The organism is Methylomarinum sp. Ch1-1 (assembly GCF_030717995.2).
Taxonomy (GTDB): Bacteria; Pseudomonadota; Gammaproteobacteria; order Methylococcales; family Methylomonadaceae; genus Methylomarinum; species Methylomarinum roseum.
In genome coordinates this window covers 4,091,003-4,148,673 of sequence record NZ_CP157743.1, presented here as the reverse complement: position 1 = coordinate 4,148,673, position 57,671 = coordinate 4,091,003, and the positions used below count along the sequence as shown (strand labels likewise).

Here is a 57,671-nt window from a genome sequence, read left to right as displayed (position 1 = left end):
TACAGGGTAGAATACGCGCTCAGGCCCTGGTCGGTTTCGTCGCCGACCAGGCTGGATCATCACTGAAACTCGAAAAAATCATGAAAATTGCGTTACTGGCTGGAACCCAGTCAGGCTGCGGTAAAACTACGATCATGCTGGCCTTGCTGCAGCATTTTTGCCGTTCGAAACGAACGGTTGCGGCCTTTAAAAGCGGTCCCGATTTTCTCGACCCGCTGTGGCACCAGGCCATCACCGGACGCCCTTCCTATAATCTGGATACGGAAATGATCGGTACGGCGCTGTCTCGGCATATTCTCAGCGAACAGGCCGAGGATGCCGATTGGGCCTTGATAGAAGGGGCAATGGGTTTGTTCGATGGGCGTCACGGTGTCGGTGAGTCCGGTTCCGCCGCCGATTTGGCCAAAGTTCTGCATACGCCTGTGATACTGGTGGTCGATGCCAAGGGCATCAGCGGCTCGATAGTGCCGCTGGTCTCGGGATTTTGCTCCTATGCCGCTAACATGGATGTGACGATAGCCGGGGTGATCGCCAATCGGGTCGGCAGCGAGCATCACGCCGAACTGTTGAGGAATTTTCTGGCCGATCACGACTTGCCGCCATTAGTGGCTTGGATGATGAAAGATGCGCCGGTGCTCAAGGAACGGCATCTGGGATTGATGCGTCCCGATGAAGGTGGCATAGCCGATTTTGATGATTTTTTTCATGTCGATGATGTGGCGTTAACGGATGCTTTTGACGACTACCCCCGTCAGCGTGAAGCCATTTCTGTGTCGCGTTCGCGACGATTAGCCGGTAAAACGGTGGCGATTGCTCGCGATGCAGCCTGTTGTTTCATTTATCCGGCCAATGTCGATTGGTTACTCGCTCAGGGCGCCGGGCTGCGTTATTTTTCGTTGTTGGCCGGCGACCCCGTGCCGCCGGCGGCCGATGCCTTATGGCTGCCGGGCGGCTATCCGGAATTATACGGCGAGCAATTGGCGCACTCGGCCAGTTGGCCCTCGCTCCGGCAATTCATCGAAGACCATAAACCGGTTTTAGCAGAATGCGGAGGCGCGATGCTGTTGGGGGAGAAACTGATTGATCAAGACGGGATTAGTTGGTCGATGGCGAATCTATTGCCTTATGCGTCCAGAATGCAAGACAGGTTGGCTGCGTTGGGTTATCGAGAAGACAGCCGCGGTGTCAAAGGACATGAGTTTCATCACTCGGCCCGAGTCACGACGACGGATTTGCCGCCCGCTTTTAATTGCCGGCGAGGGGATTGCGGCGTCCGCTATAAAAATCTTAGGGCTTCCTATATCCACTGGTATTTTGCCAGTGCATCAGACATTGTAGCAGGATGGTTTTCATGAAGAGTAGAGAGAGAAGGCAGGGTATTGTATTGGTGCATACCGGCGAAGGTAAGGGCAAGTCGTCCAGCGCTTTCGGCATGGTTTTTCGCGCCGCAGGCTGGGGCATGAAAGTCTGCGTGATCCAATTTATCAAGGGACAGTGGAAGACCGGCGAGCAGGAAGCCGCCAAGCGTTTCGATAATATCGAATGGCATGCGCTAGGAGACGGTTTTACCTGGGACACGAAAAATCCGGAACAGGATATTAAAACCAGTCGCGCCATTTGGGAATTTGCCAAGGACAAGATTCGCTCGCAGGAATATGATTTCGTGCTGCTCGATGAAATTAATTATTGTTGCGGTTACAACTGGGTTTCCGGTCAGGAAATTGCCGATTTCATCGAACAGGAAAAGCCGCCTTGGATGCATCTGGTATTGACCGGCCGTAATGCCCCTCAGGAAGTGATTGATGTCGCTCATACCGTGACCGAAATGAAAATTATCAAGCATGCCTACAAGCAAGGTATCAAGGCTGCGCAGGGCGTTGAATTTTAATTGCTGAAAAACTGCTCGACTTCTGGCAAAATCGCGGTTTTTTAACTAGCGTAGCAAAGATATGAAACAGGCAATAGCTCTTATCAAACAATATTATCAGGCCTTTAATGATGCCGATATGGAGACCTTTCTCAGTCTGTTGACCGACGATGTGGTGCATGATATCAATCAAGGCGGTCGCGAACAGGGTAAAGAAGCGTTTGCCCGCTTCATGGAAAAAATGAATCACCATTACCGCGAACAACTGGTGGACATGGAGATCATGGCCAATGAAGATGGCAGTCGCGGCGCCGCCGAGTTCGTCGTGTTGGGCGAATACCTGAACACCGACGAAGGCTTGCCGACTGCGAACGGACAGAAATATCGCTTGCCGGCTGGGGCGTTTTTTGCGATACGCAACGGCAAAATCGCCAGAGTGACCAACTATTATAACCTGGAGGACTGGGTTGCCCAGGTCGGGACCTGACTCAGCTTAGCCCGGATATTTCATTCAGAAGTGGGGGATGAATTTCATCAAGGGCTTGGGGCAACGTCATATTCATCTCTTTCATTGCCTGAGGGGGGCAATTGGCATAGAATTCGGAGGGGATGATGCACAGTTCTGAGCAACACTTGCTGTTTTTTCTCGGACGGCAAATGGCGACACAGGCTAAGGTGTTGTCGATAATAATAAAATGTGGCTATAAAAAACCGATTGACGGCCATTTTAATGAAATTTAGGAGATGCATATGAGTAATACTCAAAAATTAATTGGCGCAGTAGTCGCGGCAATCGTGGTGGGCTTTATCATGGTCGGCACCAGCAAAGAGCAGACTACTGAACAAAAAGAGGCTGCTTCGATGATCAGAGCAGTCTCATCGATGCAGAGTATGGCCAATCAAAAATGTCCGCAGCTGATCAAGGAAAAAACCGGCTCCCAGGTTTATTTTCCGACCAGGACCGATACCGACAAAGCCACCTACGTTACCTTGGAGTGGGATGGCGAACCTGGTGATAACTTCAAGACCGCTTCCTGCACCTTGCATGTCTCTCTGGGCGGCGTTTCGAAGCTGATTATTGATGATAAAGTGATTATTGATAAAAAAGTCAGATAATCCGGCAGAGGATTCATCTTGATGAATCCTCTTCGATTCCCTTTTCGTTGGGATAGTTTTACAGGCTGTCGTTGTTTTCTTGTTGCATGACTGAGTTATAATAAAGCTATTTAATGATTGGCAACAATACTCAGGTGCTTTAACGATGGCAGTCCTCTTCTTGTTTTTCAAGGCTGTCGATGGTAAGTCGGATTGTAGATGACGCCACGGTTGGATAGTGACTGGGGCGATGCCGCAACACACCGATTAGCAAAAATTCATCAACCACTAAGCCTCTTTTCCTCTCCCCGGCTGCCCGAATAGCGCAGCACCGTTTAATTGCTTATTTTGGCGTCACGATCAGTAATATTCCTTTGTTTCAACTTTTTTAACGACCATAACGTGAAAGAACTATGAAAGAAGTAATGAAACCCTCGATGAGGACCTACAAACGTCATGTGTTGGTCTGTGTGGGTTCAAAATGCACCGAGAATGGTGAGGGTCAGATTTTATATGACGCGTTGAAAGATAAACTGAAAAAAGCCGGATTGGGCAGCGGCGAACTGCGGGTTGAGCGTAGTCGGGTGAACTGTTTAGGCACCTGTAAATCCGGACCGTTGTTATGCGTACATCCCGACGGTGTCTGGTATTATGGGATCGATAGCGATAAGTTGGACATTATCATTGAACAACATTTAAAGGCCGGAAAACCGGTAACTGAGTGGGTCTATCATCAGGGACCTAATTGTGAAGGCTAGCAGTGTCGTAAAGTAAGGCTTGGTCATTGGCTATGCGCGTGATTTTTGAGTAGAGCCCGGTTGTTGATTGACCATGCCGGCCGTTGTATTTTCATTCTCGCGGTGGCCGGCTATTGCCGTGATAGCTCCCATCGGAAGGGGGGAGTGCAGCCGCTGCTAGAGCGGGGAAGCTGAAAATCAATGATTCGCTGGTAAAAACCGAAGCATATCGAAGATGCTTGCATGAACTTTAGCCTTACTATGAGAGTAGGATGCCGTTTTTAAAGAAGTATTGATTAAGAAGTAGGTAATAATATGGCAAAGACAGATAAAAAAGGTTATTTGAAAACCTGGAAAGATGACAGGGGATTTGGCTTTATAAAGCCGGACGATGGCAGTCAGGATGTCTTTATTCACATTTCCGCGTTAAAAGGGATGGCGCGCAGGCCGGTCAAAGGCGATACCATTTTTTTCGACATCGAGGAGGATGCGGAGGGCAAAACCAAGGCCAGCAATGCCCGCATTGAGGGAGTGGCTATTGCCGAGGAACAACATGATCATATCAACAAATTATGGTTGTGGATCATCGCCGCGCTGTTGGGACTGGTCAGTGCGGCGGTGGCGGCATACCTGACTATGAAGTGAGTCAAATTGCACTCAGAAATTTTTTAAAAAATCGTATTTTTCGGGTTTGGCGCTGAGAAATCCAGGATGGATAGATTCACCGCTTCCTCAGATGACCGTGTTCAGCGTCGAACCGCCGGGTTGCTGACAAACGCGGTATTTTTCAAAACATAACGGGAAGGATAGGGCAGTGAGCGATTCACAAAAATGGCTGGTTCTGACTTTCAGCGTATTACTGGGCGGGCTGCTTTATCTGCTGGCTCCGATACTACTCCCCTTCGCTATTTCGGCGGTTCTAGCCTACCTTAGCGATCCGCTGGTGGACCGCCTGGAAATGATCTCAATCAAATCCTGGCGATTAGGACGGACTCAGTCGGTCATTTTGGTTTTTTTGACCCTCACTGTCTTTCTTGCCGCCATTTTGGTGGTGATCATTCCGAGCATCGAAGCGCAAATCAGCTTATTTCTGAGCAAACTCCCGGATTATATCGGCTGGTTGAATACCCGTCTGATTCCCATGCTGCAACAGTTCTTGCATGTTGACATTGAACCCGTCGACAGCGCCGGATTGATCGAGATCTTGAAGGACCATTGGCAAAAGGCTGGCGGCATACTGGCGACGTTGATCGGTTCGGTATCGCGTTCCGGAACGTTGATATTGGAATGGCTGATGAATCTGCTATTGATACCGGTGATTACGTTTTATTTACTCAGGGATTGGGACGAACTGGTCGCCAGGGTCCATGATTTGTTTCCGCGCCGAAGTGCGCCGACTGTCGCTAAACTTGCGGCCGAGTCGGATCAAGTGTTGGGCGCGTTCATGCGCGGTCAGTTTTATGTGATGATTGTATTGGGTATGATATACAGCACCGGCTTATCGTTGTTGGGACTCGATTTGTCGCTGCTGATCGGCATGATGGCCGGCCTGGTCAGCTTCGTGCCCTATTTGGGCGCGATCGTTGGTATCGTCGCCGCCTGTTTAGCGGCATTATTACAGTTTCAAGACCCGATGTATTTGATTCCAGTCGCCATTGTCTTCATGGTGGGACAAGCGCTGGAAGGCATGTTGCTGACGCCTTGGTTGGTTGGCGACCAGATTGGTTTACATCCGGTGGCGGTTATCTTTGCCGTGCTGGCCGGAGGACAGCTGTTCGGTTTCCTCGGCGTGCTGTTGGCATTGCCGGTTGCCTCGGTGATCATGGTGTTGTTGCGTTATCTTCATCGGCGCTATACGGGGAGTGGGTTTTACAGCGAGCAATTCAAGTTATGACGCGGTGGAGTATTCTTTTCACTGTCATCATGCTGTATTCGGCTTTTGCTCATGCCAGTAACGCAGCGCGAGAACAAGAATATGCCGCTCTGATCGAAAACACCTTAACAAGGGGGGAGGTCGTTTGGTTGCAGGCGCAACAGCGGCCTTTTTTAGCTATCCATACTGAAAGCGTCGACATCGATACGCGGGGTGCGGCCATTATCCTACATGATCGCGCGGCTTATCCTGATCAGCAAGTCGTCGTGCATGCGTTGAGAACCATCTTGCCTGAGCATCGCTGGTCAACCTTGGCTTTGCAAATGCCGATCAGGGAAATGGGGGCGTCTGCACAGGATTATTACCCGTTATTTCCCGAGGCTAAAGCCCGCATCGAGGCAGCGGTCGATTTTCTGGATAAAACCGAAGTCGGCAATATAGTCGTCGTTGGCTATGGCATGGGCGCGCTGATGGGGCTCTATAGTATCGACAAAAATCTCGATAACACCCTCGGCGGCCTGGTGACCATCAGCCTGCCAGTCTCGGAGGGTACCGATCGCAGGCCGCAGTTCCTGGCAAGGTTGGCCAAAATTCGCTTGCCGTTATTGGATATTTATGCGGAACATGATTTGCCGGCGGTCGTGAATGGCGCGCGTAAACGTCAACTGGCCGCTAACAAAAACCCCGCTTACCGACAGGACGAAATCAGCGCCACCGACCATCTTTATCGACATAATGAGGCGTTGTTGGTTAAACGGGTTTACAGTTGGTTAAGCCGGCTCATGCAACAGCAAGACGGTGGATAATGCCTCTGCATCAGCTTGTCGACTTGACCCGGATAATTCAGAAACCATTCAGGTACAAACTGCACCAGATAAATATGACCGACATTAAACCCAATCCATTGGGTTTTAATACTTCTTTCAAAGACCAAGACCGCCTTTGCGAAATATCCGGGTTAAGGCAGCAATTCCCACTTTGGCGTTCAAAAAGGGCATGGGGTGTGTCTGTCGAGGAGCGCCGTTCACCCAGCACCTAAATTATCCTGGAATGTAAAATATAGTCCAGTAGCCATGGAATTTAGGTGCTGGGTAAACCCATCCCTGGGGGCTTGACGGCAGCATCCTTGCTGCCGACATCCACGCCAAACACACCCCATGCCCTAAACCCTGCAAAAATACTCAAACTGATGGGAATTGCTGGGGTTAAGGCGACGGGTTTGACATCGGCTCATAAAATCAATGGCTTGCAGTCGCCGGTTTTGGCGGTGCCGCCATGCGCTTCCTGCCGTGCATGGCGGCACTTTTCTGGTCAATCTTCCAGCCAGCGATGAAAGCTGGTAATGTGATGGCTTTTAATGATTAACAAGGGGCTGGCAATGGTTTTAACGGAAGAATTGGTGGAAGAAATCAATCTGTTGTCTTTATTTAATTTGGAGACCTTGCAAGAAGGCATTAAGGTGCATGCCGATGCCGGGCCACACGTCGTTGCTGCGGCGCGGCGCCTGCATGACAAAGGCATTATTTCACAGGCCGATGGCGGCTATTTGACAGACTTAGGCATCGAGGTGGCTGAACACGCCCAACGCATGTTGACCATTTTAACGTCCCGGTAGCAACAATTCATCTAGCCCGAATTCGTGAGTGATCAGGCCTATTAAATCGTTCGGCACATTCTGTATGGTTTTGAATCACTCCTCAAAAAGGCGCGAACGGCACGCTAGGCGAGGCAAGCATTTGACGAAATATTCAGGAGTCTATCGGACTAAGTCGTTATGACGGATTTAATTTTTATCATGCTCATCGTCGCCATGCTATGGTTCTGGTCGAATAGTCTGCAGGCCCGGGAAGCGGCGATGTCTGTTGTGAAAGCGCATTGCCGCAGGCTGGACTTGCAATTGCTGGACGATTACGTGGCCCTGACCGGTTTCTGGCCTAAGCGCAACGCCGAAGGCAGGATACAGGCCTGGCGCAGCTATGCCTTTGAATTCTCGGCGACCGGTGTCGAACGTTATAACGGCAAGATCGTCATGCTGGGAAGGCGTGTGGAAAGTATTTATTTGGATCCTTACCGAGTCGCGGATGAATCGGCCGAATAAATACAGTAAAGGCGCACAGAGTAGTGGTTTCGCTATTGTAGGCATATTTCGATAGCGATTCGTGACTAACTCGAGACAGATCAGGCTATAATGTGAATAAATGCTGAGCAAAATACTCGGAAAAGATGAGAAAAAATAAATCATATCGGCAGATTTCTGCTCAAACGCAGGAAGAATCATTGAAAACTGCCAAGGCTACGCAGCGGCCAGGGCAGACTAAAGAGCAGACCAAGTTGATCGCTCAAGGCATTCAAAAAGGCATAGAGCAGTATAAGAAACAGCAAAAGGCGAAAGCCAGGGAGTTGGATAAGAAGCTGAAAAAAGTCGATAGCCGACTCAACGCCGAGGATTCCGAACACAAGGCTGCCGAAACCGTGACTATTTATCGGCAAAGTAAATTGGCGTGGATTTTACTGTTATTGAGCTGGCTCGGATTTGCGCTTTGTTTTGCGATGTATTTGAATTAACTGCTGAATCCGCAGAATCATTAAAACCTGTTGAGAGGCGATGCCGCACTGGAAAGATGCGAAAGCCAGAGAGCGATTAATGGAAAGCATGTGTATAAAAGCGAGTAAGCGGTTTTTCACGGTGCTGATCATTGGCGCAGAGGCTGCTGAAATCGAGTTGCTCGATACGCTTTTAAAAGCTGAAGACTATCAATATAGCATCGTAGGCGATGGACAGGCAGCGGCGGCGAAGCTCTCTGACACAAAAGTCGACTTATTATTGTTGGATATCGACGGCGTCGATGTCGATGATTTACCGTCCATAAAACAGAATTTGGCCGCTGATGCGGTTCCCATCTTGGCATTGGCCAGCCGCTATGATGATAAAGCGCTTGCTCTTTTTTTGAAGCAGGGAATTGATGATTTTGTTGTCAAACCCATTAATTCCTTGTTATTAACAACGAAAATCAACTCATTGTTGCAATATCGCCAATGTCATCTACAACAATTGGAAAACAATAGGCGATTAAGCGCTTACCGGCAACGGCGTGAACAGGAACAAACAATTGCCGCCAATTTGTTTCACAAGATATTGCGGGCAAAACTGTTAGATACTTCGGTAATTAAATCGACGGTTTCGGCCAGATCCCTGTTCAATGGCCATATTGCCTTAGTCGGACGTACGCCCGAGGATCACCTCCATGTTTTGCTGGGAGATTTTAGCGGTTCCGGCATGTCGGCGGCCATTGCCGCCGCCCCCATCGCCGAAATATTTTACAAGATGAGCGATAAGGGCTTCGATATCGTCGAAATTGTTGAAGAAATTAATCGAAAACTGCACCAATTACTGCCTGTCGATATGTTTTTGGCGGCCTCGATCGTCGCGCTGCATCCAGAGACGAAGACCCTACATGTTCTCAATTGCGGCTTGCCGGATCAGGTATTAGTGAATAGGGCAAGCAACCGCTTGAAAATCATCGCCTCGACGAACCTGCCGTTAGGAATCAGCGCCTCATTGGATCCGCATATACAGAGTATTGCAGTTAGCGGCGACGATTATTTATATCTGTTGACGGATACGGTCAGCGAAGCGGAGAACTCCGCTGGAGTAGCACTCGGCGCCGAGGCGGTCATGGCTTGTATCAGCCAGCATGAAGGTTCCGCCTTTGAGAGTCTACAGAGCCTGTTAAGCCGGCATTGCGAAAATGAGCAGACCTATCAAGTTATCACTTTTCTGGAGTTATTATGCGATGTCGATAACGTACCCTGGAAAGGCTGCGATAGCAAGCAGGAATATCCCGTTGTTGAAGCCTTGCCCTGGAAGGCGATGATGGAGTTCGATATAGACGCGTTGAAAAAGCTGAATCCGGTGCCTATGATGGTCAACGCCTTGATGGAAATACAGGGGTTACAGGAGCATCGGCAAGTTATTTTCATGATCGTGACGGAATTATTCACCAATGCCTTGGACCATGGTGTGCTTAAGCTCGATTCAGCGATCAAGCAGACAGCCGAAGGCTTTATGCGTTTTTATGAGTTGAAAGAGCAGAGGCTGCAAACGGTGCAGGAAGGGCGGATACGGCTATTGTTCAAGCATCGTCCGACAGAATCCGGCGGATGTTTGACCATTAGTGTCAAAGACAGCGGTGACGGTTTTGACCACCAGGCGTTGGCCGCTAATCTGACATCCAATGTAGGATTCTCCGGGCGCGGTATAGGTCTGCTGAAATCCCTATGTAGCGGCCTTACCTATCGAGGCAAGGGCAATCAGGTTACCGCGGTATTTGTCTGGCGGGCGTAAGATAGTGCGCCGTCAATGTGTCAGTGTGGATGAAATATGTGTGTACAAAACTCAACTTAGCGGTTAGTGTTGATCTATACGGTCTCTGTTGAGTGCGCTATATGCATGACATGTTGAATTTTCTTTTTAGCTCCGAAGGTTTCATGCCGCATGGGGTATGCTTTTATTGGCAACCGATTATTCTGTGGGTGACCGTGGTGTCAGATCTGCTGACTTTCGTCGCCTATTTTTCCATTCCGGTCGCGTTGGGATATTTTGTCTATAATAGACCGGACTTGGAGAACAAATGGCTGTATCTTCTGTTTTCGGGCTTTATTTTTGCTTGTGGGACGACGCACTTATTGGCGGCGATCAATGTTTGGATGCCATTATATGGTTTGAGCGCAATAGTCAAAGCCATAACCGCCAGCATTTAGCTACTGACCGCCGTGCTATTATGGCCTTTGTTGCCGGTCGCTCTTCGCATCCCCAGCCCACAACAATTGCGTGAGGTTAATCATGAACTACAAGCGCTCAACGATTCGCTAGATCAACAAGTCGCCGAACGCACCGAGCAATTGCAGGAAAGCGAAAACCGTCTTCAGCATGTGATTAGGCTCAGCCCCTCCGTTGTCTATTGCCTGCATCCCATAGACAATGACTTATTGCCGTTCAAGGTCGATTTCATCTCGGAAAAAATTACCGAAATCAGTGGCTACACTCCAGAAGAATGGTATCGGCATGAGACCCTATGGGGCGAACGACTGCATCCCGATGATGCCCAACAGGCGATTGAGAATATGCAGCGACTGATACAGCAGGGGCAACTGACCCATGAATATCAGTTTAGGCATAAAAATGGTGAATTCCGTTGGATCAGGGATGAGCTGATCGTCGATTATGACGATCAACATCAGGTCATAGAAGTGTTCGGCGCCTGGGATGATATTACCGACTATAAACAAACCGAGTCGGAATTGCGTTTGGCGGCGACAACCTTTGACAGCATGCAAGCGGTGATGATCACCGATGCCGAGGCCAATATCTTGCGCGTCAACAAGGCCTTTAGCGAAATTACCGGCTTTGCTGCGAAAGAGGTGATAGGCCATAACTCCGGCATCCTGAAATCCGATCGTCAGGACGATGATGCTTATCAGCAGTTTTGGGAGCAATTGTGGCGTCAAGGCCGCTATGAAGGGGAGTTTTGGAACCGCAAAAAAAATGGCGAAGTTTATCCCGTTTGGCAAAACATAACGGCGGTCAGAGACAATAACGGTCAGATCAGTCATTTTGTTTCAGTGTTCAGCAACATCAGTGACAAGAAAGCGCAGGAAATGGAAATCCAGGCGCTGGCTTATTACGATACGCTGACCAAATTACCAAATCGTCGTCTACTGCTGAACCGCATGGAACAGGAGTTGAAGGCGGCGCGCAGGCACGGTCTGTTCGGCGCGATTATCTTCCTGGATCTGGACGATTTCAAATTGCTCAATGATTCGGCCGGGCATCTGGTCGGGGATGAGTTATTGATCAAGGTGGCCGAGCGCATCGGTCTGCATTTGCGCACCGAGGATACGCCGGCACGTCTGGGCGGCGATGAATTTTTAGTCCTGCTACAGGCCAATCAAGACAGTGTCGAGCAGGCCTCGGAGCAAGCCATGCTGATTGCCGAAAGAATGCAGCAGGAACTGAATAAGCCTTATATCTTGAATGGCGTACCGATGCACTTTACCCCCAGTATCGGCATCAGCCTCTATCCGGAGGGCAATGCAAACGCTTCGGAATTGATACAACAAGCAGACACTGCGATGTATCGTTCAAAGAGCAGAGGTAAAAATTCGATCAGTTTTTTCAATAAGAATATGCAACGCGCCGCCGATCATCGCATTAAAATTGAAAGCCAGTTACGAACGGCGTTCCAGCAAAATCAGTTCGAATTGTATTTTCAGCCGCAATTATGCGCCGATGGCCGATGTGAAGGAGTCGAAGCCCTGATTCGCTGGCGTCATCCGCAACGAGGCCTGTTGGCGCCATCAGCGTTTATCGGCATTGCCGAACAAAGCGATCTGATCGTGATGATCGATCGGTGGGTGATGAAAGCTGCCTGTCTGCAGCTTAAGGCTTGGCGGGACAGTGGCTTTAGCCATGAGTATTTGGCCGTGAATGTCAGCTCCAGACAACTCAGGCAGGAAGATTTTGTCGAGCAGGTTGAAGATATTTTAGCGGAAACAGGCGCCGATCCACGGGCCTTGATGTTCGAAATAACGGAGAATATTTTTATCGATAAGGTGGAACAGGCGGGCAAGACGATAAGGTGCCTAAACGATCTAGGCATCCGTTTTTCATTGGACAATTTCGGCACCGGCTATTCGTCGTTGTGCTATTTGAAAAAGATGCCGTTCCATCAGCTGAAAATCGATCGACAATTCGTCGCCGATATTTTGACCGATGGCAACGATGTGGCAATCGTCGAAATCATCATTGCGATGGCTAACAAACTGAATATGCAGGTGATTGCCGAAGGCGTGCAAACTCAAACGCAGTTAGATGTGTTGCTCGACAAGGGCTGCCGGCTTTATCAGGGCTATTATTTCAGTCCGCCGCTCAGCGTAGAGGATTTTGTCGGCTACGTCGAAAAGCTGCGTACATAAGTCATATGGCAAAATGCTTGATTGCGATAGATGCGCTTCGTTTTCGCTCAGCACATACTCTACGAGCACAAAATTAATCAGAAAGGGGGCATCAGAAAAGGGGACAGGCTACTTTTAGAAAATCAGAGAAAAGGGGGCAGGCTACTTTTACTCTCACGGATGTGGGTAGGGTGTGCTGACGATAGGAAGCGCACCGGTTTTTTATGCGCTTCACGCGTAAGTATTCACACACCCTAGCTGAAAATACAAAATAATTGACAAACCGACACAAGAACATTGTACAAATCCATTAAGAAGCCTTAGTATTTATCCCATGCAACTCAGTAACCAGGACCTAAGCCAAATCGATGAAGACGAGCTTCTCAATTTACCGGAAGAGGAATTACGTTACCTATCGATTAAGTTACTTAACGACCTAAAAGAAGCGCGTGAGCGCTTAAGCCAAAATTCGCGCAACAGCTCTCGTCCACCTAGCAGCGAAGCGCCTTGGGATAAAGCAGCTACAGATAATACAAACGATCAAGAACAAACGGAGATCGATAAGTCTGCTGAAACGGAAGACACCGTCACCCCCCCGTCGCCTTCTAAAAAAGATCAGCAACAGTCCGCTGATCCTAACAATGAACATCAAGAACCCCGCAAACCCGGCAAACAACCAGGCGCACAAGGCTTTGGCCGGACACAAAAGCTAGCCATTACCCACTATCAAGATCATTACCCTGAAATATGTGCCTGCTGCCATCAAACATTAGAGCCGCGTCATGCTATCGCCTATGCCGCGTATGAAACAATCAATGTCGAATGGGGCGATGTTGAGCATCCAGGCATTCTAGTCACCCATACCAAGCACACTCTCTATGAAGTAGTGTGCGCCAATGGACATATCACGCGCAAAGAAGTCAGTCGTAGCAGTCATGCTCAATTGCCGGGTATTAGCCGAACTGAATGGCGTTTAGTGGGGCCTGGACTGGCAGCAATGATTGTTTGTCTTGCCTACCGTATGCGCCTATCGCGTGAGCGTATTCAGGAATTTTTATATGACTGGTTAGGTATTAAATTAAGTGTTGGCACCATCAATAATACCCTGCATGAAAGTGGCGCAGCGGCTATGCCGCTTGAAGATGAGTTTGCACAAGAAATCATTAACAGCGAATTGCTGCATGTAGACGAAACCTCCTGGATGGAGCACACGACTTTTCTTTGGTTATGGGTGTTCAGTACGAATCGCGTCACAGCCTATTGGATTGCTACGCGTAGCGCTGAATTATTGGAAAATCTTTTAGGCGACGACTTTAATGGTTGGTTAATGAGCGATGGCTACACGGTTTATCGCAAATATCTGAGTCGGTTACGTTGCTGGGCTCATCTTCTGCGTAAAGCGAAAGGGCTCAATGAAAGCTTAAACAGAGACGCCCAGCTTTTGGTCAACAAACGCACGATTTACTGGCTGTGTTGATAGGTGCGGTACGCAAAGCGCGAATAACACCACCTGATACGCCACTTTCTGAAACTTATCGCCTGCAATTACTGCTCTATCAGCAGATGTGTATACAAATGAAAACCCATGAACATAAGAAAACAGCAGCATTAGCCACGGAAATGCTAAATGACTGGACAGCTATTTTTCAAGTTCTGGATCAACCGCATCAGCCCTTAACGAATAATGAAGCGGAGCGAGCGTTGCGCCACTGGGTTATTTTACGCGGCATTTGCTATGGCACGCGCTCGGAAAATGGGACGCGTGTGTTCGCTATTTTAATCAGCGTCATTGAAACCTGCCGCAAAAGAAATCAGTCACCGTGGATTTATTTGGCACAAGTGATCGCAAGTCAGCGGTCAGGCTTGCCGGTACCGGCCTTGCCAATTGTTAGGGTGTCTGAATAATTACCTTCACGCTGTTCAGCACATCCACAAAGATAATTGCCGACGGAATAAGATTGACTATGTACCAGTACAGCACCATTATTCTAATGGCGGGTAAAGACATTAAAAAATACGTAACTACTCACCCCCATTCGTAGGGAGGATAAGCGGAGCGCATCCACCGGGTCGGCTAGGTTTGGCAGCAACTGCAGAAATAACTGGCGCGCTGGGCGATTTTGACTTGTCTAATCGGCGCGCCGCAGCGACGGCAAGGTTGATTGGCGCGGCCATAGACAAACAGTGATTGTTGAAAATAACCGGGATTGCCTTTTTCGTTAACGAAATCCCTTAACGTCGTCCCACCCTGCTCTATGGCGCGTCGCAAGACCGTTTTAATCGCCTCGGCGAGTTTTTGGTAGCGCCGCAAGGAAATTCGACCGGCTTGTCGGGACGGATGTATGCCGGCGATGAATAAGGACTCGCAGGCGTAGATGTTACCGACGCCGACGACGATATGGCCATCCATGATAAGCGACTTGACTGTCATCTTGCGGTTGCGGGCCTGTCGATAGAGATATTCGCCGTTAAAGTCAGACGATAAGGGTTCCGGGCCGAGCTTGGCCAGTAACGGATGGTCGGTGGGGGCGACCGACCATAGCATCGCGCCGAATCGGCGCGGGTCATTGAAGCGCAGTACCGTGTCATCGGCAAAAACAATATCGATGTGATCATGTTTTCCGGGCGCCTGGTCTCGGCTGACGATGCGTAAGCTGCCAGACATGCCCAGGTGCATGATGACTGTTCCTTTATCGGTTTTCAGCAGCAGATACTTGGCTCTGCGTTTGATCTGTTTGAATCTCAGACCAATCAGCAGCTGCGGCAATTGCGCCGGCACCGGCCAGCGTAATCGCGCTTGCCTGACGGTGACCTCGCTGATCGGCTTGCCGAGGATATGGGGGGTGATGCCGCGGCAAGTCGTTTCAACTTCGGGGAGTTCGGGCATCGTTAGCGTTTTTTCCGCCGCCGCCAGATTATTAAGCCGGCCAGTAAAAAGACGCCTGGCAATATCAGTAAGAAACCGAAGCTGATGATACCAATCGAGAGGGTGCTTAATTGCAGACTTCTGCCGGGAGTCGCCTTACTGGGGATGTCGATGAAACGATCGTTTTCACAAAGCCAGTTGACCATGCGCAGCCCCAGTTCCAGATTGCCGACGTTGTTTAAGTAGGCATTGGAGAGGAAGTCGCCGTCGCCGATGACGATGATGCGTTGTTGTTTATCCGGCGTCAATTGGCGGGTCAAGGCGAAGGCGAAATCCAAAGGCCCTTCGCGCTCTTCGCCATCGGCGTCGAAACGGATTTTACCGGCGATCTCGCCGATTTCGGTCCACGAGGCTCTGGCGCTGCTCAACAAGGCCTCGGCTTGGTATTCATTATCCTCGCCATCGAAGCGTAACGCCGCGGTGAGCGGAAAAACGGTGATATTCTGGAAGTTCTGTGTCACCGGATGATAGGGGTATTCACTGGCCAGGACGAAGGTCGGGTCATCGATGCCGTACAGGCTGGAACGGGTATCGACGATCTTGCCGGGGAGTTTTTCGATGGCCAATTGTCTTTCAATCACTTGCAGCCATAAGTTGTCGGGGTCGGTCATTAACAAAAGATTGCCGCCGGCGTCTAAATAATTGGAAACAACCTCCAGTTCTCCGGGCAGTAATGCCACCGCCGGTCCGGCCAGAACCAGCACGGAGGAGTTATCCGGTATCGACGGCAGCTGGGCCAGATTGATGCTTTGCGCGTGGATGCCGCGTTTCTTCAAGGCTGCGCCGAATAAACCCAAATCGAAATTGGCTTGGCCGCTAGGAGAACGTTCACCGTGGCCGCCGAGGAAGGTGAGCCAGCGCTCCTGATTGGAAGCCAGCTGCAACAGGGTATTGGTCAAGGACGCTTCATCCAGATAAGTGACTTTTTCGCTACGGTCTTGGTATTCGACTATCACGGCGCCTTGAGGGCCGATATTATGTTTTCTGGCCAATTCCGGCGACGCCGTCGGGTCGATGAATTCGACGTCGATATCGTCCTTCAGAAATTGATAACGGCTTAATAACCGAGAGATTTGCCGTCTCAATGTCGGTTCCTGTATATAAGCCTTGATGTGCACCGGTTGCTGGAGCTGGTTCAAAACTTTCACGGAAGCTTGTGACAGCGTGTTGCTGGCGTCGGCGCTTAAATCGATATGCGCCGAATATTGGCGGCTGAGCCAGGCGCAAACGATCAACAATGCCAGCAGCAACGCCGTCGTCAGCAGGTTTTTCAGACGCAAAGTTTGATGAATATGCCGGTTGATTTTCATTTTTGTAATCGGTCGTATTCCAGGCGGCGGATGCTGAGAGTGATGAAAGTAGCGCTGAACAGGATGAAATAAAGCACATCGCTGGACGCGAGTAGGCCGCTCTGCAGATTCTGGAAATGCTGTAAAATCGATAAATAGGCGAAAACTTCACTACTCTGACCGTTTACACCGGCCGTCCAGTCCAGTATCCATAATAATAGTAACAAACCAAAACTGCCTACTGCGGCCAGCGTCGGGTGATTGGCGATGCAGGACATGTAGAGGCCTACGGCGGCAAACGAGGCCAATAGCAGGGACAATGCCAGAATGTTGCAAAACAACTTGCCTAAGTCGAGTTCTCCGCCCAGCAGCAGCGACAAAGGCATCAGACATATCAACGCGACGATCATTAACAGTAAGCCTAGAATGCCAAGATATTTACCGGCGATGATCTCGCCGCCGTTGACCGGCGCGGAGAGTAATAAAGATAGGGTCTTGTTGCGCCGTTCTTCGCTGACCAGACGCATGGTCAGCAATGGCGTCACCAGCAACAGGATGATGGCGGCATTGCCGAATAAAGGGGTGACGACGATATCGCTCAACCCCGGACCGTTGTCGATGCCGGCCAGACGCGCCTGAAAGGCGTTGAAGGTTTCGACCTGACTGAGAAATAAATAGGCCAGAATGAATTGTAAAACGGCCAGTATGGACCAGGCTAAGGGGGAGAGAAACAGCGTTTTCAGCTCGCGTTGGGCGATGGTCATCATCATCTTCATCGCGCGTCCTCGTCTTTTTGCGTCATGGAAATAAAAATATCCTCGATGGATTGTCTGACCGGCGCAATTTCCCCCAGCCCCCAGCCGGCCTCGATAATTTGAAGGGCGACTTTTTCCAGCAGTTGCGGTTCATTCGCGTGTTGCAACAAATACTGGTTTTTCGCGATCATCGTGATGTTTGTGACACCTTCCAAAGAGGACAAACGAGCTGTGTCGATTGGCTCTCGGGTGGTGAATTTGATACTGGCGCCGTTCATCTGGCGGTTCAAGCCGGCGATGGTCTCGTGTAGGATCAGTTTGCCACGGTTGATGATCTGCACGTGGCTACAGGATTCCTGGACTTCGGACAGGATATGGGTCGATAGAATGACGCCGTGATCGCTACCCAGTTCCTTGATCAGGGCGCGGATTTCCTTGATTTGTATCGGGTCCAACCCTACAGTTGGTTCGTCCAGGATAATCAGTTCCGGTTCATGCACAATCGCCTGGGCAATGCCAATGCGTTGCTGGAAGCCTTTGGACAGGTTGCTTATCAGTCGGTCTGAAACTGCTTCAAGACCGCAACGACCTTTGGCCTTAGCGACTGCTTTGGCGATGGCGCGGAAGGGCAAGCGGTGCAGTCGGGCGCAATAATCCAGGTATTCGTCGACGCTCAGTTCCTTGTATAAGGGCGGCGTATCGGGAAGGTAACCGAGTATGGATTTGGCCAATTTCGGCTTATCCAATAAATCGATGCCGTTGATAATAATTTGGCCGGCGCTGGGCGCCAGATTACCGCAGAGCATCTGCATCGTCGTGGTTTTACCGGCGCCATTGGGGCCGAGGAAGCCGAGAATTTCGCCTTTGTTCAGGTTGAAACTGACGTCGTGAACGGCGCAGTGATCGTCATAATAGCGATACAGATTTTTGGCTTCAATCAATGCGGTCATAGCGGTCGGTTTCGGTTAGAGCTGGGTCAGCAAAAATTTGATTTCATCTTGCAATTTCTTGCGGAACAGCAAAAACTTCCAGCGTGCGCCGCCGCATTGCCGCCATAGCAAGGCCGAGCGTATGCCGGCCAGCAACAGGGTGCGTATTTTATTGACGATGTTCTGATTGGACAAATATTCAGGCTCGCCATTGATCATGATGCGAGGCGGGATCGTGCTGATGGTGCTGTGGTACAAATCACCCAGACTCGCCAACACATTCTCATGCAGCAAACCGAAATGTTCCGCCTGGCCTTGGGCTTTTTCGATGCCGTTATGAACGCTTTTCAACATCTCTGGACGATTGACCAATTGCCTTTCCAGATAAACCAGCGATGCGGCGTAGCGGGCTTGCTCGGGATTGGCGATGGAGCGGCCGGTCATTTGCTTTTCCAATTGCTGCAAGCCATGTTCGATGCCGCTCAGTCCGCCATAGACATCGACGACGCTGTCGGCGTCTATTTTTAATAGACTGCCTACGCTGGCTTCGACGGCTTTGTCGTCGGCGGAGCCAGTCGTCGCCAGTTGTTGAACCAGGGAGCAAGCCTGGGCGATGCCGGCTAGGGCAATGGTTTGATTGGTAATGTTTTTTACAGACATAGTTTATTTACAGGCGACCTTATTTGGGCAGGGCGCATCGACTTCTTGTCCTGCCTGCAACCACGATTCAATACCGCTGGATAAATGATAAACATTTTTCATGCCCAGCTGTTTAGCCAGAAAATTTCCCACCATGCCGCTTCTGTTACCGGATCGGCACACTAAAACGACCGGTTGGTCGGGAGACGATTTCAGTTTTTTCAGTTCAGCCAGCCATTTTTCCGCATCATAGTCGCCGGAGGCGTTAAAAAATTGTAGTTTGTGGCTGGCGGGAAGGGTTCCGGTGGCTTGCCATTCTTTTTCGGTGCGGATATCGATGATCAGCGCTTCGCTGTTTTGCCGCATGGCCTGCAACTGAGGCACCGATAAGTCTATCAGTTCCGCCGCGCTCAGCAGTGAGGAAAAAAGGGCCAGGATGACGATGCTTATTGTCTTTATATTCATTTCTATATATTAACAGTTTATGTCGGCTAGCACATCGTCAGTCCAGTTGATGCTCTGGATATAGATGGCGCCTATGTTTTCAGGATGAATTCGAGATAAACGCTGACTGGAGAGTTCCCAGCGCTCATAACTGATGACATAAGCAAGAATTTCCCCAGCGATGCCTTCATGATGCAAAATGGCGCGTTCGACATCCTCGGTCAGCGGCAGCTGCGCTAACAACTCCGCGATAGGCATATCCATCAGGCTGTCCAGGCACGACATCATACCGATTAAAAATAAATGCGCAGGATCTTCATGATATTGCTGCGCCAATAATTCGCACATTCTGCTACGGGTCAGGATGTGGCGGAACAAGGCGTTGGTCTTGTTAGCCAGTGAAGTCAAGGTCAGGATATTGATCCAGCGTTTGACTTCGTTCAATCCTAGATAGGTGACGGCATGTTTGATCGATTTTATTTTGTTCGGCAATGCAAAAAAAGCCGAATTGATGTAATGCAATAATTTAAAACTCAGGCCGATATCCTGGGAAATCGTTGTGCTCAGCTGGTTAAAATCCACTTCCGGATCGTTAATCAAACCTAACAGCTTGATCGCCGCGGCCTGATTGATGTCCAATCTTTTGCCGGCAACGATATTCGGTTTACTGAAAAAAAAGCCTTGAAACAGCTCGCATCCGGCCTTCTTCAAGGCCAGGTATTCAGCTTGACTTTCAACTTTTTCCGCCAGCAATTTAACCTGATAAGGCTTCAATTGTTCGATGAGAGTCAGCGTGTCGGCTAACGGCATCGCCATGACGTCTAGCTTGACGATGTCGGCGAAGGTGAGCAGCGGCACCCAATCCGGCGTCAACACAAAGTCATCCAAGGCAATGGTGTAGCCTAGCCGAGAGAATTCTTTTAAGGTATCGATGAGGTCTTGGTTAACGACGACATCTTCCAGGACTTCGATGACAATACGGTCCTTGGGGAGATGCAGCGGCGTTTTTTCCAGCAGATTCTGGGTGGTAAAGTTGATAAAAGCCTTGGACGTCCCTACTATGTCATTAAGGCCGATTTCCAGCAGGGTATCGGTGATGACCTGATTGGTCGCCTGAGCGGCGCCTTCCTGATCCTTTAAATCGAAATCATGCCCCCTGAACAGGATTTCATACGCGTAGAGATTCAGTTTGCTATCGAGAATTTGCTGACGCCCAATCAGAATATCGCTCATTTCCTGTGTTTTTATTTTACGAGTAGGAGGCATTGCTCTATTATGCCGATGATGGGATTTATATCATGTTCTGCGTTTGACCGTCGAGCATGCAAAGAATTGTTTTAATGAATAGCTGGAGGATAAAATGACTGAATCAGTTTCTTTAACGGTAACCGGTATGAAATGCGGAGGCTGTGAATCCTCGGTCAACGAAAAGGTCGGTGCGATAGAGGGAGTTGTTTCGGTAAAACCGATGCATCAAGAAAACCGGGTCGATGTAGAGTTTGATGAAAGCAAAACCAGTCTGGATGCGATTAAACAAGTGATTACCGAAGCCGGCTTTACGGTGGCATAATGGTCACTTTTAGCGTTTTAGACTTTTCTGCTCATGACGCTAAATAAAGATGTATGGTAACTGCTCGCCCCACTTATCGAACGCGGCAGGGCCGATTTTGCTCCCCGGCAATTGCTCCTGCATTGCTCTACTACATGCCATCCTTGGCATTATCGGCAATTGCTCCTGCATTGCTCTACTACATGCCATCCTTGGCATTATGGCAAAATCGGCATTTCCGCCATCCATGGCGGTCAGCATGTAGGGTGGATAGGCCTGCAGGGCGCATCCACCAAAGATGCCGACCCGGTGGATTTGCTCCGCTTATCCACCCTACGAATGAGGGGAGTAGTACGATGTATGAATTTTAATGCAGGATGGCTTACGCTAACGATAACAGGCAGCGCTTATGAGTACCGAAACAACTAACGATTCAGCAACCGAAACGCGATTATCAATCCTGGGTATGCGCTGCGCCGGCTGCGTCAGCGCAGTTGAGGGCGCATTAAAAGCCGTGCCTGGCGTCAGCGATGTCGTTGTCAATTTCGCCGACCATTCGGCGGCAGTGAGCGGAACCGTTGATTCTGAATTACTGAAACAGGCCGTTCAGGAAGCAGGTTATGATGCGGCGATCATGGAGGGGTTGGAAGACCCGGCCGAGGAAGAGCGACAGGAGCAGCAGCGCTATCAGACTCTGATGAAGAAAGCCGTCGTCGCAGCGGCCTTCGGTTTTCCGTTGATGATCAGCGCTCATCTAGGTTGGTTGCCGGCGATTAGCTCGGAGAACGGTCAAGTGTTTTGGTCCTATGTCTCGTTGATCACGCTGGCGCTGCTGTATTATTCCGGCGGCCACTTTTATCAGGGCGCGTTCAAGTCATTGCAGCTGAAACAGGCCAACATGGACACTTTGATCGCCCTCGGCACCGGCGCCGCCTGGTTTTATTCCACTGTGTTGATCGATTATTCCGATAAACTCGCGTCGTTATCGGCCCATGCTTATTTCGAAGCATCGGTGATCATCCTGGCATTTATTAATTTCGGCACCGCGTTGGAAACCCGAGCCAGAGGCAAGACCTCTTCGGCGATCAGGGAACTGATCGGTCTGCAACCGAGAACCGCACGAGTGGTCAGAGACGGTCAGGAAATGGATATTCCCATCGAAGAAGTCGGCTTGGAGGAAACGCTGCGGGTCAGGCCCGGAGAAAAAATTCCCGTCGACGGGGTGCTGCTGGAAGGGCATTCGACCATCGATGAATCGATGCTGACCGGCGAACCGATTCCGGTTGAGAAAGTAACCGGGTCGGAGGTGGTGGCCGGTACGATGAACCAGCAGGGCAGCTTCTTGTTCAAAGCCACCCGCATCGGCCGTGATACCGCATTGGCGCAGATCATTAACAGCGTGCGTCAAGCGCAAAGCAGTAAACCGGCTATTGCCAAGTTGGCGGACAAGATTTCGGCGGTATTCGTGCCTACCGTCGTAGCGATTTCGGTGCTGACCTTTTTTACCTGGTTGGCTATCGGCCCGGAACCGGCCTTGGGCTACGCATTTGTCACGTCGATGACGGTGCTGGTCATCGCCTGTCCTTGCGCATTGGGTCTGGCGACACCGATTTCGGTGATGGTATCGGTTGGGCGCGCCGCGCACATGGGGGTTTTGATCCGCAATGGCGAGGCGCTGCAAAGCGCGGGCAAATTAACCTGTCTGGTTCTCGATAAAACCGGCACCGTCACGGAAGGCAAACCGGCCGTGTCGACGATCGAAACCGTCGGCGATATCAGCGAAGAAAGGGTACTGCAATTGGCCGCCAGCATTGAATCCGGTTCCGAACATCCGCTGGCCGGAGCGATTTTAGCCGCAGCCGAGGAAAACCAGGTCGAGCTGGAAAAAACCAGCCATTTTCATGCTGTCGCCGGTCATGGCATTACCGCCGAAATAGGCGAGCATAAAGTCTATTTCGGCAATGCCGCCTTGATGGATGAGCAGGGCGTCAAATATGCCCGCCATAAAAAGAAAATGGAAAGCCTGGCTGCTCAAGGGCAGACACCGATGTTGCTGGCGGTGGATAAGAAAATTGCCGGCATCATCGCCGTTTCCGATCCGATTAAAGATGATTCAGCAAAGGCGGTTAAACAATTGCTGCGTCAAGGCGTGCGGGTCTTGATGGTGACCGGTGATAATGAAGTCACTGCCCATGCAGTGGCAAAACAAGCCGGAATTAGCGAAATTCGCGCTCAGGTGCTGCCGCAGGATAAGGCGGCCGTCGTAAAAGAATTGCAACAAAACGGCGAGATTGTCGGCATGGTCGGTGATGGCATCAATGACGCGCCGGCTTTGGCCCAGGCCGATGTCGGCTTCGCGATCGGCAGCGGGACCGATGTGGCGATAGAAAGCGCCGATATCGTGATATTGCTAGGCTCTTTATTGAAGGTGCCGGAGGCGATGGCTTTGTCGAAAGCGACCGTCGTCAACATTAAGCAAAATTTGCTCGGTGCGTTCTTTTACAACACCATCGGCATCCCGGTCGCGGCCGGCCTGCTTTATCCCATGTTCGGACTGTTATTGAATCCGATGATAGCCGGCGCCGCTATGGCGATGTCGTCGGTCACCGTGGTCAGCAATGCCAGCCGTTTACGCTGGACCAATTTGAGCGAGGGCTAGCGCTAAGACAGCCACTAGGTGGACAACTATGCGCTAATGGAGTGTGGCCGTCTTGTTAATTGAAAAAGCAATCGCCAAATTCAATCATCATCTGACGGCAATCGAATAAGGCGAATGGATATTCTTTCCAGATCAGATAGCGGATCGCATATTCAAAATAAGCACTGGCGGTAATGAAGCGCGCTGCGAATGCCTGCCATCTTTGGCCGCATTTCGTCGAAGCACGCCATACGGCCACCGTCCAGTAGACTACCGGCAGCGCAAAAATAATATGCATCGTGGCCCAGCTCGCGATGGTATAGGCGCCGTTCACGGCTCGATAATCGACATAAATCAGCATGGCGTTAAAGAGCAGAAAGAAAGGCCAGAATACCTGCCATAACGGCACCCGCCCGAACCAGGTTGCGTGTAAATACAGATAAGGACCTGAAACTTGGGCTTCCTGCCAGGCCGTCAACGGTTGCGGCGTGGTCAGGTAAACAAAATAGCCGATGCCGGCCGTCAGCAGGGCAAACTCAAGATAGGTTATTATCTCGATGTAGTTGAATAAAACGGTGAGACTATTGGCATACATGACTTTCTAGCGCAATTGCGGAGGCTTTAAATATCGCTGGCGGCGTAAGGTTATTCGTAACTATTCAGTATCTTTCAGGGTTTAGGGAGTAGACCATTGATTTCTCGGGACGCGTTCACCCAGCACCTAAATACCCTAGGTTATTGGCTATGATTAATAATCTTCGTTAATTTAGGTGCTGGGTGAATACTTCCATGGCAGCTTACAGCATCCTGCTTCACGCGGCACTTGCTTGCACTTCCCTGTGCGGCGTAAGCTCTGACTGCAACGTCTGACCGTCAGGGACGATGGAAATGCAGATTTTGCAGGAGCAAAAAATCTGCCTGTTGCAGGCAGCCCGATAAATCAATAGCCCACTCCCTCTGATAAAAATACGCTGAATAATTACGGTTATTCATAATGCGGGCATCTTCTCAGTCGAGAATGGCGTTCAAGGCATCGGCTAAATCGGCAAACTGAAACTCGTATCCTTGTTGCAGTAAGCGTTCGGGGATGACGCGTTGGCTGCCCAGCACCAGTTCCGACATTTCTCCCAGGCCAAGTTTCAAGGCCCAGGCCGGGACAGGAATCAACGCCGGCCGCTTCAATGCCTTTGCCAACGCGTCGGTGAATTGGCGGTTGCTGACTGGGTTGGGCGCGGTGGCGTTATATGGCCCGTTCATGTCAGTCCGATCGATCATCGTTTCGACGATAGCCACCCAGTCTTTTCGATGTATCCATGACATCCATTGCTTACCATCGCCGATTCGCCCACCCAGGCCCAGCTTGAACGGTAACAGCATGCGTTGCAATAAACCGCCATCGGGACCCAGCACCAAGCCGGTGCGGATCAGACAGACCCTGACGCCGTATTGTTCGGCCTGTTTTGCCGCATCTTCCCAGTCCGCGCATAAACGCTGGGAGAAGTCGCTTTTGACCTCGCTGTGCTCGGTCAAAACAGTATCCCCCTGGTCGCCATAATAGCCGATGGCCGAACCGCTGATCAGCACACGCGGTTTTGGTTCCATATCGGCGATCACCTTAATCAATTGTCGAGTCAGGTCGATGCGGCTGTTACGCAGGATTTGTTTGCGCTTTTCACTCCAGCGGCTAGCGAAAATGGGGGCGCCGGCTAGATTGACGATAGCATCAAAGGAGTCCTCCGGTGACAGGTTTTTCAGGTTGGTCAGCGGCTTAACGGTGTCGCCGAAAATTTTTTCAACTTTGTCTTGGCTCCTGCTCAAGACGGTGATTCGATGGTTTTGTTTGAGTAGCTTGCCGATCAGTGCACTGCCGAGAAAGCCTGTTCCGCCGGTTATCAGTATGTTCATCGTGACGACTCCGTTACTGTTGGGTTTAAGGGTGATTAGGCGGTCTTGATCAAGTGTCCGCTATTCGTCATGTTTATCTTTTTTATCCAGCAACCAATAGGTCAGGCCTAAGGCGAGGACGACAGCGGCGCTGGCGTAGACATAATCCGGCTGAATACTCTTGAAATCGAAGACGATGACTTTCCGGGAAATCGCCATCAGGGCGGTGGCGACCACCAGCTTGACCGGTATCACATCGCTGCGCAGGTAGAGGCTGATATTCAGAAAAATCTCGATCGCGATCAGCACGGCAAGAAAAGCGCCAAAGGTCGCCAGAATATCCGGAATCGTCATCAGAAAAAACGGTGACGAGTGGATCAGTTTTTGATACATCACATAAACGACATCGGCAACGCCAAGATAGATGACGATGACCATCAGGAAAGCCAGCAGCGTGATAGCGAAGCGTATCGCCTTATGGAATAGAATCAGGATGCCTTGCTGGTCGTCATGTATCGGTAATTCTTCATGAGACGTGCGTTTTTCATAGGATTGCTTGAAGAAGGACATCAACGAGCTGACCAGATTTTGATTGAAGCCCTGGTCTTGATGTTGATTGCCATCACTGAAAAAATTGTTGAGACCTTCTATATTCAGATTGGCGATCTGCGATTCTTCGAATTCCTCGAATCCCATACTCCATTGTTTGAATTGACGGTCGGTAATATAGCTTCTTTTCAGTTCGGTGACATTTTTATGGCGAGGGTCTTTTTTTATGACGTCAAAAGTCTTGTTGACGATTTCCTCTTTGCCTTCCAGCACTTGAATAAAACATTCATTGTGATAGAGCAATACGCCGGTCATGCCTTTTTTGGAGTTGCTGCGCCGACATTCCCTGAGTAAGGCCATGAGTTCATCGGTGCTAAAGGGCTTGACGGCCTGGCTGATATAGACGAGTCTGATCATTGCTATGCTCCAAAATTTTTATAGTTATTATTTTTTCAGTTTCGTGCCATGACCCTCTGTTGGCAAGTGTTTTTAGTCGGCATAGTCACGTCTTGACACTGTGTTAAGCGTCGTATGGATTAATCTGTTTTTTCGGCAAAGGAAACTGTGCCATAAAGGATATGGGAGAGTCCGATATACAAAAAGAACCAATTATAATTGTTGTCAATCGGGATCTCGTTGACGTAGCCGTAGAACTGCAGCGAGGCGATCAGCAACAGCAGGAAAACGCCGAGTAAGGCAATGCCTTTATAGTTTTTGCTGAAATGGCAGTAGCTATAGATGGCGATTTCGGCCAAGCAAAGATAAGCCAACATCAAACGGAGATTGCCGGCTAGCGGTCCGTATATCTCACTGAGTTGGGCGAAGAAAAATTGACTGCCGCCGATGGACATGATGCTGGCGATCAACAGAAAAATCACGGATGCTTGAAAATTAACCTGCAACACCACTTTTAAGATAGACAGACTTTTATGCATGGAAACCTGAGTGTTCATCACAAGACCTGGGCAAAAAGAAGCCCTCCATTAGTCTAGCTGTTGGAGGGCGAATAGAGGAGGATCCTTAAATTGGCAAAGGCCCGTCCTGATTGATGTTTGCCGGTTTGCCATCGTCCTTGGACGAATTTTCGTTTTGTTGCTCGGGAGGGTTGTTGTTTTCCCGGGGGGGAGGGGCGATTTTTTCCCCTTTCATCAGCCTGTCGATTTGATATTTGTCTATGGTTTCCCAATCCATCAGCGCCTGCGCCATGTTGTGCAGTATGTCCATGTGCTCCATCAGTATCTGTTCGGCGCGTTGATAGTTGTTGTCGATTACCTGACGGATTTCATCGTCGATGATTTGCGCCATTTTTTCCGACATCGGTTTAGCCTGTGGGCCCATATAGCCCAAGCCTTCGCTTTCACCGTAGTCCATCGGTCCGAGACGGTCGGACAACCCCCATTTAGTGACCATATTGCGGGCCAGTTGGGTCGCTCGTTCGATGTCATTGGACGCGCCGGTGGTCACTTTGTTCTTGCCGTAAATCAGAGCCTCGGCGATGCGTCCGCCAAACAGGCTGGCGATTTGACTCTCCAGTTTATCCTTGCTGGCGCTGTATTGATCGCGCTCCGGCAGGAACATCGTGATGCCGAGCGCGCCGCCGCGCGGCATGATGCTGACTTTATAGACCGGATCGTGTTCCGGGACGATGCGTCCGACGATGGCGTGACCGGCTTCATGGTAGGCGGTCATCAACAAGTCTTCGGGGCGCATCACCATCGAACGTTTTTCCGCCCCCATCAGCATTTTGTCACGCGCCTTATCCAAGTCGTTCATCGTGACAATCCGCTTATTGTTGCGGGCGGCGAACAATGCGCCTTCATTGATCAGGTTGGCCAGCTCAGCCCCGGAAAAACCGGGGGTGCCGCGCGCCAAATCGGTGATATTGACGTCATCAGCCAACGGTATTTTTCTCGAGTGGACGTTAAGGATTTGTTCGCGGCCTTTGATGTCCGGCAGGCCGACGGTGACTTGGCGATCAAAACGGCCGGGTCTTAACAAGGCATTATCCAACACATCGGCGCGGTTGGTCGCGGCGATGACGATGATGCCTTCATTGCCGCTGAAGCCATCCATTTCCACCAGCAACTGGTTCAGGGTTTGTTCGCGTTCGTCATTGCCGCCGCCCATGCCGGAACCCCGGTGACGTCCGACCGCATCAATTTCGTCGATGAAGATGATGCAGGGCGCTCGCTTTTTGGCCTGTTCGAACATGTCCCTGACACGCGAGGCGCCGACACCGACGAACATTTCGACAAAGTCGGAACCCGAGATTGAAAAAAACGGTACACCTGCTTCGCCGGCAATCGCTCTGGCCAGCAGGGTTTTACCGGTGCCGGGAGGGCCGACCATCAACACGCCGCGGGGAATCTTGCCACCCAGGAATTCATATTTACCCGGATCTTTCAGGAAGTCGACCATTTCGGAAACGTCTTCCTTGGCTTCCTCGACACCGGCTACATCATCGAAGCCGATCTTGACTTGGTTTTCCTCCAGCAATTTGGCCCGGCTTTTGCCAAAGTTCATTTGGCCACCGGCGCCGCCAGCCTGTTGTCTGCGCATGAAATAGATCCATACCGCAATCAACAGCAAGATCGGTCCCCAGGACATGAAAAATTGCATGAAAGCGGAAGGCTTCTCCGGTTTAACAACCTTGATTTTGACCTTGTTCTCTAGCAACTCATCGATTAAATGCGGATCATTAGGATTATATGTGGTGAACCGTTCACCATTAGTGCGTCGGCCATCGATAATATCGTCATTGATTATGACTTCGGAAATGGCGCCGCTGCGGATATCTTCAATGAACTCTGAATACGACAAGGCGTAATTTCGTTCGTAACTAGGGCCTGTTCGATTGAACAGCGATATGACTACCGTGACGATCACGGTTAACATGAAGATTTTAACTATATGTGCTTTCATGCTTCAACCTCTTTGTGAGCAGTGAGTCAGCTAGTGCTGGAACATACCTGTTTAAGACGGTATTGGGATTTGTATAAGTGTACCATGGCTGCTTTTATCCTGAATCCGATAGGCTCATAAATTGAAACAAAGCGCCTCTATTTTTGATTAGCGGCAAAAATTCACCTGGCCGGTTGTCATGCCAGGGAACGCAGTCGCGTTTCGTGTCTTGCAAAGCAAACAGAGAGCCATCATATCTAAAAATTTAACTAAATATTGTTTATAGTTCGTAAACTATCTGTTGTTAATGATCCGTTGCGTATCATTTTGGTGTCAGAAAAAACTTATGATAGTTTGTCCTTGAACACTGCGATAAGTTCAGCATCGGGCTTTGCGACTAATGTCCTTCATGGGTTGTTAAGTACATTTTTAACTCAAAACCAAAATTCTGCTTCAATGTTTCCAATGCATTGTTTTGAATTTGCCTGATCCTTTCGCGAGTCAGTTGCATTTGTTCGGCGACGGCCTGCAACGTCATTTCATGATGATTTTTCAGCCCGAAACGCAGCCTTAAAATATCGGCTTCTCTTTTCGGCAGTGAATCGATGGCTAGGCTTAGATACTGGTTTAAACTTTGCCCTTCCAATTTATCTAAGGGTTCAGGAAATTGATGCTGTTGCAGACTGTTTATCACATCTTGGCTGTCCTCCTCGTCATTTTGCACCGAACTGACGGTTAAGGACGCTTGGTAAAAACTGATAATAGTCTTGATTTCCTCTTCGCTTAGATCGCACTTTGCTTTCAATTCGATGATGGTCGGCCAGCGATTTTCCTCGATATAGCTGTTGCGCATGATTTCAAAGATGGTTGGAGCCTTTTCAGCCAGTCCGAACGGCAGTCGGACTATTTTTTCCTGGCGCACCACCAGTCGAGAAACCGTTTGTCTGATCCAATAACTGGCATAGGTGGAAAAGCGTATTTCGCGACGATAATCAAAACGATCGACCGCTTTGAGCAGGCCGACCATGCCTTCTTGCGAGAGGTCATGGAAGCTTATATTGCCGCTTTTGTATTTGCGCACGATGAAGGCAACCAATTTACGATTTTTCAACACCATTTGTTGGCGTGTGCTTTGTAATTCATCCCTTAGCCGGGCCAGCTTAAGCCGATAAGAGGTGTCTTCCTGGTCGATCTCGATTACTGCCGCACTCACCTGAAGTAAAAAAGCAGGCAGGAAATGAGCATGCAGCACTGCCGGAGCCACACAGGCGGGCTTGTCTATCGCTTGAGTCAATAATGTCGTCAGTTGTTGTTCAAACTGTTTAAGGTTAGGTTGTACAGATGTATTATCTTGTACAGCTTGGTCCTTGCTGCTTTTACTGTTGACCAGCTCGCTGAGATCGGTATTTTGCTTCAGGGCCGATAAAAAGCGTTCGGCGACTATGACCATACCGGTAGGATTAGCTAATAATGCCTGCTGCAGGCGACTGCGCAGTTGTTCTAAGTATAGCGCCAGCGTTTGCATTTCATCCATGCTATTAGAGGGTTCATTTTTCGGAGCTAACTGAGTAGGAAGTAATGACATCTACAATTCACCTGCTTATTTAAGACTTGGCAATTAAGTTACATCTTTGTAGAATGTGTGTCAATTAAAAAACATAAACAAAACATAAACAAAATAGGTGCAATGTATAGCATTAAAGCGATCGCAACGTTAACCGGTCTCAGTACCGAAACCCTAAGGGCATGGGAAAGGCGTTATCAGGTGGTGACTCCCAGGCGCGATGCCAGTGGGCGACGGGCCTATTCCGAACAAGACTTGGAGCGCTTAATGCTGCTGGCCGATTTGACCCGACATGGACATAGCATTGGCAAAATATCGCGCATGGATAACAGGCAATTGGATAGTCTGATTCGGCAGGACAAAAAGGGCGCTAATAGCGGGCACGAACAGTTTATTGCTCGAGTGGTCGAAGCCTTGTTGCAATACCGTGTGGACCGTTGTGAAGAATTGCTGAAAAGGGCGTTATTGGCTTACGAGCCAGTGGATTATGTGCGCAATATTCTTCAGCCTACCCTGCAGACGGTCGGCCAGCTTTGGCATGAAAAAAAACTCAGCATCGCTCAGGAGCATATGTTTTCGGCCTGTGTGAAAAGGATCATCTTGAGCATGATCAACAATATTCATCAATTGACCGATGACAGGCCGAGCATGATGTTCGCAACGCCGCAGGGTGAGACGCATGAGTTCGGTATTTTGATGGCTTGTCTATTGGCGGCTTCCCAACAATATAATTGTTATTATTTAGGCAGTGATTTACCGGTTGAAGATATCATCGAAGCCAGTCGTCATCTTAAACCCAATATTATCGTATTGAGCGTAGTCAATACCCCGCCAGAGGAATCCGTGTGCGTAGAATTGGACACGTTGAGTCATGCCGCAAGGAAGGCCAAGATCGATGTCTGGATAGGCGGCAATGGCGTCCTTTATTTGGCTGAGCGCCATCAACTCGCACAGCATATCCAGTTTCTTGCCGATATCGATCAGTTCTACCATAAGGCTTGGAAATTGAAGGCGTTTATCAATAAGGCCTAAGGCGATGAATTTCAGACAACGGCGATGACTGAAAAATACGCTGTTGGATGTGTTCGGCGTTATTGTAAAGATGAGGCCGCGATAGCGTGTAAATAAGAGCGCCGGCTTGTAATTTACTAATCCTATGGAATAATCATAAGGATGAACGAAATGTATCCTCAAGGTTCGGCGCTAAGCCTGGTGCAGCACCATTATTCTAATGGCGGTTAAAGACATTACAAATGCCTAAGAATTCATGCGCTTGCTAAAGTAGATAAGTCAGCAGATGAAAATGGATGCTGTACTAGTACATAGTCAATCTTATTTTGTCGGCAATTGCGCATGTAGGTGCGGATTTAGTCGCGCAATGCTAATAAATTCGCACCTACCTCAGCATTTCCCTGTTTGGCGTTCAAAAAGGGCATGGGGTGTGTTTGGCGTGGATGACAGCACACCCCATGCCCTAAACACAGCGCAAATGCTCAAACCGGGAATAGCTGGCACCTGCCGAGTACCCGTCATATATAAAATGACTGAGTACTGGTCTGTGATAGTTTTAGCATCGGTCCGGGCTAACAGATGACACCGATACAATTGCTATGGTTGGGGGCTGGTTTGTTTTGGGCGCTTGCCGAATTAAGCATCGTTTTGGCTAGCCGCAAACGAGCGCTTGCAAACGATCAGCGCAGCCTCTATAAAGAGCATTGGATTTGGATTGTCGTCTGTCTGTCATTGCTGGCCGGGTTAGTGATTAAGGAACGACATTTATGGCCTTTGCCGCTGCCGGCCGATATTAGGCAACTAGTGGCGATGGCGGTGTTTTTGGCTGGATTGGCGCTTAGGCTGTATGCGGTGTTTAGTTTGGGCCGGCTTTTTAGCAGCCGAGTCAGCATTCAGCCAGCACATGTCCTGGTCACAACAGGTCCTTACCGTTACATCAGGCATCCGTCCTATAGCGGACTGATCGGCGGTTTTACCGGTGCGGGCATCGCAATGGGGGATGTTTTAGCGATGAGCGTGTTATTGCTGCCGCTTTTTTATGTGTTGTGCAAGCGCATAGAGGTAGAGGAGCGCTGTTTACATAAACATTTCGGCCAGGACTATCTAGACTATTGCCGAGTAACAAAGAAAATGTTTCCGCTTATCTATTAAAGTCACGCCGAATAAATTCATCCCTGAATTTATTCGGCGGTTGCCGCTGGCAAAGCGGTTCGTCAGCGGATCAGAAAATTAATGACTTGCAGTCACCGATTTTGTCAGTGCATGCATGAGCTGCGGGAAGTGCCAATTTAATCAGCGCTTTGAGTAAAAGTGCTGAGGTAATCGGCATTTTTTTTGAAGATTACTTTAGGGTAACTATTCAGTATCTTTCAGGGTTTAGGGAGTAGACCATTGATTTCTCGGGACGCGTTCACCCAGCACCTAAATACCCTAGGTTATTGGCTATGATTAATAATCTTCGTTAATTTAGGTGCTGGGTGAATACTTCCATGTAAGCTCTGACTGCAACGTCCTGTTGCAGACAGCCCGATAAATCAATAGCCTACTCCCTCTGATAAAAATACGCTGAATAATTACACTTTAGGAAACAAACGGGTAACAGGATAAAGCATGGCAGAAAAACATATCGTCATCGTCGGGGGCGGTCCCGGAGGATTAACTGCGGCGATGCTGCTCAGTCATCGCGGTTTTAAGGTTTCCCTATTCGACAAGAATAGCGAGATAGGAGGACGTAACCGGGGCATTAGGGCCGATGGTTTTATCTTCGACACCGGGCCGACCTTCCTATTGATGAAGGGGGTGCTCGATGAAATGTTTGAACTGTGCGGCCGCGACAGCGCCGATTATCTCGAGTTCATGCGTTTGGAGCCGATGTACCGCTTGCTGTTCGACGACCGGCAGATCCAGGTTTATTCCGACCCGGACAAAATGCGGCAGGAGTTGCGGCGGGTTTTCCCCGACAGTCCGGCCGATTACGACCGTTTCCTGGCCAGGGAAGATAAGCGTTTCCGTCATCTTTACCCCTGCATCACCCGCGATTATTCCAGTCTGAAGGCTTTTTTCTCGCTCGACCTCCTCAAGGCCTTGCCGCAGCTTGCCGTCAATCACAGTGTCTTTTCCAACTTGGGTCGTTATTTTCAGGAAGAAAAGCTGCGCTTGATCTTTTCCTTTCAATCCAAATACTTGGGCATGTCGCCTTGGCAATGCCCGGCCTTGTTTACGATGCTGTCCTATCTGGAGCATCGCTACGGCATCTATCATGTCAAGGGCGGGTTAAATCGTATTTCCAACGCGATGGCTAAAGTGATCGAGGAGCAGGGCGGCGCCATTCATCGCAACATGGCGGTGCAGTCGTTAATCGTCGAAAAGGGCAGGGCGACGGGCGTCAGGCTCGCGGACGGTTCCGAGGTGACGGCCGATGAAGTCATCGTCAACGCCGATTTCGCCTATGCGATGACCGAGCTGGTCGAGCCCGGTGTATTGAAACGTTACAGCCGCGAGAACATCGGCAACAAGGAATATTCCTGTTCCACCTTCATGCTCTATTTGGGGCTGGACAAACGCTATGATATTCCTCATCACAATATCGTCTTCGCCAGCGATTACAAAGGCAATGTAGACAATATTTTTTCCAATAAAACACTGTCCGATGATTTTTCGTTCTATGTGCAAAATGCCAGCGTCAGCGACGACAGTTTGGCGCCGGCCGGCCAGTCGACGCTTTATGTGCTGGTGCCGGTGCCTAACAATCAGAGCGGCATAGCCTGGCCGGAGCAGTTGGCTGCAGTCCGCGAGCAGGTGCTCGATGCCCTCGGCGACAGGCTGGGCTTGGATGATGTTCGCGACCATATCGTCTATGAGAAAAACATTACGCCGGAGAACTGGCAGCACGACGAAAATGTGTTTTTCGGCGCAACCTTCAATTTGTCGCATAAATTCAGTCAGATGCTGTATTGGCGCCCACATAATCGTTTCGAAGAACTGGAACGTTGTTATCTGGTCGGTGGCGGCACTCATCCGGGCAGCGGTTTGCCGACTATTTATGAGTCCGCCCGTATTTCCGCCAACATGATTTGTGATAAGTACGGTGTCGAATTTCCCGCGATACCGAACAACGATTGGTTGGGGCCGTCCTTGTCGTGACGGTGAAAACGATCGAGGTATTCAGTCCGCTGGACGGACGACGCCTGAAAGCCTATTCGGTGACGCCGGCCGAGCAAGTCGGCCGACGCATGGCGACGGCTAGGCAGGCGGCGGCGATCTGGAGTTCTTATAGCGTCGAGCGGCGTCTGGCGATATTGTCGCCATTGCGGGAGCGATTGGTTGCCGATCTCGATAACATCACCGAGCGATTGGTTGCGGTGACCGGCAAGGTCAAGAGCGAAGTTTTGTTGGGCGAGATTTATCCGCTGTTGGCGATGATGGATTATTACCGTAAACATGCGGGCGCCATCTTGGCGCCTAGACCGGTAAGCACTTCGCCGCTGGCTTTTCCCGATGCGGAGGCGGGCTACCGATACCAGCCTTATGGCGTGGTCGCGGTGATTTCGCCGTGGAATTTTCCCTTACAGCTGACCCTGTATCCTTTATTGTCGGCGTTGATTGCCGGCAACGGCGTCGTCTTCAAAACCTCCGAATTGAGCCTGCCGGTCGGCGAGTTGATCCTCGATCTGCTGACGCCGCTTGAGCTTCCGGAAGGATTGGTGCAATGGCTGGTCGGCGGGCCGCAGACCGGGCGTGAATTGATAGAGCGACGTCCCGATCTGGTTTTTTTTACCGGCGGAGTCAATGCCGGTCGCAGCATCATGGCCGCCGCCGCGCGCCATCCGATTCCGGTGATACTCGAACTGGGAGGCAAGGATGCGATGCTGGTGTTTGCCGATGCCGATCTGCAACGGTCGGTCAATGGCGCCCTTTATGGCGCCTTCTGCAATAGCGGCCAGGTCTGTGTCGCGGTTGAGCGTCTCTATGTCGAGGATAGTCTTTTCGAAGTCTTCGTCGAACGGCTTTGCGAGGCCGTGGCCGTGCTGAAAGTCGGTCATGGTGATCAGGGCGATTTGGGTGCAATCAGTTCGCCCCATCAGCTATCCGTGATTGAAGCCCAGTATCGGGATGCGCTGGCCAAGGGGGCTCAGGCCTCCGGGCCATTGACCCGGGACGGTGCTTATTTGCGGCCCGTGGTGTTATGGAATGTCAGCGACGACATGAATATCATGCGGGAAGAAACCTTTGGCCCCTTGTTGCCGGTGATGTCGTTCAGCGATGAAACAGAGCTGGTCGAACGGGTCAAGGCCGTTGATTTCGGGCTGAACGTCAGCATTTGGAGCCGGAATATCGACAAGGCGCGGCGCCTTGCCGAGCGATTACCGGTCGGTAACTGGATCGTCAATGATGTGCTGAAAAACGTCGGTCACCCCGGACTGCCGTTCGGCGGTGTCGGCCGCAGCGGTTTCGGCCGCTATCATGGCGCGGAAGGATTACGCAGTTTCACCTATACCGTTTCTGGTTTGGTCAGTCGCGCCCGTTTCAGTCGGGAACCCAACTGGTTTCCCTATTCGGAACAGCGCTATCGAGAACTGCGCGCCTTCATCGATTTTTTATTCGGCTCTGGGTCCGTTTTGGGACGGATAGGGCGCAACTGGCGCGAATTGCGCGCTTTTCAACAATATGCCGGGCTGAATCTTGGTCAGCACTGGCGCAATTTTCTGATTTTCGTTTCGAGAAGACAGCATTAACATGAACACTCAACCACGTCAGCAAAAAATTGTCGTCATCGGGGCCGGGCTCGGCGGACTGTCTGCCGCCATTTCCCTGGCCAGCGAAGGCTTTGCCGTCACCCTGCTGGAAAAAAACGCCCAAGTTGGCGGCAAGCTCAATGTGCTGAAGAAAGATGGCTTCACGTTCGATCTGGGGCCGTCGATCTTGACCATGCCGCATATATTCAGGCGTTTGTTCGAGCGGGTTGGTAAAAGACTGGAGGATTATGTCGAGATTGAAACGGTGGAACCGCACTGGCGCAACTTTTTCGCCGATGGCGCGGTGTTCGATTTAAGCTCAGATCCCGAAACGATGCGCAGCGAATTGGGCAAGCTCGATCAAAAGTCGGTGGCCGAATTCGAGCGTTTCATGGCTTACTCGAAAAAACTCGGCCAGGTCACCGAACAAGGCTATTTCGCCAAGGGCCTGGATAGCTTTAGCGAATTGCTCGGCCATTACGGCGTGCTGCACAGTCTCTTCGATTTCGATGTGTTCCGCTCGATGGATCAGGGCGTCAGGCGCTATATCAGTAACCCGAAGCTGGTCGACGTGCTGAATTACTTTATCAAATATGTCGGTTCGTCTCCTTATGATGCGCCGGCGTTGATGAATCTGCTGCCATATATTCAGTTCGAGTACGGACTGTGGTATGTCAAAGGCGGCATGTATGGTTTGGCCAGTGCAATGCAGCAGCTGGCGGAGGAGCTCGGTGTCGAGATTCATCTCGACTGTGAAGTGGAGCGCATAGAAGCCGATCATGATCGGGTGTCTGCGGTTAGGCTAGGTAATGGCGAGACGCTGGCGGCCGATATCGTCGTTTCCAATATGGAGGTTATTCCTGCCGCGCGCAAATTATTGCAACGATCGGAGCGGGAATTAAAGGCGTTGCGGCGCTTCGCTCCTAGCTGCTCAGGCCTGGTCATGCATCTCGGCGTCGACAAGCTATATCCGCAACTGGCGCATCATAATTTTTTCTATTCGGAACAGCCGAAACGACATTTCGAGTCCGCTTTTCATCAAAATCGTCTATCCGACGATCCGACCTTATATTTGGTCGCGCCGGTCAAGAGCGATCCGGGCCAAGCGCCGGAAGGGTGTGAAATCATCAAGGTTTTGCCGCATATCCCGCATTTGGATCCGGAGCAGCCCATGCGGCGAGAGGATTGCATGGATTTCCGCGAGCGCGTGTTGACCAAGTTGGAAAACATGGGATTGGAGGATCTGCGCCGGCATATCGTCTGCGAGGAGACTTGGACGCCGTTGGACATCGAGGCGAATTATTATTCTAATCAGGGCTCGATTTACGGTGTGGTCTCGGATCGTTTCAAGAACCTGGGCTTCAAGGCGCCTCAACGCGACCGACAACTCCGCAACCTGTATTATGTCGGCGGCAGCGTCAATCCCGGCGGCGGCATGCCGATGGTGACCTTGAGCGGGCAGTTGGTGCGGGATAAGATTCTGGCCGACTTGGCTTGATGGGGACGTTTAGCAGAGCAGCGCCAAACCTACTCCCTCTGATAAAAATACGCTGAATAGTTACTCAATAAATTGACTAACGCAAAAACTTCAATCGCCTTGATGGCGCTCTTTGACTTGGCGGGTATAGTCTTCCAGTTCCTCGACATCGGTTAGAAAATGCCACGTGCGTAACGATTCCCTGATCAACCAACCTTTGTTTTCTGGCATCATGTCATAGCCGAAGCCTTCGAGGATTTCTTGACAAGCCTCGACCCGGTTTTGCGCCTCCTGCGACATTTCCAATGATGGATGAAAGGGATAAAACCACATCTGATAAAGACTGACTAGAATCTGCGTCGCCAATGACAGGCCGAGCAGGCCGCCAGCGGTCACGACGACATAGGCGAACCAAGGGATGATGGTGGTGATGTACCAGGAAGAAATATCGATCACCATCGCGACAAACGGAATTGCAACGATGGTTCTTTTCAGGATTGGATTGAGTTCGGTCAGAATGAAAATCTTGCCGATCAAAAACAAAATGTGTAAGTGCCGCTATTTTTGCGAAAGCTTGTTTTGGGCATCCCAGCCCAATCAAGCGGCAAAAATTACGCGGCAGCCAATGCCTCCGGCGGCCCCGATTCGTCCTCGTCGCCTCGTCCCGACCCACCAAGGGGTCGGAACCTAGGCTCCAAATGACTTGACGGCGTTTCGCGATGCCTTGCAGGTTTTCTCCGCTTTGCTACGAAAACCCGCCCGGCGCTACGCCTATCGGGGACTAAAAATCTTCACTTCGCTGGCGCTCCGTTTCCAAGATTTTCAGCGAAGGCGATGCCGAATAAGTGGATATGGGAGACTTTCACCAGCGCCGGCAACGAGGCGCCGTTTGCGTCGGTGACTTCCAATACCGCTTCGAAATTGCTCAGGTCGGGGATGCTTTCATTGATAGTGGGGCGGTGGCAGGTCAAGCAATCCCGTTCCAGTATCGGCTGGATTTTTTGCCTATATTCCTCTTCGTTCTTGCCATCCTGCAGCCACTTCAGAATCACCAGCTTGTCGGCTTTCGAACTTAAATTCGGTTCCATCGGGCCGTTGATCGCCGCGCCTAGTCGGCTATGATCGTGCGAACCGTAATAGGCGATCATCACGTCATCGACCGACAATCCCGGTTGGCCATCGCGGCTGCTGTGGGTGAAGTACAGGTGGGTTAGGGCGAATAGATATCCCAGGCCGATGGTCAGCAAAAACAAGCTATCCAGTATGCGTTCGCTGGTCGAAATATCACGGAAACGACGGTATCGGGTGGCCATGATCTGTCCTCATTGCAATGATCGGGCGACAATACCAGGAGTATATCGACAGTTCCCGGTATTACAACCACGTTAACAGTCAAATCATCATCACGGGAAAAGCTGTAATCCGGGATACCCACAAAAGCTGTGGATAAAGTTGTGGAACAAGGCTTCATAAATCGCTGCATGCCGCGTCATTGTTTGTGTCTGTTTGCATTGTATAGAAAGTGAACAATTTATTTTGTACTTTTATATCAGTAGCTTAGCGAGGGTGGTGGATGTGTGCGTTCGGTGGAGGCGTTTTAATCGGGAAAAGTGATTGAATTGTGTGTAAGAATGCCGTTATGACCTGGGATAAGAATGCACAGGCGAGTTGTTGTAGACTGTCTTGAACGGTAAGGGGGAATGATGGCTAATCATGTTGATAATACCGAGCAACTGATCTTACATGCGATCGATGTTTGGGATCGTGAAATGAAACAGCTCTATGAACCGGCGGCCGGACATAACTGCCCTTATTGTCCGAAACGTTTTATATATGGCTGTTTTTGCAGTTTTGAACGCAGGTTTATTGAGCAAACCATCGAGGAGATGGTGGCCAAGGGCTTGGTCAGTAAACACGATTGTGATGGTTTTCCGGAAGATTTTTGTCTGAAAAAAGAGATCGAGTAGCTTTCTGGCGCTATTTTGACGCTCTCAAACCTGTGTCAGCAGCGCTTTTCAGGGGGATCGACACGATTCATTTATTTCGCTTTTAAATCTGGTGATACAATAGGCGCCATTTTTTATGTCGGATATTTGTTGTTATCCGCTATGGTGTCAATCAGAATTGAGTAGTCTATGAGTAAACTTAAGTGTGCTGTAATCGGAACCGGATATTTGGGGAAATTTCATGCGGAAAAATACGCCTCTTTAGACGATTGTGAACTGGTCGCAGTGGTAGATATCAATGAGGAGGCCGCACGTAGCGTCGCCGAAAAACTAGGTGCGGAGGCATTAACCGATTATCAGCCTTTACTGGGTAAAGTGGATGCGGTCAGTATAGTCGTGCCAACCAGCCTGCATCACGCGGTGTCGCGTGATTTTCTCAATGCCGGCGCGCATGTGTTGGTGGAAAAACCGATTACCGTGACCGTCGAAGAAGCGGAAGATTTGATCGCTATCGCCAAGGATAGAAACGTCATCTTACAAGTGGGTCATCTGGAACGCTTCAATCCGGCCGTTCGGGGCTTGGAGGCGATCGAAGACAAGCCGTTGTTCATCGAGTCGCATCGTTTGTCGCCATTCAATCCGCGTGCTAATGATGTCAGTGTGGTGTTGGATTTAATGATTCATGATATCGACATCATTCTGGCTTTGGTTGACTCGGAAGTTGAACGCATCGACGCCAGTGGCACGGCGGTATTAACGAAGGGCACCGATATCGCCAATGCCCGTCTGACCTTCAAAAACGGTTGCGTAGCCAATGTCACCGCAAGCCGTATCAGCATGAAGATGGAACGCAAAATGCGTATGTTCCGTCCCAGCTCCTATGTTTCGGTCGATTTCCAGAACCGGGTATTGACCAAACATAAAACCGGCAGCAAGGAAATGTTTCCCGGCATCCCCGAGATCGAAACGGAAGAATCGGTCTTTGAGAACGGCGATGCATTGCTGGAGGAAATCAAGCATTTCGTCAACTGCATACAGACCGGCGAGAATCCGCTGGTTTCCGGCGAGGCCGGCAAGCGGGCGCTGGCTACGGCGATTCAAATCACTCAACTATTAACACACGGTTAAAGAGCAGTAACATGATACCAATGGTTAACCTTAAGGCGCAGTACGCCGAAATCAAAGACGAAGTCGAGCAAGGCTTGACCGAAACGATCGCCAATTGCGCCTTTATTCTCGGACCGAATGTGCAGGCCTTCGAACAGGAAGCCGCTGAATATCTGGGCGTTAAACATGCGATCGGCTGCGCCTCCGGCACCGATGCCTTGCATCTGGCCTTACAGGCGGCTGGAATAGGCGTCGGCGACGAAGTGATCACGTCGGCCTTCACCTTCATCGCCACCGCCGAAGCGATCAAATATGTCGGCGCCAAACCGGTGTTCGTCGATATCGACCCTAAGACTTTCAATATCACCGCGGAAAACATCGAAACAGCGATTACGCCGAAAACCAAGGCGGTGATGCCGGTGCATTTGTTCGGTCAACCGGCCGATATGGCTCGGATCAAGGCCTTGTGCGACGCGCATGGCCTGAAGTTGATCGAGGATTGTGCGCAGTCTTTTGGCGCCCGCATCGATGGCAGACAGACCGGTTCCATCGGCGATGCGGCCGGATTCAGTTTTTTTCCCAGCAAGAACCTGGGCGCCTTCGGCGACGGCGGCCTGGTGACCACCCAGTCCGATGATATCGCGGCTATGGTGAGAAAGCTGCGTAATCACGGTTCCGATGTGCGTTATTATCACGACGTGATCGGCTATAACAGCCGGCTCGATGAAATGCAGGCCGTCGTGCTAAGGGCGAAATTGAAGCGTATCGATCAATACAACCAGGCGCGTCGACACGCCGCCCATCTGTATTCGGATTTGCTGGCCGAACTGTCCTTGACGACTCCTTATGAAGATGGTCTTGGTGAGCATGTCTATCATCAATATACTTTGCTGTGCGAGCGCCGCGATGAAGTGATCAAGGCTTTGCAGGACCGAAAGATCGGCTGCGCGATTTATTATCCGGTGCCTTTGCATCGACAGAATGTATTCAAAGAAGAATGTGCGGGCTTGTCGCTGCCGGTGACCGAATCGGTTGCCGAGAACTGTTTTTCATTGCCGATCTGCTCGTCACTGGCCGATGATACGGTTAAGGAAATCGCTTTGGTGATTAAATCGGCATTATCGTAACGATAATCGGATCTAACTTTTCGTAGGATGGGCAGAGTGCGGCGAAGCCCGTCTTTCCAACGTTTCAAGGTCAGCCATCGCGCTGGCCTTTTTTAGTTATGGGTAACACAGTGTCAGCAAACAAGCCATTAACCATCATGCTTAGCGCCGGTGAATCGTCCGGGGATCAGCATGCCGCCCATATGTTTCTGGAGCTGAAAAAGCATTTGCCGGATATACGCGGCATCGGCATGGGCGGTGCGGTCATGCGTCAGGCGGGCATCGACATCAAGGTCGACTCCTCGTCGCTTGGCGTGATCGGCCTGATAGAGGTGCTGAAACACTATCGCGAAATCCGCGCCGCCTTAATGAGAATGAAAGCCTTATTACAGGCGGAGAGGCCTGATTTGCTGGTTTGTGTCGATTATAAGGAGTTCAATCTGAAACTGGCGCAATTCGCGAAAAAACAGGGTATCAAGGTATTGTTTTATGTCAGCCCGCAGGTCTGGGCGTGGCGGTCCGGACGGGTATTGACATACGGCAAGGCGATCGACATGATGGCGGTGATCTTTCCATTTGAAACCGCCTATTACGAGGCGGAGGACATACCGGTCCGGTATGTCGGTCATCCTTCGGTCGATAAGGTGCGTCCGCTGCATGATAAGGAAGAGGATTTCCGCCGTTTCCAGCTGGATCCAACAAAACCGGTAGTCGGGATTCTGCCCGGCAGCCGCATGAACGAAATCAAACGGATGCTGCCGGTGATGTTAGGCGCCGCGGAAAAACTGCGGAACGATCATCCCGGTATGCAGTTTCTGCTGCCGCAGGCCGGTTCCATCGATGACAGGGTTTTACAGGACTATCTGCAACAGACAGCGGTTCCGATCAACGTGATCAAGAATCAGCCTTATGATGTCGTGCAATGTTGCGATGCGGTGATGACCACTTCCGGCACAGCGTCGCTGGAAATCGCCTTGTTGACGGTGCCGATGGTGATTGCCTATAAGCTTGCCTCGGTGACCTATTGGCTGGGACGGATACTGGTGAAAACGCCGTTTATCGGTTTGCCCAATATCGTCGCCGGCAAAGCGATCGTCAAGGAATTGATTCAGCACGAGGCCACGGCCGACAGGCTTGCCGAAGAAATCGAACGATTGCTGAGCGATCAAGCCTATCGCCAGGCGATGATCAACGAACTGCAGGCGGTTAAGGAAAAGCTCGGAGAGGGCGGGGGGTCTAAGAACATGGCGGATTTGGCGCTGCAGATGTTACGGGAGCGCCAATAGGACGGCTTATCTCAAGAGTATTTTGTAACAACAGGATATTATGCTATTTTTAATGGCAACCCCAGAATCAATAATAATTAAAAGCATAGCGTCCTTCATCCTTGATAATTTACATTTAGTACTAATTAAAAATAGATGAAGACCCTATTGCCTATCAAATTCTTTTTAGGATGAAATTGCAATCGTGAAATTTAAGACCATCATTCCCTTGACCGTTTTGTTTGGCGCTGGAATAGCGCCCGCGTTGGCTGAGGAAGAGCCGGTCACACCCGATAGGCCAGAGCGCACCAATCCCCTGTTGAAGACCAAGTCGGGTTACGAGATGGGCTCATTTCTGGTCAAGCCGGAATTGGCGTTGATCGGCATTTACGACAACAATATCTTTGCGACCCGCAGGGATACCGTTAGCGATCAATTGCTGTTGATTTCACCGTCATTGGATATTCAGTCGAACTGGGAGCGGCATCAGTTGAATTTCAGTTCGTCGGCTGATTTGGCCCGTTACGATGAGCGCACCACCGAGGATTATGACGATTTCAACGTCGGCACCTCGGGGCGTTACGATTTCACTAAGTCGAGCAATGTGTTCGCCGGTTTCAATTATCGGCAGGGCCATGAGTCTCGCGCGTCTCCGGACAGTTTTTTCGGCCGCAACCCCACCGTGTTTTCCTCCACCGAAGCACATGTCGGTACCTTGCAGCGAGCTGGCGATATCGCGATGCGTTTCGGAGGCACGTTCCAGAATCTGGATTTCAAGGATGTTGCGACCGACAGCACGCCGGTCAATCATGACGACCGGGACCGCGATCTTTACGGTCTGGGGCTGCGGTTTAGCTATGCCCGAGATAGGCGTTTGCAGCCTTTTGTCCAGTTTATTTTTGATCGCCGCGAATATCTCGATACGTTCGATGATAACGGATTCCAGCGCGATTCGGACGGCTATCGCACTGCGGTGGGGCTTACCAGCGCGATCAGCAATCGTTTGCGGGCCGAAGTCTATGGCGGTTATATATGGCAGGACTTCGCCGATCCGCGCTTCAACGCGATCACCAAGCCGGACTTCGGCGCCACTGTGCGCTGGAGGGCGACTCCCAGCACGATGTGGTCGGCGTCGGTCGACAGGGCCGTGGAGGAAACCACGTTGGTTAATGCCTCCAGCGCGATAGAGACCCGCTATGGCGCCGATATTCGGCATAAATTATTGCCGGCCGTGACGCTGAAATCCCACTTGACTTATAGCAAATACGATTATCAACAAATCAGCCGCAGCGACGATTATGTCGATGCCGGATTCGGACTCGAATACAACATTACCCGACAGATTTATCTGGCCGGCGACTATCGTTATCTGCATCGTGATTCCAATCTTGGCGTCAATGAGGTCGGTTCCTCTCAAGACTATTATCGCCACCAGTTTTTTATTACCCTGGGCGCCCGGCTGTATCCGATTAACGATGAGCTGGTTGCCGGCTTGAATTCCCTGTGGACAGGCAGCGGCGCCAGCGAATCCGGGCCGGCCGGTTTTTATCTGGGCGGACAATATGGCTATAACGGCTTAGCAACCCGCTCGTTCGAACAGCGCAGCGAGGGCGGCAGCGATCAGGCCGGATATGGCGATGCCGGCATGGTCGGCGGCGTGTTTGCCGGTTACGGATTTAACTGGCAGGACTGGTATCTGGGCTTGGAACTGGAGGGGGAGACCAGCAATAGCAAGTGGTTTCATCGTAAGAAAAAGTCCGAGAGCCGCAGCTTCTGGTTGGAAAAAAATGAAAGCTACGGCGCCAGTTTGCGTTTAGGTCGGGCGCTGATGAACAATGCGCTGTTTTATGGCCGGGTTGGCGCGGTGAATACCGAGTTCAACAGCTTTTATACGCTCAACGATAGTCCTCAAAACGCCTTCGCCGACGATATTACCTTGGTCGGCTTGCGTTTTGGCGTCGGGTTGGAGTTTGCGCTCAGCGATCATCTGTTCGGACGTATGGACTCCACCGTCACTAATTATGAAGACACCCAGATTCAATCGCTTGGCTTCGATGAAAATTTCGATATCCGCGAATCCATGTTCAATCTAGGTGTCGGCTGGCGTTTTCAGGGCGTGCCGCAATCCGGCGTGAGCTTCGATGCGGACAATTTGACCGGGCTTTATGCCGGGGCGCAAATCGGCTACGGCATGACCAATACGACACTGAGCGGTCTTCACCGAGATCAGGGGGTGGGACCTTTTGATTATAACGTTGACTTTGCCGACCATGGCTTTACCCCCGGTGTATTTGCCGGTTATGGTTTTAACTGGCGGCGTCTCTATATGGCCGTGGAACTGGAAGGGGAGATTAATTCGCTGGAATGGCAGCATAATCGTGACACGCCGGGTGGCGGCGGTCGGGATTTTTCCGTCGAGGTCAAGGAAACGATGGGCATCAGCGGCAAGCTGGGTTATATCCTCAATAACGGCGCCTTGTTGTATGTGCGTGGCGGAGGCGTTAGGACCGAATTTAATACCCGTTATGCGAAGGGCAATAACCGTAGCAACGATATAGACCGGGAGGAAGGCTTGACCGGTCTGCGCTTGGGCATCGGCGCGGAGGTGCCGTTTACCGAGCATGCCTTCTTGCGTCTGGATTATACCCATACCGTTTACGAGCCTTTTGAGATTGTGACCGCGCATGGCAACGGCAGCAATAGCGATGAACTGACGTTCGATAATACGACCGACCTAGTGCGTCTAGGAATAGGCGCTCGTTTCTAGTTCCCGTGTTTAGGGAGACGCTGATTGAATTCATCCCTGGATTGCGCCCCGACCCACAAAATCAACGTTTTGCAGTCATCGGTTTTGGCCGCGCATCCTGGGACGTGGCGGTTTGGTCGGGCAATTGAAATAGCTTGAATTTCAATGAAAATAAAGAGGTTTTTTGTTGATATTAGGTGTACTATTTCATATAGTGAAATATAAGTAATTTGTTAATTCTGCGGATATTAATAAGAGGGGTAACGCATACGCATAGGAAGTAGAAGAAAGAAATTTTTTTTGCGGATATAGTCAATAATGAAAACTAGTGTTTTTTAAAGTACTAGCAAATCGAAAAGGTGAGTGTTATGAAAACTCTAAAGCAATCAATCCGTAAAGCCCTTTCCGTAACCGGAACAGCGGCTGTCATCAGTTTCGCGGCCTTACCGTTAGCGGTCAATCCTTGGAGTATCGGCGACAGTTATGCCGAACAGCCGACTGAACAAGGGCACCAGGGTTCGGGGCAGCAGCGTGGCGGCGGAGCCGGCAAGGGTGGTCAACAAGGTCAAGGTCAAGGCGGCTCGAAAAGCGTCTTCGACAAAATTTTCTCCGTTTTTTCCGACGAGGAGGAAGGCGACGATGACTCCGATCGTCCGGAGTGGGCGCAGGGCAACCGCGAAGCCAATCCTCACAGCAGTGGTTCGCAAGGTAAACCGGATGCCGCCGGCACGATGAAAGGCGACCTATTTGGAGATCTGTGGATTATTTTGCGCGACGATAGCGGTGAACCGGTATTGGATGCCAATGGTCAGGTGCAACCCATCATCATCGTCGATGGGGTGCCCACCGTTATCCAATTGGTCGACACCGACGGCGACGGCAAATACGAAGTACCGGTTGAATATGCCGATGCCGTGCAGGAAGTAGACGTTGGCAGAACCAATGTCGCCAGGTCTCCCAGCAAGGTATTGGATCATTCATTGACCGAGGCGTTGTCGAAATTGGATGGCACCACGCTGGGAGACGAAACTGTGACCGTCGATGATGCCGGACGGCTGGTGGTGGATGGCAGTACGATCGACTCGCCGCTGGAAAATCTGGCTATTTACCAGGCTTTGCTGACCGCGACCGACAGTAACGATGATGGTCTTTTGGAGGTTAAGGTAGACTATAGCGGGGAAGCCGGCAGCGGCACTTACACCTTCCTGGTGCCGGTCGATTCACAACTGGATCTGGCGGCATCGTTGTTTGCCGCGGCGTCTGATAAAACCGCGTCATTGACTGTCGATAACATCGTCACCGTCAGCACCTTCCTCGGCGTCAACGATGAGCTGGCCAACTTGGTTTCAAATTACACCTATGATGGCGCCAGCACCGCCTACAAGGACAGCTCGGTATATGTCAATGTTCAGGTTGACGGACTGGATACCCCGGATGACTTAAGCGACGATGTTTATCAATCCGTGGAAGTGAATCTGGTCACCGGCGGCACGACCACCTATGACGGAGAAACCATTACGGTGCCGGGCGTCAGCTTCGAAACCATCGCCAATACCGTCGATAATAACGCTGACGGGACTTTGGATGCCAATGACAATGACGGCATCGACGGGTTCACGCAAACGGCCGATGACGCGTTGCAGGTCATTGAGTTTGTTCACGATATTGGCATTGAATGACATCCACGGTCTACGGTGCGCCGGCTGCTTATAGGGCGGCTGGCGCATTCTGGCGGTGGCTGATTTCATTTGAATATTGCAGAGAGGGCGACTATGTGCATTACTGATAGGAATCCGTATCTAAAGGTCTTGTCTGTCGTCTCGACGCTGATGATCGCGATGGCTTTAGGCTTGTCGACGCTCAATCTAGCCTATGCCGAAGATCACGGCAGTGATCATGGCGGCGGGCATGGTTCTGCGGGTCGCGGTCATGCTGGCGGAGGACACTCGGGTGGGGATCATGGCCGTGGTCGTCAGGGTAACTACGATCCGGGGAGAGAAAGAGGGCACGGCGGCGGCGCGAAGGCGGTGGAGAATACTGTCTTGAAATCGGGCGGCAGACCGGTGTGGGCTCAGGAAGGGCTTCCGGAAGTCGAGCTGGGGCGGCTCAATGCGGCCAGGGCTCCGGCGCATGTCTTGCAGAAAGCGCTAGGCAAGGCGCATGAAGAGTTAGAAAGTAATCCGACGGGCGAGATTCATGCGCCGTTGCAAAATATTGCCTTATACAAGGAAGCCGTGACTCAGGGCGATTTAAGCAAAGCGGCTCGCTATCTTGGTTTTGCCGCCGAAAAACGCATGCCGATTAACGCCGAAATGGTGGAAGCCTTGAATATCATCCTTGGGGTTTCGGTGCCGGATAATCAAGCAATGGCCGATATGGCGGATCAGGTGAGACAAGGCATTCTGGAGGCTCATGATGCCGGTGAGATTGAGGATCATCATTGAAACCGGTTTTTTTAACAATGAAATGAGGGGTGGGTTATGAACAGCAAGCAGATAGGTCAAACAGTCATGGTTGCCGCCGCTTTAGTCTTGGCGGCGCAAAGTCATGCAGGCCCTGGCGGCGGCGGAGGCCGGAGAATGGATAGCGGTTTTGCGACGGGACAACAGCGACTTGATCAAGTGCGCGAACGCCAGCAAGAACAAATACGCGACAAGGCGCAAAAACAGCAGCAGAAGTTGCAGGGGCAAGGAGAAAGGAAGCTTCAGCAAGCCGATCAAGTCAGGGAGCGGCAGGAACGGCAAATACGCGAACGCATAAACGACGGTCAGGGTCAAGGCCAACAAATTCGCGAGCGCAGCGAACAACAAATCAAGGAAAGAAGCCAAGGCATGGAGCAAAGGCAGCAACAAATGGAAAAAATCCGTCAGAATACCGAAGGAAAGGCCAAAGGCGATGTTCCCGGCGCGCAAAAACGCTGGTGGTGGCCGTTCGGCGAATAATAAGATATATCGGAATGTTAAGCGCTGAATGAATTCCAGTCAGCAAAGGGCGAAGTCGCTGAGACTTCGCCCTTTTTTGTGTTTTGAAAGATGCGATTGAAATTCGATTTTTATAATACTTAACCTGAGTTCGGATTAACAAACCAGCCTGTATCAGGCAGCTCTTCCAGAAGACGCCGTTCACCCAGCACCTAAATAAACGAAGATGATTTATCGCAGCCATTAGCCTATGGAATTTAGGTGCTGGGTGAATACGTCCGTGGCAGCTAACAGCTCCTGCTTACCGCTGCACTTACACGTCCTTGTGCGGCGTAGGCTTGAGCGCGGCCATGCCGCGCACACTTCCTCCAGAGCTACCTGATACTGTCTTAACTCTTTGCAATATATGATTCTTTTATCCCGAACTGAGGTTAATACTTAAAGATGAAAGTGAGATCACCATCACAAAAACCGCAGAGTTTCTGTTGAAATATTTAGAATATAGTAATAATCTAATAATATATTTAACTATGTGGAACACTATGATGCATAAAATGAAATCTCCGCTTACCTCGATCATCAGTCTTTTGTTATTGATGCTGTCGATCAACGTCTACGCCGGTTCGAAAAATTCCGGCGTAGGCAGCCAGCCGCTTAGCGCCGCCGAAACGGAATCTCTGCTGTTTATGCGGGAAGAAGAAAAAATGGCCAGGGACGTTTATTTAACGCTATATGATTTATGGGATGATGAAGTTTTCGAAAACATTGCCGACTCCGAACAGGAGCATATGGATGCAATGGCATTATTGTTGGAAAAATACGATCTGTTAGATCCGGCGATTGACGGTATCGGCTTATTCAGCGATCCAGCTTTACAAGAACTCTATGATGAACTCGTTGCTCGCGGCGAAAAATCTCGAATGGAGGCGTTGTATGTCGGGGCGTTGATCGAAGAGATGGATATGCGCGACATTCAGGAGGCCATCGATGCCGCCGAACATGCCGACATCATCAGGGTTTATGAGAACCTATTGAAAGGCTCGCGCAATCATTTGAGGGCATTCGTCGGGAAAATCGAGGATGAGGGCTTGGTTTACGAAGCGCAGGTGTTGACTCAGGATGAAGTCGATGAGATTGTCGATTCGCCGATCGAAAGAGGCGGTTTGTAATCGGTCTTCCATGAAGAAAGCCGGGCGCTTTGCCCGGCTTTTCATCGAGAGTGTTGATCGTCGGCGTCAATTGCTACTCGGTCAGAGTCTAGGGCTACCTCATTAAATGAATGAGTGGCAAAACATAAAATGAACGTAATTATTCAGCGTAGTTTTATAAGAGGGAGTAGGCTATTGATTTATCGGGCTGTCTGCAACAGGACGTTGCAGTCAGAGCTTACATGGAAGTATTCACGCGTCCCGAGAAATCAATGGTCTACTCCCTAAACCCTGAAAGATACTGAATAGTTACAAATGAACAACAAATACGCCTAAAGTTAAGTTAAACGTGTAGAGTGTGCTGACGATAGGAAGCGCACCGGTTTTTGATGCGCTTCACGCTTTTCAATACATCCGAAGGCAAGACGGTGCTTTGCGTAGGAGCGCCGCCCTCGGCGCGAAAAGAGCCATTCGGCCCGAGGGCGGGCCTCCTAGTGCAGACTTTGGCGGAGCCGCGGCGCAAGTAGCCGCATGTCGCTATGAGAAATACAGATCAACGATGTCCTGAACGATTCAACCGTGACTAGAGTAAGTTAAACGTTTGGGGCGGGTTAAATAACCCGCCCCGCCCAGAGGGATGACGCGATATTAATCAATGAGTTGGTTCAGGCGCTTTTTAATGAGGGAGCCTCCCTGGGTCAGAGGCTTTGAGTTCTTGTCGCCGCTTCTCATTTATTGAATCTGCTGTCTCGTCAGGCGATTAATACGCTTGGCTGGTTGCTACCACTCGATCCTTCGGCTCCCGTATATCCTTGCTGTGGACTCCGCGCCGGATGCAGAGTTTGAATCAGCGATATCGTTAGACTGGTTGTTACGTTCTCAGGCGCTGAATACAGTCAGAATCGGCGTCGCTGAGATGATAAAATACCGCGCGATTGCTTCTTTAATCGTGAAGATTTCTCCGCGTTTGCTTAAATAATTCATGCTAAAGTGAGGAGCTTAAGTTAAGCTGGAATCGAACTGTTGCTAGAGGAAATCATGGGACCGCACTATCTAAGCGATTTTTTTCAGCCCAAGTCGGTGGCCATTATCGGCGCTTCCGAACGCGCCGACAGCGTCGGTTGCCACCTGTTGAATAATTTGCGTAGCGCCGGTTATCGCGGCCGTGTCTATCCGGTCAACGATAAGCATGCAACGATCAACGGCAGACCGGTTTATGCGGCCATAGGCGACATCGACGAGACGATCGATCTTGTCGTCATCGCGACTCCGGCGCAGACGATTCCATCGCTGTTGAAGCAATGCGCCGACCAGGGTATCCGCTCAGTGGTCATTTGCAGCAGTTTTCAGCGTCCCGGCATCGATGCGGAGGCTTTGCAACAGCAGCTATTGGCGCTGGTCAGACAAACCGGCATGCGCATCATGGGGCCGAATTGTTACGGTTTGGCCCGCCCTGCGAATTATTTCAATCTGACCTACGGCTATGATGAGATCAAAAACGGCGGCCTGGCCTTGTTGTCGCAATCCGGCGCAGTTTGCAGCGCGATCATCGATTGGGCTAGGTCGCAAGACATCGGTTTTTCCACCGTCGTTTCGATTGGCGATGCCGAGGATATCGATTTTGGCGAGGTGTTGGATTTTCTCAGCATAGACAGCCGCACGCGCAGCATCGTCATGTACGTGGAAAGCGTGCATAATGCGCGTCGTTTTTTAAGCGGATTGAAGGCGGCGGCCAGCCTGAAGCCGATTGTATTGATCAAAGCGGGACGTTACCAGTCCAGCGCTCAGGCGGTGATGTCGCACACCGGCAGGACCGTCGGCAGCGGCGATGTGTTCGATGCGGCCATCGCCAGAGCCGGCGTGGTCAGAGTCAACAGCATCGCCCAACTGTTTTCGGCGGCGCGCATTCTGGCTCACAATTACAGCTTGGTCGATAGCCGGTTGGCCATCATTACCAATGCCGGCGGTCCCGGCGTGATGTGTGCCGACCAGGCTGAGGAGGCCGGAATACAAATCGCCGAATTGTCAGCGTTTACCGTGGCTAGGCTCAAGCAAAGTTTGCCGGAAACGTGTCGTCTCGACAATCCGCTGAATCTGCAGGGGGATGCGAGCGCGGAGCATTTTCGTATGGCTTTGCAAGCGTGCCTGGCCGATACTAAGGTCGATGGGGTGTTGAATATCGTAACGCCGCAGGCATTGACAGAACCGACCCAGATCGCCGCGGCGGTAATTGATGAGGCCGCCATCAGCAGCAAGCCGGTGTTGGCGTCCTGGACCGGCGGCGAAAAAGTGCAGCCGGGCAGGGCCTTGTTCGCCTGCAGTAAGGTCGCTCACTTCAATACCCCGGAAGCGGCGGTCGATGCCTTTTCTTTTCTGGCCCAATACCGGCGCAATCAGATCCTGTTGAAACAGATTCCGCTGCCTTCCGCACAACAACCGGAACCGGATATTGACTCGGTTTATCGGATCATCGACGAGGCGCAGCGGCAAGGACGGCAACAGCTGAGTGTTTATGAATCCAAGCAAATTCTGGCGGCCTTTCATATTCCGGTTAATCAAACGGCCGTGACTAAGACGATCGGCGAGGCGCTGCAAGTGAGCGGCCAATTCCAATTTCCGCTGGCGCTGAAAATCGATATCCCGGAAGTGCGGCATAAAACCGATATCGGCGGCGTGCGCCTGAATGTCAATAATGTGCAGGAGCTGGCCGTGCAATACGCCGAGTTAAGCGCGCTGTTGGCGACGCGTTATCCGCATTTGGAGCAAATCAAGATCAATCTTGAGAGCATGGTGCAGTCGGCCAGTGCCCGTGAACTGATGGTTGGCATGGTGACCGACCCGGTATTCGGCCCGGCGGTCAGTCTGGGCATGGGCGGCACGTTGGTGGAAATTCTACAGGATAAGGTGGTGGCGTTGCCGCCGCTGAATCAATATATGATCGAACAAATGATTGCCGGCAGTAAGGCGGGGCGGTACCTGTGCCGATTTCGCCATTTGCCGGCCGCGAATAGTCAGGCCCTAGTCGAGGTGCTGTTGAACCTGTCGACCTTAGTCAGCGAAATCCCGGAGGTGATCGAACTGGAAATGAATCCGCTGATCGTCGATGAGGGCGGCGCCGTGGCCGTCGATGCGCAAATTAGAATCCAGGCGCAAAAACAACCGAGAAGCTATAGCCACATGGCGATACATCCTTATCCGCTGGAATTGACGTGGCATTACCAGCTGGCGAACGGGGTCCGCATCTGTATTCGCCCGATCAGGCCGGAGGATGCGGTGTTGGAGCAGGATTTTGTCAAGCGTTTGTCCGAACGCAGTCGATATTTTCGATTCATGCAATCGATCCAGGAACTGACGCCGGAAATGGTCGTGCGCTTTACCCAGATCGATTATGATCGGGAAATGGCGTTTGTCGTGGTCACCGAAGACGACAGGATGCCGAATGAGTTGGGGGTCGGACGTTATATGATCAACCCGGATGCGTATTCGGCGGAATTCGCCATCGTCGTGTCCGACGATTGTCAGGGCTTCGGCATCGGGGTCAAGATCATGAGCGCATTGATCGATGCGGCGCGGACTAAAGGCTTGAGGCAGTTAGAAGGCGAGGTGTTAACGGTCAACAAGGCGATGCTGTCGCTGGCTAAGAAACTGGGCTTCCGCATACAGCCGATTGAGGATGATTACGCCGTCGTCCGAGTGATTAAGGATTTGTAGAGCACGAGGAGCTTTTCAGCGAAATGTCAGAAAAGGGAGCGGTCGTTGATTTCTTATGCTGAAAAAAACATACTGAATAGTTACAAAAAAAGTAACTACTCACTCCCATTCGTAGGGTGGATAAGCGGAGCGCATCCACCGGGTCGGCATTTTTGGTGGATGCGCCCTTCAGGCTTATCCACCCTACATGCCCTGCCGCGTTCGATAAGTGGAGCTAGCAGTTACCGGAAAAATACTGAATAAATACGAGTAGGGTATAATAGCGTTTGCTTCTAAGCTCCATCGTCATGGCGTCTTGATGCATTACTTATTATTTGCAGTTTTAATGGTATGGCCGACATTTATTCAATCAATTCCGACTATGCAGTCGATTCTCTGAAAGTTCCCCCGCATTCGATACAGGCCGAGCAATCGGTCCTAGGCGGACTGATGCTAGACAATCAAACCTGGGACAATGTATCGGACAAGGTGTCTGAAGTGGATTTTTATCGTAAGGATCATCAATTGATCTTTAAGGCGATCGCCAAGCTGGCCGATAAACAGGAGCCCTTCGATGTCATCACCTTGTCAGAGGCGCTGCAGGCAACCGGCGAGTTAAAAGACATCGGCGGACTGGCTTATTTGGGCACGCTGGCCAAGGATACGCCCAGCGCCGCCAATATCGGCGCCTATGCCAATATCGTCAGGGACAAATCGGTGTTGCGCCAGTTGATTCATGTCGGTACCGAGATTGCCGATTCCGCCTTTAATCCCGAGGGTCAGGAAACCGCCGAATTGTTGGAAAATGCCGAACGGCATGTTTTCAAGATCGCCGAACAGCGACAACGCGGGCAGGGGGGCTTCAATTCGATCAAGTCTTTGCTCGCCGACGCGGTCGATAAGATCGAAACGCTGTTCGAAATGGAAGGAGACATTACCGGCGCCAGCACCGGTTTTAACGACTTAGATGACATGACGTCCGGCTTGCAGCCGGCCGATCTGATTATCGTCGCCGGGCGTCCGTCGATGGGAAAGACGACGATCGCGATGAATATGGCCGAAAATATCGCCATCCAGGGCGACAAGCCGGTGGCGGTGTTCAGTATGGAGATGCCTGGCGAAGCACTGGCGATGCGGATGATGTCGTCGTTGGGCCGCATCGATCAACATAAGGTCAGAACCGGCAAGCTTGATGACGACGAATGGCCGCGTTTGACTTCGGCGATCAATATGCTAGCGGAAACCAAGTTGTTTATCGACGACACGCCGGCGTTGACGCCGACCGAGGTGCGTTCCCGAGCGAGAAGGTTGGCGCGGGAGCACGGTCAGCTCGGCTTGATCGTTATCGACTACTTGCAGTTGATGCAGTCGCCTTCCAGCGGCGATAACCGAGTGCAGCAGATTTCCGATATTTCCCGGGGCCTGAAGGCGCTGGCCAAGGAACTGAATGTGCCGGTGATCGCCTTGTCGCAGTTGAACCGTAATCTTGAGCAGCGCCCCAATAAGCGGCCGGTCATGTCGGACCTGCGGGAGTCGGGCGCGATCGAGCAGGATGCCGACCTGATCGTGTTTGTTTATCGTGACGAAGTGTATAACGAAGATAGCCCCGATAAAGGCATTGCCGAAGTCATCATCGGCAAGCAGCGTAACGGGCCGTTGGGCACGGTGCGCTTGACCTTCCTGGGGCAATACACCCGCTTCGAGAACTTTGCCGGCGATCCCTATGGCAGCGAGGATTATGAATGATCCCGGCCGCTTATGCCCTGCTTAATCTCGATGCCTTAACTCACAATCTGCAAGTCGCCAAACAGCATGCCCCGGACGCCAAAATCATGGCGGTCATCAAGGCCAATGCCTATGGCCACGGTTTATTGCGTGTCGCCGAGGTGTTGCGGCGGCAGGTCGATGCCGTCGCGGTGGCGCGGGTGGATGAAGGCGTCAGGCTCAGGAAGGCCGGCTTTGATAAGCCGGTGACGGTGCTGGAAGGGTTTGTCTGTGCCGATGAGCTGAAACTGCTTGATCAATATGGTCTCGATGCGGTGATTCATTGCTTTGAGCAGATCGAGATGCTGCGGCAGCGACACGGTCCGGGGAAAATTTCGGTGTGGCTGAAACTGGATGTCGGCATGAATCGTCTGGGCTTCAAGGGCGCCGATTTTCATCAGGCTTATCGACATTTGCGGCAATGTTTCGGCATTAATCAGCCGCCGCGTCTGATCACTCATTTGGCCTATGCCGATGATTTAAACGATAGCAGGACCTCACCTCAAGTCGCGTTGTTCAATGAGGCGGTCAAAGACTATCCGGGCGAGCGAAGCGTCGCCAATTCGGCCGCGATTCTCGGCTGGCCCGACGCATTGGCGGATTGGGTCAGGCCCGGCATCATGTTGTTCGGCTGTTCTCCCTTTGTTGATCGGGAAGCCTGGCAATTGAATCTGAAGCCAGTGATGAGTCTGCATTCCCGGCTCATCGCCGTCAAACCCTTGGCGGCGGGGGAAGCGGTAGGATACGGCGGTGATTGGGTCTGCGAGAAGGCGACGCGACTGGGCGTCGTCGCGATTGGCTATGGGGACGGTTATCCGCGTTACGCCAAGTCCGGCACTCCGGTGCTGGTCAATGGCAAAGTCGTGCCGATGGTCGGACGCGTGTCGATGGATATGATTACCGTGGATCTGCAAAGCCAGCCGGACGCGAAGCCCGGTGACCCGGTGACCTTGTGGGGAGAGGGTTTGGCGATCGAAAAAATCGCCATGGCGGCCGATACGATACCTTATACCCTGTTGTGCGGCATTACCCAACGGGTGCAGATCATTGAGCGAGCATAATGGCTAAGAAACAGAAAACGGCCTTTGTTTGTAGCGAATGCGGCGCCGATTATCCACGTTGGGCAGGGCAGTGCACCGCGTGTGGCGAATGGAATACAGTCAAGGAAGTTAAACTCGGCTCCGTTGGCCGGCGGGAACATAAAGCCGGTTATGCCGGCGCGCATAGCGAAGTACAGTTATTGTCCGAAGTCAACCTGGCGCAGGCGGAAAGAATATCGACTGGCTTGGCCGAGTTTGACCGCGTCCTGGGCGGCGGTATCGTCAAGGGCAGCGTGGTGTTGATCGGCGGCGCGCCGGGCGCTGGCAAGAGTACGATCCTGTTGCAGGCGATCGCCAATATCGCCCTGCGTCAGGCCGCCGTGCTCTATGTCTCCGGTGAAGAGTCGTTGCAGCAGATCGCCGAACGCGCACACCGCCTCGGACTCAAGACCGAGGGCATCAAGATGTTGGCGGAAACCTCGGTGCAGCAGATTTGCTCGGTGATTGAGCAGGAGAAGCCGGAGGTGGTGATCATCGACTCGATACAGGTAATGTATACGCTGGATTCCGATTCCGCCCCCGGTTCGGTGTCTCAGGTCAGGGAATCGGCCAGTTATCTGACGCAATATGCAAAGCGTCATAACGTCAGCATCTTCATGGTGGGTCATGTGACTAAGGATCAGTCGTTGGCAGGCCCTATGACGCTGAGCCATATAGTCGATGCCCAGGTGGTATTGTCGTCGACCGACGATGCGCGTTTTCGTGTGTTGCGCTCGGACAAAAACCGCTTCGGTAGCGTCGGAGAATTGGGCTTTTTTGCAATGGAAAGCTCCGGTTTGAAGGAAGTCAAGAATCCGTCGGCGATGTTTTTATCGCGCGCCGATAAGGCGGCGCCGGGCAGCGTCGTGACGGTGTTATGGGAAGGTACGCGACCGTTGTTGGTGGAAATTCAGGCCTTGGTGACGGAAAGTCAGTATGGTAATCCCAGACGCCTGGCGGTGGGGCTCGATCAGAATCGACTGGCGATGCTGTTGGCGGTGTTGTCGCGGCATGGCGGCATTTTTACCGGCAACGATGAAATCTATACCAATGTCGTTGGCGGCATCAAGGTTAGCGAGACC

At 51.1% G+C, this 57,671-nt stretch carries 51 protein-coding genes (1 of these 51 cut by a window edge); 36 read left to right on the top strand and 15 right to left on the bottom strand.

The genetic code is table 11. The annotated features are described in order from the left end of the window. The first annotated feature begins 80 nt into the window (after positions 1-80). The 16 genes from Q9L42_RS18825 (at position 81) to Q9L42_RS18750 (ending at position 14,431) form a co-directional block, all read left to right on the top strand. Complete coding sequence (locus Q9L42_RS18825; RefSeq protein WP_305906853.1) at positions 81-1,355, top strand: cobyrinate a,c-diamide synthase; 1,275 nt, start codon at positions 81-83, stop codon at positions 1,353-1,355. After that, positions 1,352-1,888, top strand: a complete 537-nt coding sequence (cobO, locus tag Q9L42_RS18820; RefSeq protein WP_305906854.1) for a cob(I)yrinic acid a,c-diamide adenosyltransferase — start codon at positions 1,352-1,354, stop codon at positions 1,886-1,888. Before Q9L42_RS18825 ends, cobO begins: the two co-directional genes overlap by 4 nt. A 61-nt stretch (positions 1,889-1,949) precedes the next feature. After that, positions 1,950-2,354: a ketosteroid isomerase-related protein gene (locus Q9L42_RS18815; RefSeq protein WP_305906855.1), complete on the top strand. Its 405-nt coding sequence runs from the start codon at positions 1,950-1,952 to the stop codon at positions 2,352-2,354. A 263-nt stretch (positions 2,355-2,617) separates the two neighbouring features. Next, complete coding sequence (locus tag Q9L42_RS18810) at positions 2,618-2,983, top strand: hypothetical protein (protein WP_305906856.1); 366 nt, start codon at positions 2,618-2,620, stop codon at positions 2,981-2,983. A gap of 392 nt (positions 2,984-3,375) precedes the next feature. Further along, complete coding sequence (locus Q9L42_RS18805; RefSeq protein ID WP_305906857.1) at positions 3,376-3,720, top strand: (2Fe-2S) ferredoxin domain-containing protein; 345 nt, start codon at positions 3,376-3,378, stop codon at positions 3,718-3,720. A gap of 294 nt (positions 3,721-4,014) precedes the next feature. Then, complete coding sequence (locus Q9L42_RS18800; protein ID WP_305906858.1) at positions 4,015-4,344, top strand: cold shock domain-containing protein; 330 nt, start codon at positions 4,015-4,017, stop codon at positions 4,342-4,344. Between the two features lie 169 nt (positions 4,345-4,513). Continuing rightward, entirely contained in the window at positions 4,514-5,593 is a 1,080-nt protein-coding gene (locus tag Q9L42_RS18795; protein WP_305906859.1) for an AI-2E family transporter, read from the top strand. Continuing rightward, positions 5,590-6,378: a DUF3530 family protein gene (locus tag Q9L42_RS18790; RefSeq protein ID WP_349431599.1), complete on the top strand. Its 789-nt coding sequence runs from the start codon at positions 5,590-5,592 to the stop codon at positions 6,376-6,378. Before Q9L42_RS18795 ends, Q9L42_RS18790 begins: the two co-directional genes overlap by 4 nt. A gap of 572 nt (positions 6,379-6,950) precedes the next feature. Next, entirely contained in the window at positions 6,951-7,187 is a 237-nt protein-coding gene (locus tag Q9L42_RS18785) for a TIGR02647 family protein (protein WP_305906860.1), read from the top strand. Positions 7,188-7,346: 159 nt separating this feature from the next. Then, complete coding sequence (locus Q9L42_RS18780; RefSeq protein ID WP_305906861.1) at positions 7,347-7,670, top strand: DUF3301 domain-containing protein; 324 nt, start codon at positions 7,347-7,349, stop codon at positions 7,668-7,670. 125 nt (positions 7,671-7,795) lie between these two features. After that, the gene (locus Q9L42_RS18775; RefSeq protein WP_305906862.1) at positions 7,796-8,137 is read left to right on the top strand and encodes a DUF2956 domain-containing protein; all 342 of its coding nucleotides are present in this window, start codon (positions 7,796-7,798) and stop codon (positions 8,135-8,137) included. A gap of 40 nt (positions 8,138-8,177) precedes the next feature. Continuing rightward, positions 8,178-9,917, top strand: a complete 1,740-nt coding sequence (locus tag Q9L42_RS18770; protein ID WP_305906863.1) for an ATP-binding SpoIIE family protein phosphatase — start codon at positions 8,178-8,180, stop codon at positions 9,915-9,917. Positions 9,918-10,018: 101 nt separating this feature from the next. After that, positions 10,019-10,333, top strand: a complete 315-nt coding sequence (locus tag Q9L42_RS18765) for a hypothetical protein (RefSeq protein WP_349431598.1) — start codon at positions 10,019-10,021, stop codon at positions 10,331-10,333. Positions 10,334-10,345: 12 nt separating this feature from the next. Continuing rightward, positions 10,346-12,547, top strand: coding sequence for a sensor domain-containing protein (locus tag Q9L42_RS18760; protein ID WP_349431597.1), 2,202 nt, complete (start codon positions 10,346-10,348; stop codon positions 12,545-12,547). Positions 12,548-12,860: 313 nt separating this feature from the next. Further along, a complete protein-coding gene (locus tag Q9L42_RS18755) occupies positions 12,861-14,003 on the top strand; it encodes an IS66 family transposase (protein WP_349431146.1) in 1,143 nt (380 codons plus the stop codon). Then, positions 13,997-14,431, top strand: coding sequence for an IS66 family transposase (locus Q9L42_RS18750; protein ID WP_349431147.1), 435 nt, complete (start codon positions 13,997-13,999; stop codon positions 14,429-14,431). The genes Q9L42_RS18755 and Q9L42_RS18750 overlap by 7 nt, the downstream gene beginning before the upstream one ends. A 169-nt stretch (positions 14,432-14,600) precedes the next feature. Here the strand turns inward: Q9L42_RS18750 and mutM are convergent, their stop codons facing one another. The 7 genes from mutM to Q9L42_RS18715 are packed head-to-tail and all read right to left on the bottom strand — an operon-like array spanning position 14,601 to position 20,741. Then, the gene (gene mutM / locus Q9L42_RS18745; RefSeq protein ID WP_305906868.1) at positions 14,601-15,413 is read right to left on the bottom strand and encodes a bifunctional DNA-formamidopyrimidine glycosylase/DNA-(apurinic or apyrimidinic site) lyase; all 813 of its coding nucleotides are present in this window, start codon (positions 15,411-15,413) and stop codon (positions 14,601-14,603) included. 2 nt (positions 15,414-15,415) lie between these two features. Beyond that, positions 15,416-16,762: a GldG family protein gene (locus Q9L42_RS18740; protein WP_305906869.1), complete on the bottom strand. Its 1,347-nt coding sequence runs from the start codon at positions 16,760-16,762 to the stop codon at positions 15,416-15,418. Continuing rightward, positions 16,759-17,511 carry an ABC transporter permease gene (locus Q9L42_RS18735; protein ID WP_349432769.1) on the bottom strand — a complete coding sequence of 251 codons (753 nt, stop codon included), beginning with the start codon at positions 17,509-17,511 and terminating at the stop codon, positions 16,759-16,761. The genes Q9L42_RS18740 and Q9L42_RS18735 overlap by 4 nt, the downstream gene beginning before the upstream one ends. A 2-nt stretch (positions 17,512-17,513) precedes the next feature. Next, positions 17,514-18,446, bottom strand: a complete 933-nt coding sequence (locus Q9L42_RS18730) for an ABC transporter ATP-binding protein (protein WP_305906870.1) — start codon at positions 18,444-18,446, stop codon at positions 17,514-17,516. A 15-nt stretch (positions 18,447-18,461) separates the two neighbouring features. Next, positions 18,462-19,085 carry a high frequency lysogenization protein HflD gene (gene hflD / locus Q9L42_RS18725; RefSeq protein WP_305906871.1) on the bottom strand — a complete coding sequence of 208 codons (624 nt, stop codon included), beginning with the start codon at positions 19,083-19,085 and terminating at the stop codon, positions 18,462-18,464. 3 nt (positions 19,086-19,088) lie between these two features. Then, positions 19,089-19,529 carry a rhodanese-like domain-containing protein gene (locus Q9L42_RS18720; RefSeq protein ID WP_305906872.1) on the bottom strand — a complete coding sequence of 147 codons (441 nt, stop codon included), beginning with the start codon at positions 19,527-19,529 and terminating at the stop codon, positions 19,089-19,091. 9 nt (positions 19,530-19,538) lie between these two features. Further along, positions 19,539-20,741: an EAL and HDOD domain-containing protein gene (locus Q9L42_RS18715; protein ID WP_349431596.1), complete on the bottom strand. Its 1,203-nt coding sequence runs from the start codon at positions 20,739-20,741 to the stop codon at positions 19,539-19,541. A gap of 127 nt (positions 20,742-20,868) precedes the next feature. Between Q9L42_RS18715 and Q9L42_RS18710 the strand changes: the two genes are divergently transcribed. Beyond that, entirely contained in the window at positions 20,869-21,078 is a 210-nt protein-coding gene (locus tag Q9L42_RS18710) for a heavy-metal-associated domain-containing protein (protein ID WP_305906875.1), read from the top strand. 388 nt (positions 21,079-21,466) lie between these two features. Continuing rightward, positions 21,467-23,716: a heavy metal translocating P-type ATPase gene (locus Q9L42_RS18705; RefSeq protein WP_349431595.1), complete on the top strand. Its 2,250-nt coding sequence runs from the start codon at positions 21,467-21,469 to the stop codon at positions 23,714-23,716. Between the two features lie 55 nt (positions 23,717-23,771). Here the strand turns inward: Q9L42_RS18705 and Q9L42_RS18700 are convergent, their stop codons facing one another. The 6 genes from Q9L42_RS18700 to Q9L42_RS18675 all read right to left on the bottom strand — a co-directional run bounded on the left by Q9L42_RS18700 (position 23,772) and on the right by Q9L42_RS18675 (position 30,563). Then, positions 23,772-24,290 (bottom strand): hypothetical protein, encoded by a 519-nt coding sequence (locus Q9L42_RS18700; protein WP_305906876.1) that lies wholly within the window; start codon positions 24,288-24,290, stop codon positions 23,772-23,774. Between the two features lie 413 nt (positions 24,291-24,703). Next, positions 24,704-25,600, bottom strand: coding sequence for a TIGR01777 family oxidoreductase (locus Q9L42_RS18695; protein ID WP_305906877.1), 897 nt, complete (start codon positions 25,598-25,600; stop codon positions 24,704-24,706). Between the two features lie 60 nt (positions 25,601-25,660). Next, the gene (locus Q9L42_RS18690) at positions 25,661-26,545 is read right to left on the bottom strand and encodes a phosphate-starvation-inducible PsiE family protein (protein WP_305906878.1); all 885 of its coding nucleotides are present in this window, start codon (positions 26,543-26,545) and stop codon (positions 25,661-25,663) included. Positions 26,546-26,664: 119 nt separating this feature from the next. Further along, entirely contained in the window at positions 26,665-27,081 is a 417-nt protein-coding gene (locus Q9L42_RS18685) for a hypothetical protein (protein ID WP_305906879.1), read from the bottom strand. A 67-nt stretch (positions 27,082-27,148) separates the two neighbouring features. Continuing rightward, positions 27,149-29,050, bottom strand: a complete 1,902-nt coding sequence (gene ftsH / locus Q9L42_RS18680; protein WP_349431594.1) for an ATP-dependent zinc metalloprotease FtsH — start codon at positions 29,048-29,050, stop codon at positions 27,149-27,151. A gap of 376 nt (positions 29,051-29,426) precedes the next feature. After that, a complete protein-coding gene (locus tag Q9L42_RS18675) occupies positions 29,427-30,563 on the bottom strand; it encodes a sigma-70 family RNA polymerase sigma factor (RefSeq protein WP_305906882.1) in 1,137 nt (378 codons plus the stop codon). Positions 30,564-30,716: 153 nt separating this feature from the next. On the opposite strand from Q9L42_RS18675, the gene Q9L42_RS18670 reads away from it, so the two are divergent. The 5 genes from Q9L42_RS18670 to Q9L42_RS18650 all read left to right on the top strand — a co-directional run bounded on the left by Q9L42_RS18670 (position 30,717) and on the right by Q9L42_RS18650 (position 37,838). Next, complete coding sequence (locus Q9L42_RS18670) at positions 30,717-31,625, top strand: MerR family transcriptional regulator (RefSeq protein WP_349431593.1); 909 nt, start codon at positions 30,717-30,719, stop codon at positions 31,623-31,625. A 558-nt stretch (positions 31,626-32,183) separates the two neighbouring features. Continuing rightward, positions 32,184-32,756: a methyltransferase family protein gene (locus Q9L42_RS18665; protein WP_305906885.1), complete on the top strand. Its 573-nt coding sequence runs from the start codon at positions 32,184-32,186 to the stop codon at positions 32,754-32,756. A gap of 459 nt (positions 32,757-33,215) precedes the next feature. Further along, positions 33,216-34,748: a phytoene desaturase family protein gene (locus tag Q9L42_RS18660; RefSeq protein ID WP_305906886.1), complete on the top strand. Its 1,533-nt coding sequence runs from the start codon at positions 33,216-33,218 to the stop codon at positions 34,746-34,748. Next, entirely contained in the window at positions 34,745-36,340 is a 1,596-nt protein-coding gene (locus Q9L42_RS18655) for an aldehyde dehydrogenase family protein (protein ID WP_349431592.1), read from the top strand. The genes Q9L42_RS18660 and Q9L42_RS18655 overlap by 4 nt, the downstream gene beginning before the upstream one ends. Position 36,341: 1 nt before the next feature. Next, positions 36,342-37,838, top strand: a complete 1,497-nt coding sequence (locus Q9L42_RS18650; protein WP_349431591.1) for a phytoene desaturase family protein — start codon at positions 36,342-36,344, stop codon at positions 37,836-37,838. A 90-nt stretch (positions 37,839-37,928) separates the two neighbouring features. Here the strand turns inward: Q9L42_RS18650 and Q9L42_RS18645 are convergent, their stop codons facing one another. Both Q9L42_RS18645 and Q9L42_RS18640 read right to left on the bottom strand, forming a co-directional pair. Next, entirely contained in the window at positions 37,929-38,354 is a 426-nt protein-coding gene (locus Q9L42_RS18645) for a hypothetical protein (RefSeq protein WP_305906891.1), read from the bottom strand. Positions 38,355-38,608: 254 nt separating this feature from the next. After that, entirely contained in the window at positions 38,609-39,130 is a 522-nt protein-coding gene (locus Q9L42_RS18640) for a hypothetical protein (RefSeq protein ID WP_305906892.1), read from the bottom strand. A gap of 390 nt (positions 39,131-39,520) precedes the next feature. On the opposite strand from Q9L42_RS18640, the gene Q9L42_RS18635 reads away from it, so the two are divergent. From Q9L42_RS18635 to radA, 13 genes are all read left to right on the top strand, one after another. Beyond that, positions 39,521-39,784, top strand: coding sequence for a hypothetical protein (locus tag Q9L42_RS18635; protein WP_349431590.1), 264 nt, complete (start codon positions 39,521-39,523; stop codon positions 39,782-39,784). Positions 39,785-39,952: 168 nt separating this feature from the next. Next, the gene (locus Q9L42_RS18630; protein ID WP_305906894.1) at positions 39,953-40,891 is read left to right on the top strand and encodes a Gfo/Idh/MocA family protein; all 939 of its coding nucleotides are present in this window, start codon (positions 39,953-39,955) and stop codon (positions 40,889-40,891) included. Positions 40,892-40,902: 11 nt separating this feature from the next. Next, positions 40,903-41,997: a DegT/DnrJ/EryC1/StrS family aminotransferase gene (locus Q9L42_RS18625; protein ID WP_349431589.1), complete on the top strand. Its 1,095-nt coding sequence runs from the start codon at positions 40,903-40,905 to the stop codon at positions 41,995-41,997. A 110-nt stretch (positions 41,998-42,107) separates the two neighbouring features. Then, positions 42,108-43,262 (top strand): lipid-A-disaccharide synthase, encoded by a 1,155-nt coding sequence (gene lpxB, locus Q9L42_RS18620; RefSeq protein ID WP_305906895.1) that lies wholly within the window; start codon positions 42,108-42,110, stop codon positions 43,260-43,262. Positions 43,263-43,446: 184 nt separating this feature from the next. Next, a complete protein-coding gene (locus Q9L42_RS18615; RefSeq protein ID WP_349431588.1) occupies positions 43,447-46,008 on the top strand; it encodes an outer membrane beta-barrel protein in 2,562 nt (853 codons plus the stop codon). A gap of 347 nt (positions 46,009-46,355) precedes the next feature. Beyond that, positions 46,356-47,666: a hypothetical protein gene (locus Q9L42_RS18610; RefSeq protein WP_305906900.1), complete on the top strand. Its 1,311-nt coding sequence runs from the start codon at positions 46,356-46,358 to the stop codon at positions 47,664-47,666. 93 nt (positions 47,667-47,759) lie between these two features. Then, positions 47,760-48,431 carry a hypothetical protein gene (locus tag Q9L42_RS18605; RefSeq protein ID WP_305906901.1) on the top strand — a complete coding sequence of 224 codons (672 nt, stop codon included), beginning with the start codon at positions 47,760-47,762 and terminating at the stop codon, positions 48,429-48,431. Between the two features lie 36 nt (positions 48,432-48,467). Further along, positions 48,468-48,929, top strand: coding sequence for a hypothetical protein (locus Q9L42_RS18600; protein WP_305906902.1), 462 nt, complete (start codon positions 48,468-48,470; stop codon positions 48,927-48,929). Positions 48,930-49,453: 524 nt separating this feature from the next. Continuing rightward, positions 49,454-50,077 (top strand): DUF2202 domain-containing protein, encoded by a 624-nt coding sequence (locus tag Q9L42_RS18595; RefSeq protein ID WP_349431587.1) that lies wholly within the window; start codon positions 49,454-49,456, stop codon positions 50,075-50,077. 1,017 nt (positions 50,078-51,094) lie between these two features. After that, entirely contained in the window at positions 51,095-53,767 is a 2,673-nt protein-coding gene (locus Q9L42_RS18590) for a bifunctional acetate--CoA ligase family protein/GNAT family N-acetyltransferase (RefSeq protein WP_305910145.1), read from the top strand. A gap of 330 nt (positions 53,768-54,097) precedes the next feature. Continuing rightward, positions 54,098-55,492, top strand: a complete 1,395-nt coding sequence (gene dnaB / locus Q9L42_RS18585) for a replicative DNA helicase (RefSeq protein WP_349431586.1) — start codon at positions 54,098-54,100, stop codon at positions 55,490-55,492. Next, positions 55,489-56,571 carry an alanine racemase gene (gene alr, locus Q9L42_RS18580; RefSeq protein WP_305906905.1) on the top strand — a complete coding sequence of 361 codons (1,083 nt, stop codon included), beginning with the start codon at positions 55,489-55,491 and terminating at the stop codon, positions 56,569-56,571. Before dnaB ends, alr begins: the two co-directional genes overlap by 4 nt. Continuing rightward, a protein-coding gene (radA, locus tag Q9L42_RS18575) for a DNA repair protein RadA (protein ID WP_349431585.1) crosses the window boundary here: on the top strand, positions 56,571-57,671 show its 5' portion. The gene runs 276 nt beyond the window's last position; only the first 1,101 of its 1,377 coding nucleotides appear in the window; it begins with the start codon at positions 56,571-56,573; its stop codon lies off the right edge, out of view. The genes alr and radA overlap by 1 nt, the downstream gene beginning before the upstream one ends.

What these genes read in the sequence shown, in the direction of transcription:
- Q9L42_RS18730 (WP_305906870.1), bottom strand. Translation starts at nt 18,446, where the DNA reads ATGACCGCATTGATTGAAGCCAAAAATCTGTATCGCTATTATGACGAT.
- alr (WP_305906905.1), top strand. Translation starts at nt 55,489, where the DNA reads ATGATCCCGGCCGCTTATGCCCTGCTTAATCTCGATGCCTTAACTCAC.
- Q9L42_RS18660 (WP_305906886.1), top strand. Translation starts at nt 33,216, where the DNA reads ATGGCAGAAAAACATATCGTCATCGTCGGGGGCGGTCCCGGAGGATTA.
- Q9L42_RS18630 (WP_305906894.1), top strand. Translation starts at nt 39,953, where the DNA reads ATGAGTAAACTTAAGTGTGCTGTAATCGGAACCGGATATTTGGGGAAA.
- ftsH (WP_349431594.1), bottom strand. Translation starts at nt 29,050, where the DNA reads ATGAAAGCACATATAGTTAAAATCTTCATGTTAACCGTGATCGTCACG.
- Q9L42_RS18770 (WP_305906863.1), top strand. Translation starts at nt 8,178, where the DNA reads ATGCCGCACTGGAAAGATGCGAAAGCCAGAGAGCGATTAATGGAAAGC.
- Q9L42_RS18755 (WP_349431146.1), top strand. Translation starts at nt 12,861, where the DNA reads ATGCAACTCAGTAACCAGGACCTAAGCCAAATCGATGAAGACGAGCTT.
- Q9L42_RS18780 (WP_305906861.1), top strand. Translation starts at nt 7,347, where the DNA reads ATGACGGATTTAATTTTTATCATGCTCATCGTCGCCATGCTATGGTTC.
- Q9L42_RS18670 (WP_349431593.1), top strand. Translation starts at nt 30,717, where the DNA reads ATGTATAGCATTAAAGCGATCGCAACGTTAACCGGTCTCAGTACCGAA.
- Q9L42_RS18815 (WP_305906855.1), top strand. Translation starts at nt 1,950, where the DNA reads ATGAAACAGGCAATAGCTCTTATCAAACAATATTATCAGGCCTTTAAT.
- Q9L42_RS18720 (WP_305906872.1), bottom strand. Translation starts at nt 19,529, where the DNA reads ATGAATATAAAGACAATAAGCATCGTCATCCTGGCCCTTTTTTCCTCA.
- Q9L42_RS18635 (WP_349431590.1), top strand. Translation starts at nt 39,521, where the DNA reads ATGGCTAATCATGTTGATAATACCGAGCAACTGATCTTACATGCGATC.
- Q9L42_RS18735 (WP_349432769.1), bottom strand. Translation starts at nt 17,511, where the DNA reads ATGATGATGACCATCGCCCAACGCGAGCTGAAAACGCTGTTTCTCTCC.
- hflD (WP_305906871.1), bottom strand. Translation starts at nt 19,085, where the DNA reads ATGTCTGTAAAAAACATTACCAATCAAACCATTGCCCTAGCCGGCATC.
- Q9L42_RS18625 (WP_349431589.1), top strand. Translation starts at nt 40,903, where the DNA reads ATGATACCAATGGTTAACCTTAAGGCGCAGTACGCCGAAATCAAAGAC.
- Q9L42_RS18785 (WP_305906860.1), top strand. Translation starts at nt 6,951, where the DNA reads ATGGTTTTAACGGAAGAATTGGTGGAAGAAATCAATCTGTTGTCTTTA.
- mutM (WP_305906868.1), bottom strand. Translation starts at nt 15,413, where the DNA reads ATGCCCGAACTCCCCGAAGTTGAAACGACTTGCCGCGGCATCACCCCC.
- Q9L42_RS18665 (WP_305906885.1), top strand. Translation starts at nt 32,184, where the DNA reads ATGACACCGATACAATTGCTATGGTTGGGGGCTGGTTTGTTTTGGGCG.
- Q9L42_RS18595 (WP_349431587.1), top strand. Translation starts at nt 49,454, where the DNA reads ATGCATAAAATGAAATCTCCGCTTACCTCGATCATCAGTCTTTTGTTA.
- Q9L42_RS18710 (WP_305906875.1), top strand. Translation starts at nt 20,869, where the DNA reads ATGACTGAATCAGTTTCTTTAACGGTAACCGGTATGAAATGCGGAGGC.
- Q9L42_RS18610 (WP_305906900.1), top strand. Translation starts at nt 46,356, where the DNA reads ATGAAAACTCTAAAGCAATCAATCCGTAAAGCCCTTTCCGTAACCGGA.
- Q9L42_RS18695 (WP_305906877.1), bottom strand. Translation starts at nt 25,600, where the DNA reads ATGAACATACTGATAACCGGCGGAACAGGCTTTCTCGGCAGTGCACTG.
- Q9L42_RS18590 (WP_305910145.1), top strand. Translation starts at nt 51,095, where the DNA reads ATGGGACCGCACTATCTAAGCGATTTTTTTCAGCCCAAGTCGGTGGCC.
- Q9L42_RS18800 (WP_305906858.1), top strand. Translation starts at nt 4,015, where the DNA reads ATGGCAAAGACAGATAAAAAAGGTTATTTGAAAACCTGGAAAGATGAC.
- Q9L42_RS18605 (WP_305906901.1), top strand. Translation starts at nt 47,760, where the DNA reads ATGTGCATTACTGATAGGAATCCGTATCTAAAGGTCTTGTCTGTCGTC.
- Q9L42_RS18600 (WP_305906902.1), top strand. Translation starts at nt 48,468, where the DNA reads ATGAACAGCAAGCAGATAGGTCAAACAGTCATGGTTGCCGCCGCTTTA.
- Q9L42_RS18640 (WP_305906892.1), bottom strand. Translation starts at nt 39,130, where the DNA reads ATGGCCACCCGATACCGTCGTTTCCGTGATATTTCGACCAGCGAACGC.
- Q9L42_RS18685 (WP_305906879.1), bottom strand. Translation starts at nt 27,081, where the DNA reads ATGAACACTCAGGTTTCCATGCATAAAAGTCTGTCTATCTTAAAAGTG.
- Q9L42_RS18740 (WP_305906869.1), bottom strand. Translation starts at nt 16,762, where the DNA reads ATGAAAATCAACCGGCATATTCATCAAACTTTGCGTCTGAAAAACCTG.
- dnaB (WP_349431586.1), top strand. Translation starts at nt 54,098, where the DNA reads ATGGCCGACATTTATTCAATCAATTCCGACTATGCAGTCGATTCTCTG.
- Q9L42_RS18790 (WP_349431599.1), top strand. Translation starts at nt 5,590, where the DNA reads ATGACGCGGTGGAGTATTCTTTTCACTGTCATCATGCTGTATTCGGCT.
- Q9L42_RS18700 (WP_305906876.1), bottom strand. Translation starts at nt 24,290, where the DNA reads ATGTATGCCAATAGTCTCACCGTTTTATTCAACTACATCGAGATAATA.
- Q9L42_RS18805 (WP_305906857.1), top strand. Translation starts at nt 3,376, where the DNA reads ATGAAAGAAGTAATGAAACCCTCGATGAGGACCTACAAACGTCATGTG.
- Q9L42_RS18825 (WP_305906853.1), top strand. Translation starts at nt 81, where the DNA reads ATGAAAATTGCGTTACTGGCTGGAACCCAGTCAGGCTGCGGTAAAACT.
- Q9L42_RS18765 (WP_349431598.1), top strand. Translation starts at nt 10,019, where the DNA reads ATGCATGACATGTTGAATTTTCTTTTTAGCTCCGAAGGTTTCATGCCG.
- Q9L42_RS18675 (WP_305906882.1), bottom strand. Translation starts at nt 30,563, where the DNA reads ATGGATGAAATGCAAACGCTGGCGCTATACTTAGAACAACTGCGCAGT.
- Q9L42_RS18775 (WP_305906862.1), top strand. Translation starts at nt 7,796, where the DNA reads ATGAGAAAAAATAAATCATATCGGCAGATTTCTGCTCAAACGCAGGAA.
- cobO (WP_305906854.1), top strand. Translation starts at nt 1,352, where the DNA reads ATGAAGAGTAGAGAGAGAAGGCAGGGTATTGTATTGGTGCATACCGGC.
- Q9L42_RS18715 (WP_349431596.1), bottom strand. Translation starts at nt 20,741, where the DNA reads ATGAGCGATATTCTGATTGGGCGTCAGCAAATTCTCGATAGCAAACTG.
- Q9L42_RS18650 (WP_349431591.1), top strand. Translation starts at nt 36,342, where the DNA reads ATGAACACTCAACCACGTCAGCAAAAAATTGTCGTCATCGGGGCCGGG.
- Q9L42_RS18705 (WP_349431595.1), top strand. Translation starts at nt 21,467, where the DNA reads ATGAGTACCGAAACAACTAACGATTCAGCAACCGAAACGCGATTATCA.
- Q9L42_RS18810 (WP_305906856.1), top strand. Translation starts at nt 2,618, where the DNA reads ATGAGTAATACTCAAAAATTAATTGGCGCAGTAGTCGCGGCAATCGTG.
- Q9L42_RS18690 (WP_305906878.1), bottom strand. Translation starts at nt 26,545, where the DNA reads ATGATCAGACTCGTCTATATCAGCCAGGCCGTCAAGCCCTTTAGCACC.